57 protein-coding genes and 3 pseudogenes (1 of these 60 cut by a window edge) are annotated in these 54,985 nt (G+C 71.5%); 36 read left to right on the forward strand and 24 right to left on the reverse strand.

Annotated features, from left to right (window positions below; all coding sequences use genetic code 11):
- The 9 genes and pseudogenes from AN218_RS23895 to ygfZ all read left to right on the forward strand — a co-directional run.
- Positions 1-228 (forward strand): annotated as a pseudogene (locus tag AN218_RS23895) (hypothetical protein); the annotation flags it as partial.
- A gap of 84 nt (positions 229-312) precedes the next feature.
- Positions 313-1,023 carry an LmeA family phospholipid-binding protein gene (locus AN218_RS23900; protein ID WP_070018965.1) on the forward strand — a complete coding sequence of 237 codons (711 nt, stop codon included), beginning with the start codon at positions 313-315 and terminating at the stop codon, positions 1,021-1,023.
- A 236-nt stretch (positions 1,024-1,259) separates the two neighbouring features.
- Positions 1,260-1,343 (forward strand): putative leader peptide, encoded by an 84-nt coding sequence (locus AN218_RS39105; protein WP_368073287.1) that lies wholly within the window; start codon positions 1,260-1,262, stop codon positions 1,341-1,343.
- A 298-nt stretch (positions 1,344-1,641) separates the two neighbouring features.
- Positions 1,642-2,481: a sulfurtransferase gene (locus AN218_RS23905; RefSeq protein ID WP_070018967.1), complete on the forward strand. Its 840-nt coding sequence runs from the start codon at positions 1,642-1,644 to the stop codon at positions 2,479-2,481.
- 84 nt (positions 2,482-2,565) lie between these two features.
- Positions 2,566-2,853 carry a DUF1416 domain-containing protein gene (locus tag AN218_RS23910; RefSeq protein WP_070018969.1) on the forward strand — a complete coding sequence of 96 codons (288 nt, stop codon included), beginning with the start codon at positions 2,566-2,568 and terminating at the stop codon, positions 2,851-2,853.
- A gap of 80 nt (positions 2,854-2,933) precedes the next feature.
- Positions 2,934-3,356, forward strand: a complete 423-nt coding sequence (locus AN218_RS23915; protein WP_070018970.1) for a DsrE family protein — start codon at positions 2,934-2,936, stop codon at positions 3,354-3,356.
- Positions 3,357-3,776: 420 nt separating this feature from the next.
- Entirely contained in the window at positions 3,777-4,370 is a 594-nt protein-coding gene (locus AN218_RS23920; protein WP_070018972.1) for a heme-binding beta-barrel domain-containing protein, read from the forward strand.
- A 22-nt stretch (positions 4,371-4,392) separates the two neighbouring features.
- On the forward strand, positions 4,393-4,920 hold the full coding sequence (locus AN218_RS23925) for a Fur family transcriptional regulator (RefSeq protein WP_070018974.1): 528 nt from the start codon (positions 4,393-4,395) through the stop codon (positions 4,918-4,920).
- A 46-nt stretch (positions 4,921-4,966) separates the two neighbouring features.
- The gene (gene ygfZ / locus AN218_RS23930; protein WP_070018979.1) at positions 4,967-5,953 is read left to right on the forward strand and encodes a CAF17-like 4Fe-4S cluster assembly/insertion protein YgfZ; all 987 of its coding nucleotides are present in this window, start codon (positions 4,967-4,969) and stop codon (positions 5,951-5,953) included.
- A 69-nt stretch (positions 5,954-6,022) separates the two neighbouring features.
- Here ygfZ and dtd read toward each other — a convergent pair whose 3' ends face one another.
- Complete coding sequence (gene dtd, locus AN218_RS23935) at positions 6,023-6,469, reverse strand: D-aminoacyl-tRNA deacylase (RefSeq protein WP_070019042.1); 447 nt, start codon at positions 6,467-6,469, stop codon at positions 6,023-6,025.
- Between the two features lie 160 nt (positions 6,470-6,629).
- Between dtd and AN218_RS23940 the strand changes: the two genes are divergently transcribed.
- From AN218_RS23940 to AN218_RS38810, 3 genes are all read left to right on the forward strand, one after another.
- The gene (locus AN218_RS23940; protein WP_171908776.1) at positions 6,630-7,229 is read left to right on the forward strand and encodes an RsiG family protein; all 600 of its coding nucleotides are present in this window, start codon (positions 6,630-6,632) and stop codon (positions 7,227-7,229) included.
- Between the two features lie 78 nt (positions 7,230-7,307).
- On the forward strand, positions 7,308-8,270 hold the full coding sequence (locus AN218_RS23945; protein ID WP_070018982.1) for an asparaginase: 963 nt from the start codon (positions 7,308-7,310) through the stop codon (positions 8,268-8,270).
- A 101-nt stretch (positions 8,271-8,371) separates the two neighbouring features.
- Positions 8,372-8,785, forward strand: a complete 414-nt coding sequence (locus tag AN218_RS38810) for a GNAT family N-acetyltransferase (RefSeq protein WP_070018984.1) — start codon at positions 8,372-8,374, stop codon at positions 8,783-8,785.
- A 146-nt stretch (positions 8,786-8,931) separates the two neighbouring features.
- Here AN218_RS38810 and AN218_RS37020 read toward each other — a convergent pair whose 3' ends face one another.
- A complete protein-coding gene (locus AN218_RS37020) occupies positions 8,932-9,108 on the reverse strand; it encodes a hypothetical protein (RefSeq protein ID WP_171908777.1) in 177 nt (58 codons plus the stop codon).
- A 227-nt stretch (positions 9,109-9,335) separates the two neighbouring features.
- Between AN218_RS37020 and AN218_RS23955 the strand changes: the two genes are divergently transcribed.
- The 4 genes from AN218_RS23955 (at position 9,336) to AN218_RS23970 (ending at position 12,838) form a co-directional block, all read left to right on the forward strand.
- On the forward strand, positions 9,336-10,208 hold the full coding sequence (locus AN218_RS23955; protein WP_070018985.1) for a winged helix-turn-helix domain-containing protein: 873 nt from the start codon (positions 9,336-9,338) through the stop codon (positions 10,206-10,208).
- An 82-nt stretch (positions 10,209-10,290) separates the two neighbouring features.
- On the forward strand, positions 10,291-11,490 hold the full coding sequence (locus AN218_RS23960) for a phosphotransferase family protein (protein WP_070018987.1): 1,200 nt from the start codon (positions 10,291-10,293) through the stop codon (positions 11,488-11,490).
- Between the two features lie 37 nt (positions 11,491-11,527).
- Entirely contained in the window at positions 11,528-12,235 is a 708-nt protein-coding gene (locus tag AN218_RS23965; protein ID WP_070018989.1) for an HAD family hydrolase, read from the forward strand.
- A gap of 180 nt (positions 12,236-12,415) precedes the next feature.
- The gene (locus tag AN218_RS23970; protein ID WP_070019043.1) at positions 12,416-12,838 is read left to right on the forward strand and encodes an ankyrin repeat domain-containing protein; all 423 of its coding nucleotides are present in this window, start codon (positions 12,416-12,418) and stop codon (positions 12,836-12,838) included.
- A 43-nt stretch (positions 12,839-12,881) separates the two neighbouring features.
- Here AN218_RS23970 and AN218_RS23975 read toward each other — a convergent pair whose 3' ends face one another.
- From AN218_RS23975 to AN218_RS36190, 3 genes are all read right to left on the reverse strand, one after another.
- Positions 12,882-14,117: a MerR family transcriptional regulator gene (locus tag AN218_RS23975; RefSeq protein WP_079132516.1), complete on the reverse strand. Its 1,236-nt coding sequence runs from the start codon at positions 14,115-14,117 to the stop codon at positions 12,882-12,884.
- Between the two features lie 93 nt (positions 14,118-14,210).
- Positions 14,211-15,059: a class I SAM-dependent methyltransferase gene (locus AN218_RS23980; RefSeq protein WP_070018991.1), complete on the reverse strand. Its 849-nt coding sequence runs from the start codon at positions 15,057-15,059 to the stop codon at positions 14,211-14,213.
- 333 nt (positions 15,060-15,392) lie between these two features.
- Positions 15,393-15,572: a hypothetical protein gene (locus AN218_RS36190; RefSeq protein WP_141747685.1), complete on the reverse strand. Its 180-nt coding sequence runs from the start codon at positions 15,570-15,572 to the stop codon at positions 15,393-15,395.
- Here AN218_RS36190 and AN218_RS23985 point away from each other — a divergent pair.
- Positions 15,561-16,295, forward strand: coding sequence for a DUF4097 family beta strand repeat-containing protein (locus AN218_RS23985; protein WP_070018993.1), 735 nt, complete (start codon positions 15,561-15,563; stop codon positions 16,293-16,295). The genes AN218_RS36190 and AN218_RS23985 overlap by 12 nt on opposite strands.
- A gap of 72 nt (positions 16,296-16,367) precedes the next feature.
- Here the strand turns inward: AN218_RS23985 and AN218_RS23990 are convergent, their stop codons facing one another.
- The 3 genes and pseudogenes from AN218_RS23990 to AN218_RS38930 form a co-directional block, all read right to left on the reverse strand.
- Complete coding sequence (locus AN218_RS23990; RefSeq protein WP_079132517.1) at positions 16,368-17,564, reverse strand: aminotransferase class V-fold PLP-dependent enzyme; 1,197 nt, start codon at positions 17,562-17,564, stop codon at positions 16,368-16,370.
- Positions 17,565-17,626: 62 nt separating this feature from the next.
- Positions 17,627-18,172: a VOC family protein gene (locus tag AN218_RS38925; protein ID WP_338059639.1), complete on the reverse strand. Its 546-nt coding sequence runs from the start codon at positions 18,170-18,172 to the stop codon at positions 17,627-17,629.
- Positions 18,173-18,914: 742 nt separating this feature from the next.
- Positions 18,915-20,039, reverse strand: a pseudogene (locus AN218_RS38930) (sugar phosphate isomerase/epimerase family protein); the annotation flags it as partial.
- A gap of 238 nt (positions 20,040-20,277) precedes the next feature.
- Here AN218_RS38930 and AN218_RS24000 point away from each other — a divergent pair.
- On the forward strand, positions 20,278-21,030 hold the full coding sequence (locus tag AN218_RS24000) for an IclR family transcriptional regulator domain-containing protein (RefSeq protein WP_244900644.1): 753 nt from the start codon (positions 20,278-20,280) through the stop codon (positions 21,028-21,030).
- A gap of 49 nt (positions 21,031-21,079) precedes the next feature.
- Positions 21,080-22,402 carry a saccharopine dehydrogenase family protein gene (locus tag AN218_RS24005; protein WP_079132519.1) on the forward strand — a complete coding sequence of 441 codons (1,323 nt, stop codon included), beginning with the start codon at positions 21,080-21,082 and terminating at the stop codon, positions 22,400-22,402.
- Positions 22,403-22,471: 69 nt separating this feature from the next.
- On the opposite strand, the gene AN218_RS24010 is transcribed toward AN218_RS24005, so the two are convergent.
- A complete protein-coding gene (locus AN218_RS24010) occupies positions 22,472-23,020 on the reverse strand; it encodes a GNAT family N-acetyltransferase (RefSeq protein ID WP_070018997.1) in 549 nt (182 codons plus the stop codon).
- A gap of 61 nt (positions 23,021-23,081) precedes the next feature.
- Between AN218_RS24010 and AN218_RS24015 the strand changes: the two genes are divergently transcribed.
- The 3 genes from AN218_RS24015 to AN218_RS24025 all read left to right on the forward strand — a co-directional run bounded on the left by AN218_RS24015 (position 23,082) and on the right by AN218_RS24025 (position 26,702).
- Entirely contained in the window at positions 23,082-23,507 is a 426-nt protein-coding gene (locus AN218_RS24015) for a helix-turn-helix transcriptional regulator (protein WP_070018999.1), read from the forward strand.
- 5 nt (positions 23,508-23,512) lie between these two features.
- Positions 23,513-23,929, forward strand: coding sequence for a VOC family protein (locus tag AN218_RS24020; RefSeq protein ID WP_070019049.1), 417 nt, complete (start codon positions 23,513-23,515; stop codon positions 23,927-23,929).
- A gap of 202 nt (positions 23,930-24,131) precedes the next feature.
- Positions 24,132-26,702, forward strand: a complete 2,571-nt coding sequence (locus AN218_RS24025; RefSeq protein WP_107421553.1) for an ATP-binding cassette domain-containing protein — start codon at positions 24,132-24,134, stop codon at positions 26,700-26,702.
- A gap of 63 nt (positions 26,703-26,765) precedes the next feature.
- On the opposite strand, the gene AN218_RS24030 is transcribed toward AN218_RS24025, so the two are convergent.
- From AN218_RS24030 to AN218_RS24050, 5 genes are all read right to left on the reverse strand, one after another.
- On the reverse strand, positions 26,766-27,773 hold the full coding sequence (locus AN218_RS24030) for a M56 family metallopeptidase (RefSeq protein WP_070019001.1): 1,008 nt from the start codon (positions 27,771-27,773) through the stop codon (positions 26,766-26,768).
- Between the two features lie 6 nt (positions 27,774-27,779).
- On the reverse strand, positions 27,780-28,184 hold the full coding sequence (locus tag AN218_RS24035) for a BlaI/MecI/CopY family transcriptional regulator (RefSeq protein ID WP_070019003.1): 405 nt from the start codon (positions 28,182-28,184) through the stop codon (positions 27,780-27,782).
- 127 nt (positions 28,185-28,311) lie between these two features.
- The gene (gene tatA / locus AN218_RS24040; RefSeq protein WP_070019004.1) at positions 28,312-28,572 is read right to left on the reverse strand and encodes a Sec-independent protein translocase subunit TatA; all 261 of its coding nucleotides are present in this window, start codon (positions 28,570-28,572) and stop codon (positions 28,312-28,314) included.
- Positions 28,573-28,660: 88 nt separating this feature from the next.
- The gene (locus AN218_RS24045; RefSeq protein WP_070019005.1) at positions 28,661-29,116 is read right to left on the reverse strand and encodes a tellurite resistance TerB family protein; all 456 of its coding nucleotides are present in this window, start codon (positions 29,114-29,116) and stop codon (positions 28,661-28,663) included.
- 206 nt (positions 29,117-29,322) lie between these two features.
- Complete coding sequence (locus tag AN218_RS24050) at positions 29,323-30,363, reverse strand: sporulation protein (protein WP_070019006.1); 1,041 nt, start codon at positions 30,361-30,363, stop codon at positions 29,323-29,325.
- A gap of 588 nt (positions 30,364-30,951) precedes the next feature.
- On the opposite strand from AN218_RS24050, the gene AN218_RS24055 reads away from it, so the two are divergent.
- Positions 30,952-31,731 (forward strand): class I SAM-dependent methyltransferase, encoded by a 780-nt coding sequence (locus tag AN218_RS24055; protein ID WP_070019008.1) that lies wholly within the window; start codon positions 30,952-30,954, stop codon positions 31,729-31,731.
- A gap of 90 nt (positions 31,732-31,821) precedes the next feature.
- On the opposite strand, the gene AN218_RS24060 is transcribed toward AN218_RS24055, so the two are convergent.
- Positions 31,822-32,646 carry an ABC transporter ATP-binding protein gene (locus AN218_RS24060; protein ID WP_420856006.1) on the reverse strand — a complete coding sequence of 275 codons (825 nt, stop codon included), beginning with the start codon at positions 32,644-32,646 and terminating at the stop codon, positions 31,822-31,824.
- Positions 32,647-32,908: 262 nt separating this feature from the next.
- On the opposite strand from AN218_RS24060, the gene AN218_RS34810 reads away from it, so the two are divergent.
- Positions 32,909-34,189 carry a methyltransferase domain-containing protein gene (locus tag AN218_RS34810; protein WP_244900646.1) on the forward strand — a complete coding sequence of 427 codons (1,281 nt, stop codon included), beginning with the start codon at positions 32,909-32,911 and terminating at the stop codon, positions 34,187-34,189.
- A 108-nt stretch (positions 34,190-34,297) separates the two neighbouring features.
- On the opposite strand, the gene AN218_RS24070 is transcribed toward AN218_RS34810, so the two are convergent.
- The gene (locus AN218_RS24070) at positions 34,298-34,909 is read right to left on the reverse strand and encodes a nucleoside deaminase (protein ID WP_070019010.1); all 612 of its coding nucleotides are present in this window, start codon (positions 34,907-34,909) and stop codon (positions 34,298-34,300) included.
- Positions 34,910-35,125: 216 nt separating this feature from the next.
- Between AN218_RS24070 and phzG the strand changes: the two genes are divergently transcribed.
- The 6 genes and pseudogenes from phzG to AN218_RS24100 all read left to right on the forward strand — a co-directional run bounded on the left by phzG (position 35,126) and on the right by AN218_RS24100 (position 40,794).
- Entirely contained in the window at positions 35,126-35,767 is a 642-nt protein-coding gene (phzG, locus tag AN218_RS24075) for a phenazine biosynthesis FMN-dependent oxidase PhzG (protein WP_070019054.1), read from the forward strand.
- 118 nt (positions 35,768-35,885) lie between these two features.
- A pseudogene (locus tag AN218_RS24080) lies at positions 35,886-36,401 on the forward strand (AAA family ATPase); the annotation flags it as partial.
- A gap of 810 nt (positions 36,402-37,211) precedes the next feature.
- Positions 37,212-38,891: an AIPR family protein gene (locus tag AN218_RS24085; protein WP_244900648.1), complete on the forward strand. Its 1,680-nt coding sequence runs from the start codon at positions 37,212-37,214 to the stop codon at positions 38,889-38,891.
- Positions 38,892-39,094: 203 nt separating this feature from the next.
- Complete coding sequence (locus AN218_RS24090) at positions 39,095-39,550, forward strand: helix-turn-helix domain-containing protein (RefSeq protein WP_070019056.1); 456 nt, start codon at positions 39,095-39,097, stop codon at positions 39,548-39,550.
- A gap of 28 nt (positions 39,551-39,578) precedes the next feature.
- Positions 39,579-40,265 carry a hypothetical protein gene (locus AN218_RS38455; RefSeq protein WP_244900650.1) on the forward strand — a complete coding sequence of 229 codons (687 nt, stop codon included), beginning with the start codon at positions 39,579-39,581 and terminating at the stop codon, positions 40,263-40,265.
- A gap of 202 nt (positions 40,266-40,467) precedes the next feature.
- The gene (locus AN218_RS24100) at positions 40,468-40,794 is read left to right on the forward strand and encodes a DUF2516 family protein (RefSeq protein WP_070019057.1); all 327 of its coding nucleotides are present in this window, start codon (positions 40,468-40,470) and stop codon (positions 40,792-40,794) included.
- A gap of 57 nt (positions 40,795-40,851) precedes the next feature.
- On the opposite strand, the gene AN218_RS24105 is transcribed toward AN218_RS24100, so the two are convergent.
- Both AN218_RS24105 and AN218_RS24110 read right to left on the reverse strand, forming a co-directional pair.
- Positions 40,852-42,405, reverse strand: coding sequence for a PP2C family protein-serine/threonine phosphatase (locus AN218_RS24105; protein ID WP_420856007.1), 1,554 nt, complete (start codon positions 42,403-42,405; stop codon positions 40,852-40,854).
- Positions 42,406-42,481: 76 nt separating this feature from the next.
- Complete coding sequence (locus AN218_RS24110; RefSeq protein ID WP_070019058.1) at positions 42,482-43,510, reverse strand: C40 family peptidase; 1,029 nt, start codon at positions 43,508-43,510, stop codon at positions 42,482-42,484.
- A 749-nt stretch (positions 43,511-44,259) separates the two neighbouring features.
- On the opposite strand from AN218_RS24110, the gene pstS reads away from it, so the two are divergent.
- From pstS to pstB, 4 genes are all read left to right on the forward strand, one after another.
- A complete protein-coding gene (gene pstS / locus AN218_RS24115; RefSeq protein WP_070019013.1) occupies positions 44,260-45,375 on the forward strand; it encodes a phosphate ABC transporter substrate-binding protein PstS in 1,116 nt (371 codons plus the stop codon).
- Between the two features lie 246 nt (positions 45,376-45,621).
- Entirely contained in the window at positions 45,622-46,644 is a 1,023-nt protein-coding gene (pstC, locus tag AN218_RS24120) for a phosphate ABC transporter permease subunit PstC (RefSeq protein WP_070019015.1), read from the forward strand.
- 187 nt (positions 46,645-46,831) lie between these two features.
- Complete coding sequence (gene pstA, locus AN218_RS24125; protein ID WP_070019017.1) at positions 46,832-47,923, forward strand: phosphate ABC transporter permease PstA; 1,092 nt, start codon at positions 46,832-46,834, stop codon at positions 47,921-47,923.
- Between the two features lie 114 nt (positions 47,924-48,037).
- Entirely contained in the window at positions 48,038-48,814 is a 777-nt protein-coding gene (gene pstB, locus AN218_RS24130) for a phosphate ABC transporter ATP-binding protein PstB (RefSeq protein WP_070019019.1), read from the forward strand.
- Between the two features lie 206 nt (positions 48,815-49,020).
- Here pstB and AN218_RS24135 read toward each other — a convergent pair whose 3' ends face one another.
- Both AN218_RS24135 and AN218_RS24140 read right to left on the reverse strand, forming a co-directional pair.
- Positions 49,021-50,016, reverse strand: a complete 996-nt coding sequence (locus AN218_RS24135; protein ID WP_070019020.1) for an inorganic phosphate transporter — start codon at positions 50,014-50,016, stop codon at positions 49,021-49,023.
- Between the two features lie 5 nt (positions 50,017-50,021).
- On the reverse strand, positions 50,022-50,642 hold the full coding sequence (locus AN218_RS24140; RefSeq protein ID WP_070019022.1) for a DUF47 domain-containing protein: 621 nt from the start codon (positions 50,640-50,642) through the stop codon (positions 50,022-50,024).
- 264 nt (positions 50,643-50,906) lie between these two features.
- On the opposite strand from AN218_RS24140, the gene AN218_RS38460 reads away from it, so the two are divergent.
- Entirely contained in the window at positions 50,907-51,308 is a 402-nt protein-coding gene (locus tag AN218_RS38460) for a metal-sensitive transcriptional regulator (RefSeq protein WP_070019024.1), read from the forward strand.
- A gap of 287 nt (positions 51,309-51,595) precedes the next feature.
- Here the strand turns inward: AN218_RS38460 and AN218_RS24150 are convergent, their stop codons facing one another.
- Both AN218_RS24150 and AN218_RS24155 read right to left on the reverse strand, forming a co-directional pair.
- Complete coding sequence (locus AN218_RS24150; RefSeq protein ID WP_111602317.1) at positions 51,596-51,895, reverse strand: hypothetical protein; 300 nt, start codon at positions 51,893-51,895, stop codon at positions 51,596-51,598.
- Positions 51,896-52,019: 124 nt separating this feature from the next.
- Positions 52,020-53,033: a hypothetical protein gene (locus tag AN218_RS24155; RefSeq protein WP_107421554.1), complete on the reverse strand. Its 1,014-nt coding sequence runs from the start codon at positions 53,031-53,033 to the stop codon at positions 52,020-52,022.
- A gap of 97 nt (positions 53,034-53,130) precedes the next feature.
- Here AN218_RS24155 and AN218_RS34815 point away from each other — a divergent pair, with 97 nt between their 5' ends.
- A complete protein-coding gene (locus AN218_RS34815) occupies positions 53,131-53,343 on the forward strand; it encodes a hypothetical protein (RefSeq protein ID WP_079132524.1) in 213 nt (70 codons plus the stop codon).
- A 100-nt stretch (positions 53,344-53,443) separates the two neighbouring features.
- Here the strand turns inward: AN218_RS34815 and AN218_RS24160 are convergent, their stop codons facing one another.
- Positions 53,444-54,205 (reverse strand): phosphatase PAP2 family protein, encoded by a 762-nt coding sequence (locus tag AN218_RS24160; RefSeq protein WP_070019027.1) that lies wholly within the window; start codon positions 54,203-54,205, stop codon positions 53,444-53,446.
- Between the two features lie 407 nt (positions 54,206-54,612).
- Positions 54,613-54,985 carry the final stretch of a C40 family peptidase gene (locus AN218_RS24165; protein WP_070019028.1) on the reverse strand. The gene runs 617 nt beyond the window's last position, so only the last 373 of its 990 coding nucleotides appear in the window; its start codon lies off the right edge, out of view — the gene reads right to left on this strand; the stop codon is at positions 54,613-54,615.

Here is a 54,985-nt window from a genome sequence, read left to right on the forward strand (position 1 = left end):
GGAGCGGCGGCCGGACAGCTCACCGTGCTCGGCGGGGACGGCGCGGCGACCGCGCCCGCCGTCGCGGGCGGCGTCCTCGGACTGGTGTCGGGCGGATGCGCCCTGCTCGGGCTGCGGGTCTCCAGCTACGACTATCCGTCGCGCTTCGTCCATATGACGGCGGGCGTGGCACTGCCGCTGACGCTGGCCGCGCCGATCGTCTATCTGTTCGGCAGAGCCTTCGTCTGAGGTCGTCCCGGGTAGGCTCGCAGAAGTCCCGGAGGCCCGGCCGCCCTCCGGTTCCGGCCGCCACGAGCAGGGGAGAAACCGCAGATGCGCGTACTTCGCAGGGGGCTCATCGTCCTCTTCGTCCTCGCGGTGCTGTTCGTGGCCGCCGACCGTCTCGCGGTCAAGCTGGCCGAGGACCGGGCCGCCGAGGAGATCAAGAGCGCGCAGGGCGTCGCGTCCGCGGGACGTACGTCCGTGGACATCAAGGGCTTCCCCTTCCTCACCCAGATCGCCGGAAAGGAACTGGGCGAGATCGACGCCACGATGAGCGGCATGAAGGCGGAGGCCGCGGGCGGCGAGCTGAAGGTCAGCCGCATCGACGCGCATCTGCACGACGTGCGGCTGAACGAGGACTTCTCCTCCGCCGTCGCCGACCGCGCCGACGGCACCGCTCTCGTCTCCTACGAGGATCTGACGAAGGCCGCGCAGGACGGCGTCGACATCGGCTGGGGCGGTACGGACGACAGCGGCCGGGGCCGGGTCAAGGTCACCGGCCGAGTGACGGTGCTTGGCCAGAGCTTCTCGCGCAGCGTCCTCAGCTCCGTCGACGTCAGCGGCGGCGACACCGTGCGGCTGCACGCCGACAAGGTTCCGGGCGCGGACATCCCGGGGCTGGAGGGCGCGATCCGCGGCCGTATCGACTTCGCCCGGAAGATAGCGGGACTCCCCGACGGGCTGGAGCTGGAGAAGGTCGAGCCGACGACCGAGGGCATCGAGCTGTCCGTACGCGGCAAGGACGTGAAGCTGGGCAAGTGAGCCCGGTGGCGGGGGTGCCGGACCGGCCCGTCCGCCCGCCCGGTCCGGCACCCCCGCACGCGTCCCACTGAACGAGACGCGCGCGTCCGGGAATCGAGGTCCGCGCCGCCGGCCGTCCGCCGCGACGGACCGGCGTCGCCCCGGAGACGATCTCGGATCCCGCATCACGGACGATTGCGTCTCATGATGTGGATTTGCGGTGACACGGACCCACTGCCGTCCTTACGATCGTCCCCATGAAGCGACAGGCGGACCTCACGAAACGGCGTGCAGTCGACCTCTGCCGCGTCGCCGCGATGCTCTGTCGCATTCCCTCCTGACGGCTGCCGGCCCCCCAGGCCCCGCCTGAGTNGACGGCTGACGGTCCGCCAGGTTCCCCCTGGACCGGCCGGTCAGGCCCGGTGCGCGGGCCGCTCGCCCGCACCGCGTGCCGACCCGCCGTCCGTTCCGTCCCGTTCCGCCCGCGCCGGCTGCCCCCGGCCGCCGCGGACCGCCGCACACGCCCCGGCGTGCACACGGCGCCGAGCCCCACGACGTACGAGCGCACCTGCGGACCGCATGCCGCGATCCGCACCAGTACGCCCCGCTTCACCCGCCATCTGCCCGGAGGAGAGAAACATGAGCCGCAGTGACGTCCTCGTAGACGCCGACTGGGTCCAGGACCACATCGACGACCCGAAGACGGTGCTCGTCGAGGTCGACGAGGACACCTCGGCCTACGACAAGAACCACATCAAGAACGCCGTGCGCATCGACTGGAAGAAGGACCTCCAGGACCCCGTCCGCCGCGACTTCGTGGACCAGGAGGGCTTCGAGAAGCTCCTGTCCGAGAAGGGCATCGCCAACGACGACACGATCGTGCTCTACGGCGGCAACAACAACTGGTTCGCCGCGTACGCCTACTGGTACTTCAAGCTCTACGGCCACCAGGACGTGAAGCTGCTCGACGGCGGCCGCAAGAAGTGGGAGCTGGACTCCCGCGACCTGGTCGAAGAGGTGCCGGACCGTCCGCGTACCGACTACAAGGCGAAGCCGCAGGACCTGTCGATCCGCGCCTTCCGCGACGAGGTCGTCGAGGCCATCGGCACCAAGAACCTGGTCGACGTGCGCTCGCCCGACGAGTTCAGCGGCAAGCTGCTCGCCCCGGCCCACCTGCCGCAGGAGCAGTCGCAGCGCCCCGGCCACGTGCCGAGCGCCCGCAACATCCCGTGGTCGAAGTCGGCCAACGACGACGGCACCTTCAAGTCCGACGAGGAGCTGAAGGAGCTGTACGAGGGCGAGGGCGTCGACCTGAGCAAGGACACCATCGCGTACTGCCGCATCGGTGAGCGCTCCGCCCATAGCTGGTTCGTCCTGCACGAGCTGCTCGGCCAGGAGAACGTCAAGAACTACGACGGCTCCTGGACGGAGTACGGCTCGCTGATCGGCGTCCCCGTCGCGCTCGGCGCCGAGGGCTGACCGGCACCTGACCGGAACAGCCCGGCCGGAACAGCCCGACCGGCCGCGGCCGGACCCGACCTGATCAGAACCGAAGGGAATCCCATGTGCGGAGCGAAGGCAGGCGGCCCCGACGCCTCCACCATCAAGCCCGGTGAGACGACGATCCAGGGCAGCGTGACCCGCGACGGCGAGCCCGTCACCGGGTACGTGCGCCTGCTGGACGCCGGCGGGGAGTTCACGGCGGAGGTCCCCACGTCCGCCACCGGCCAGTTCCGCTTCTACGCGGCCGAGGGCACCTGGACCGTACGCGCGCTGGTGCCGGGCGGCACCGCCGACCGTACGGTCGTCGCGCAGGACGGCGGCCTGGCGGAGGTCGCCATCGCCGTGTGACGCGGTCTGTGCGCGCATAAGGGCCGTGCCCGGGTTCGCCCCGGTGCACGGCCCTTCGTGCGCCTGCTTAGGGTTGCCGCATGGCAGCAGACGCGGGAACGGCCGGGACGGCAGCGGCGGGCAGAAAGCTCGTGATCAAGGTGACGGCGGGGACGGACGCCCCGGAGCGCTGCTCGCAGGCGTTCACCGTCGCCGCGGTGGCGGCGGCCAGCGGCGTCGAGGTGTCGCTGTGGCTGACCGGTGAGTCGGCGTGGTTCGCGCTGCCGGGCCGCGCGGCCGAGTTCGAACTGCCGCACGCGGCACCGCTTCCCGACCTCATCGCCGGTGTGCTGGAGAGCCCCGCGGGGCCCGAGGGGTCCGGCGGCCGGATCACGCTGTGCACCCAGTGCGCGGCCCGCCGCGGCATCGAGGAGAAGGACGTCCTGGACGGTGTCCGCATCGCGGGAGCGCAGGTCTTCGTCAGCGAGATCATGGCCGAGGGCGTACAGGCGCTCGTCTACTGAGCCCCGTCCCGGCACGCCGCCGCCCCACCGCGGCGTCCGCGGCCCGCAGCGGTCCGCTCGGCCCCGAGGCCGGTAGGGGCCCGGCCGCCGCGGCGACTAGACTCGGACACCGCGGCATCCACGGCATCGACGGCGCGCTTCCGTCACGGACTCCACGCTCCACGACGGCACGTGCCCGCCGCGGGCCGCGAAGCATCCCGTACGACGAACGACCCGAGGAGCACACCCCGTGCTTGAGGCTTTCTTCACCGCGCTGATGGCCCTTGTCTGCGTCGGCACCGCGGCCTTCGCGGGCCTCGCGTTCAAGAAGCTCTACCAGGGCCAGCGCTGAGGCGCAGGCGTACGGGCCCGCCGCCCGCACGCCGCCGTGCCGCGCCACGGCCCGAATCCGCCACCGTCCCTACAGACGTCTGAGTTCCCATGATCGAGATCCCGTCCGACCTGCACCCCGACCTCGTCCCCCTCGCCTTCCTGCTCGGTAGCTGGCAGGGCGCGGGTGTCGCCGCGCTCGACGGCGAGGACGGCCCGGGCACCGACAAGTGCAACTTCGGGCAGGAGGTCACCTTCAGCCACGACGGCCGCGACTTCCTCGAGTACGTCTCGCACAGTTGGCAGCTCGACGAGCAGGGCACGAAGGTACGCCCGCTGGAGACCGAGACGGGCTACTGGCGCATCGACGCGGAGCGCAAGGTCGAGGTCGTCATGGTCCGCGACCGCGGCGTCGCCGAGGTCTGGTACGGCGAACTGGCCGACCAGAAGCCGCAGATCGACCTCGTCACCGACGCCGTCGCCCGTACCGCCTCCGCCCCCGAGTACACCGGCGGCAAGCGCCTCTACGGCTATGTGAACGGCGATCTGATGTGGGTGGGCGAGCGCTCGGCCCCCGAGGTGCCGCTCCAGCCGTACATGTCGGCGCAGCTCAAGAAGGCCGTCGACCTGCGCGAGGTCGCACAGCAGCTCAGCGAGCAGGACGACGGCGATCTGCCCGACGACGGCATCGCCTTCTTCAAGTGAGCGGCGGTCCTACACTGTCGGTGTGGTGACGACCGACTGGCACAGCGATCTCAGAGCGCGCGGATACCGGCTGACTCCGCAGCGCCAGCTCGTGCTGGAGGCGGTCGACAAGCTCGAACACTCCACGCCGGACGACATCCTCGCCGAGGTGCGCCGCACCGCGGGCGGCGTGAACATCTCGACCGTCTACCGCACCCTGGAGCTGCTGGAGGAGCTCGGCCTCGTCTCGCACGCACACCTCGGGCACGGCGCCCCCACGTACCACCTCGCCGACCGGCACGACCATCTGCATCTGGTCTGCCGGGACTGTACGGAGGTGATCGAGGCAGACCTGTCGGTGGCCGGTCCCTTCGCCGAACGGCTCCTGGACGCCTTCGGGTTCGACACCGACCTGAAGCACTTCGCGATCTTCGGACGCTGCGGGAAGTGCAGCGCACAGGGCGGCGGGAAGAGCACGGAGCGTGCGCAGGGTTCCCGGAGCGCGCAGGACGCGCAGGACGCGCGGGGTGCCCGGGGTGCGCACGGTGCGAAGCCTGACGGGAAAGCCTGACGGGAGCGCTCCGCGGGCCGCCCGCCGGGCGTCGTAGTCTGGTCGTATGTCCTCCGACGCACCGCACTCACCCCTTCTCTCGCTGCCCGGCGCCGTCGCCGCCGAGGGCCAGGACGAAGGTGTCGCCGCGCACTACGGCGACCTCTTCCGTGAGCAGCGTTCGCTGGCCGCGGGCGAGGGCTTCGTCGACCTCTCCCACCGCGGAGTCGTCACCGTCTCCGGCGAGGACCGGCTCTCCTGGCTGCATCTGCTGCTGACGCAGCACGTCAGCGAACTCCCGGCCGGGCACGCCACGGAGGCGCTGATCCTCTCGGCGCACGGCCACATCGAGCACGCGCTCTATCTCGTCGACGACGGGGAGACGGTGTGGATGCACACCGAGCCCGGCACACAGGACGCGCTCATCGCCTATCTGGAGAGCATGCGCTTCTTCTACCGGGTCGACATCGCCGACCGCACCGGGGAGTTCGCGGTCGTGCATCTGCCGGCCGGTTCCATCGCGGAGGCGCCGGAGGGCACCGTCGTACGGGAGACGGCGCACGGCCGCGACCTCTTCCTGGGCCGTTCGTCGCTCAAGTCCTTCGCGGAGTCCGGCCCTTCGGCGGTCGGGCTGCTCGCGTACGAGGCGCTGCGCGTCGAGGACCGCAGGCCGCGGATGGGTATGGAGACCGATCACCGCACGATCCCGCACGAGTTGGGCTGGCTGAGGACGGCCGTCCATCTCGACAAGGGCTGCTACCGGGGGCAGGAGACCGTCGCCCGCGTGAACAACCTCGGCAGGCCGCCGCGGCGCCTGGTTTTTCTGCATCTCGACGGCAGCGAGGTACGGCTGCCCGCGCACGGGGACGCCGTACGGCTGGCGGAGGACGGCCCGGACGGGCGCAAGCTGGGCTTCGTGACGACCTCCGCCCGGCATCACGAACTCGGGCCCATCGCCCTGGCGTTGATCAAGCGGAACGTGCCGGTGGACGCGGCGCTGACGGCCGGCGAGGACGCCACGGCGGCGGCGCAGGAGATCGTGGTCGCGCCCTGACGGTCCCGTCGACGCTCCCGCCGACAGCCGCGTCCCCGGCCCCGCCCCGGGGCCTCAGAGGCCCTGTCCTCAGACCTCCAGCAGCACCGTGAACGGCCCCTCGTTCGTCAGCGACACCTTCATCCGCGCCCCGAAGCTGCCCGTCGCCACCTCGGCGCCCAACTCGCGCAGCCGCGCGACGACTTCGTCCACGAGCGGCTCGGCGACGGGCCCGGGAGCGGCGGCGTTCCACGTGGGGCGGCGGCCCTTGCGCGCGTCCCCGTACAGCGTGAACTGGCTGACGACGAGCAGCGGCGCACCGGTGTCCGAGCAGGACCTCTCGTCCTCCAGGATGCGCAACGACCAGAGTTTGCGGGCGAGTTGGGCCGCCTTCTGCGGGGTGTCGTCGTGGGTGACGCCGACCAGGACGCACAGCCCTTCGCCGGTGATCGCGCCGACGGTCTCCGCCCCGTCCGCCGGCGAGGCCCCCTCCACCACGACGCTCGCGCCGCTGACTCTCTGCACCACAGCTCGCATGCCCGCCATCATGCCGTGCGGGTCGGCGATCTGTTCGCATGGCCCGGATGGGTGCGACTTCGCTGCGCGGCGGCGGCCCGCAGTGGCACGATGCGTACACGCGGTACGAACCGCAGTTCTCTCCGCGAATGCGGCAATAAGGATGAAGGGGACCGTGTCCATGAGCGCAACCGGCGCCGCCCGTACGCCCGGTGACCCGCCGGCTGCCCGTACCGGCCCGGTCGGTCACGACCCCGGGCCCTCCGGGCTCTCCGGCTTCCCCGGGCTCTCCGACGTCCCGGACGTCCTCGAACTGCACGGCCTGCGTCTGCCGGAGCTGCGTTCGCTGCTCCGTGAGGCCAAACGCGAGGAGGGGGAGCTGAGTTACGTACGACGGCTGCTCCAGGGCCGTATCGACATCCTCCGCGCCGAGCTGTCCCGGCGCAGCACCCCCGGGTCGCCGCTGCTGGAGCTGCTTCCGCAGATCCTGGCCGACGGCCCCTCCAGCCACCGCAGTTCGGCACGGCACGTGACGCTCGGCACACCGCAGAGCGACGAATACCGCTCCCTCGCCGAAGAGATGCTCGCCCAGGTCGAGTTGAGCGACCTCACCGCCCGTACGGACGAGGAGCTGCACGCCGCGATGGCCCGCCTCGTCGGCTACGAGCAGCACGTCTCGGGGCGGCGCCAGGTGACGCAGCGCACGGCGGACGGGTGCAGCAGGGAGATCGCACGCAGGTACCGTGAGGGCGAAGCGCAAGTGGATGACCTGCTCCCCTGAGTCCACCGGCCCTGGCCCCGTCGGCGACGCCACGGGGAGGGGCGCGGGGGAGAGTCGGTGAACGGAAAGGCCCCGCCCATGTCTGACGGCAACCCGCCGGTGCTGGCCGAAGTCGTACGCTCCGGTTTCGTCGAGGGACACCATCGGGGATCCCTGATCGTCCTCGCCGCGGACGGCGGCGTCGAGCTGTCACGCGGCGAGCCCGACGCCCCCTTCTTCCCCCGCTCGGCCAACAAGCCCGCGCAGGCCGCGGCGATGCTGCGGGCCGGGCTCGACCTCAGCGGTCCCCGGCTGGCGCTGGCCTCGGCGAGCCACTCCGGCGAACCGTTTCATCTGGACCTCGTCCGTACGGTGCTCGCCGAGCACGGCCTCACCGAGGAGTCGTTGCAGTGCCCGCCCGAACTCCCCGTCGACCAGGCCGAGTCGACGCGTGCGCTGGTGGCCGCGGGCAGTGAAGAGGCCGCCCGCAGCCGTGTGTTCATGAACTGCTCCGGCAAGCACGCCGCGATGCTCGCCACCTGCAAGGCGGCCGGCTGGCCGCTGGAGACGTACCTCGAACCGTCGCACCCGCTCCAGCAGTTGATCGCGCAGACCCTGGAGTCGCTGTCCGGCGACCGCGTCTCCCACATCGGTACGGACGGGTGCGGGGCACCCCTGATGGCGATCACGCCGGCCGGTCTCGCCCGCGTCTTCCGCTCCCTCGCGCTCGCTCCCGCGGGCAGCCCGGAGGGACGGGTCGCCGAGGCGATGCGCGCACACCCCGAGTACGTCGCCGGTACACGGCGCATCGACACCTGGCTGATGAGCGAGGTGCCGGGGACGCTCGCGAAGGTCGGCGCGGAGTCGGTGCAGGCGGCGGCGCTGCCGGACGGGCGCGCGCTGGCCTTCAAGATCCACGACGGGGGCAACCGCGCCGTGGGGCCCGTCCTGGCCCGTACGCTCGCGCTGCTCGGCGTGGAGTCCCCGGTGCTGGAACGAATAGCCGACTCCCCGCTGATGGGCGGTGGCAGGCGGGTGGGCGAGGTGCGCGCGGCGTTCTGAGCCGGGGCGGCCGGCCCGCAGGGACCGGGGGGGGCGTCCCCTCCTCCGTACGGCCCGTAATCCGGGTGCGGCCCGCAGAGGCCCCGCCTACGGTGACCGGCATGGCCCTGGAGATCCGCCGCCTCGCCTCCCCCGACGAGCTGCCCACGTGGTTCCGCGCCCTCTCCGCGGGCTTCATGCACGGCCCCGACGTCTCCGAGGAGGAGACGGCGGCACGTACGCCGGACATCGAACTCGCCCGTACGCAAGGGGCGTTCGACGGCTCGCGGTGCGTGGCCACCTTCCGTACGTTCGCGCAGGAGATGACCGTCCCCGGCGGTGCCGTGCTGCCCTCCCGGGAGAGCCCCGATCTGACCCTGGACGCCGGGGAGTTGGGCACGCTCTTCCTCGGCGACGAGTCCGCGGTACGGCTCGCCGCGCTGGGCCGCGTGGAGGCACACCGGGAGGGCGCCGCCGAGTGGGCCGACACCCTCTTCCGTACGCCGCGCAGGGCATGGTGCCCGGACGTCTTCTGAGGCGGCGGCCAGCGGGCGGACGCCATGGTGCCGGGCGGGCCCTGTGGCGACGGGAGTTGCGGGTGACGGTGCGGGCCGCCGCGCGGGCGTGGGATGGGTTTCACGCGGCGGCCCTGCTGCGGGGCGTTCCTCGGACGATGAGCTCCTCAGACGATGAGCATCGTCAGGACCGCGGCGCCGATGCAGCTACAGGTGACGTTCCGCGCCTTCACACCGACGCTCAGAAGCACGAAGCCGACGGCTCCCAGGGCGCCGAAGCGCCATTCCACAAGTCGCTCGAACCCGATCGCGACGGCCGCAAGAGCGAGAGCGTAGACGGGCATCGGATTCCCCCTTCGTCGAGCACGGGCCCGTACGTCGTCGGACAGGCGGGTACAGGAGCGCTCTGCGTCGGCGGGCCACGACGCCCACTTGGCGACATCGCCGGAACTTGACCGGTACTTGTGCGAAGTTGTCCGCCAACTTATTCGAAGTGTGCCCACTTGGCGGGAGATTGAAAACACATGCTCGACAACTCCCGGGCCTTGGCAGGAAGTTGTACGGTCTTGTTGTGAACAGGACGAGCCCCGCGCCCGGCGCACGGCCGCCGCACGAAGTGGTCGCCGCCGCCCTCCGTGAGCGCATCGACTCCGGCCGACTCCCCCCGGGAGCCCGCATCCCCACCCAGAAGGACCTGGCCGAGGAGTTCGGCGTCAACCGCACCGCGGTCCGCCAGGCCCTCCACGACCTGCGGAGCCTCGGCCTCCTCACCGGCACCGGCCGCGGCGCCCCGCCCACCGTCGCCCGCCCCGGCCGTGCCCAGGAGGCCCCGAAGCCCGCGGGCACCGAACTCGCCGAACGCCTCTACGAGGCCTTCCACGCCGAGGACGTCACGATCGACTCGTACTCGCTGACGACGGAGACCTTCAACAACGCTCTGGCCCGCCCGCACCGCTCCATCGTCGACGGCACCCTGCGCCCCCGCTCCATCACGGTGCGGGTCATCCTCCCCAGCTCGCAGGCGTATCTGGCCCTCCCCCGCCTGGTCGACGACCCGGACGACCGCCGCCCGCTGACCCGGCTGCACGAGCTGCAGCACACCTGGGCCTCCGCGCTCCGCAGGACGCTCGACGCGTTCCGGGACAGATACGACGTGCCCGAAGTCTCCTGCGAGATACGGACGGTGGCCGCGACACCGCTGCAGAAGCTCTACCTGCTCAACGGCACCGAAGCCCTCCTCGGCTACTACCACGTGGTGCCGGAGGAGGTGACGTACCAGGGCGAGGAGCTGCGGATCTACGACGTCCTCGGCTTCGAGACCTCGCTCTTCCACTTCTCCTCTGCAACGGACAGCCAGGTGAAGCAGGACGCCGCGTTCGTGGCGGACTCCCAGGCGTGGTTCGACTCCCTGTGGGACACCATCGCCACACCGCTCACCCCCTGATGAGCCGATGGCACCCCCGCCCCTCCGGACGCTGTAGTCTCAGCGCACTCACTGTCCCCTGAGTCATCATCCGGTGGCGCGCATGACTTTCCCCTCCGCTCCTGGGGCCCCCTCACTGCCGCGGCGCGAGCCGGCCCCGGAGGATGACGCGGAGCAGACCCGTACCGTCACCGGCCGGCTGGCCCTGTGGTGGCATGTCGCCCGGCACCGCCGGTCTCCCGGCGGCTTCTCGCTCCAGGGACACCACCACGACAACTACGTGCTGCCGCTGAGCGAACCCCTCGCGTCCATCGTCCGGGAGTCCCCGGGACGGCTCGGCACGTTCCGCACCAGGCAGAGCACGGTACGGGTCCTGCCGCGGGTGTGGCGGGAGACGGCGGTGCTGCGCGCCGTACGGGAGCATCTGCCGGAAGTGCCGCGTCCGCTCTTCAGCTTCGGCCGGCACGCGCTGCACACGTACATCGAGGGCGTCCCGCTGACGGAGACCGCCCCGGCGGGCAGGCCCGTCGGCGACGCGACCCTGGCCCGTATCGCCGCGCTCTTCGGCAGGATCGGCGAGGTCCCCGCGGACGCGCTGCCGAAGCTGCCCAGGGAGTGGCGCGGCGGTACGGGCCGCGACAGCGCCCGCTTCCTCACGAACCTCGCGCTCTTCGCGCACCACAAGGTCTACCGGCGCAACTGCCCGCGCTTCGGCTCCCTCTTCCGGGCGCTGGAGATCCCGGACGACGCGGTCGAACGGTTCGTACGGGAGGCCAAGCAGCTCACGCCGCGCCCGTACGCGCTGCTGCACACCGACGTGCACCGCGGCAATCTGCTCGTCCGCGAGAACGGCGAACTCGCCCTCGTGGACTGGGAGCTGGCCACCTTCGGCGATCCGCTGCACGACCTGGCCACGCACGTGGTGCGGATGGGGTACGACGACGAGGAGCGGCGGCGGCTCGTCGCGTTCTGGCGGCGCGAGATGCGCGACCGCGGACTGGCGGGACGACTCGCGGGCATGGAGCAGGACTTCCCCGTCTACCTCGACTTCGAGTACGCCCAGTCCGTCTTCCCCGACACCCTCCGAGCCGCCTCCGCGCTGCCCGTCCGCGCCGCCGAGGAGGACTTCGACGTCGCCGCCGCCTCCGTGCACCGGGCGCTCTGCCGCGCCCGGGAGTCGCTCGCCCTCGACGCCGTGCCCGGCCACGGCGAGGTGAAGGAGGCGCTGCGCTCCTGGCACCGGGGCCATGCGGCGGCCGGTGGCCGGCTGACCGCTGTACGCCGGGACCGCCGCAGGGGATAGTGGCCCGGCCACAGCGGACCCCGGGACGAGGAGAGTCATGCGCCATCTCATCGAATCCGCGAAAGCCGTGTTCTTCGACTTCGACGGGCCGGTCTGCCACCTCTTCCAGGGACGTTCCCTCGCTCCGCTCACGGAGCGGCTGCGCCGGGAGGTGACCGCCGGGGCCGAGGAGGCGGGTTCGGACGCCGAGTCGTGGCTGCCGCCGACCGACGACCCGGTGGAGATCGTGCGGGCCGTCTTCCAGCAGCCCGCGCTCGTGGAACGGGGCGTCGCGCGGGAGGCCGAGCGGGCGCTCGCCGAGGAGGAGTACGCGGCGGCACGGGACGCCTACCCCACCGCCTACGCCGACGCGCTCGTGCGGACGCTCGCCGCGACAGGGCGGCAGATCGCGATCACCACGAACAACTCGCAGCGGGCCGTGGAGAGTTACCTCGCCTCGCGGGGGACCGACGGGCTGTTCGCCGGGCGGGTGCACGGGCGGAGCGAGACGGGGGAGCTGCGGCTCAAGCCCGATCCGGACTGTCTGCTGCGGGCGCTGGAGTCCACCGGGACGTCCGCGCGGGACGCGCTGATGATCGGCGACGCGCCCCGCGATCTGGAGGCCGCGCAGGCCGCGGGTGTGGCCTTCCTCGGGTACGCGCGCAACGAGCGCAAGGCCGGGCGGCTGCGGGCGGCCGGGGCGGAGGAGCTCGTGGACTCACTGCGGGACGTGGTGCTCGTCGTCGATCCACGCGCCCATGTGTGAGCCCCGGGCGCACCTCGGGTGGATGCACCGCGCGCGGGCGGGCACGCGGTGAGGCGTACGTAAGGTGGGGAGCCGGACACCGTGCCGGACCCGGTGCGCGGCCGGTTCCCCGCGCGGCCCGGCCGACGGGCCGCGAAGACCACGAGGACGCCGCCGGCGCGGCAGTACGAGGAGGACGCGATGACCGACGCCCCCATGCCCGAGAGCAACGAGCCCGCGCACGACCCCGAGGTGCTGGAGCTCGCCCAGAAGATCTTCGGGCTGGCGAGGCACGGCGACACCGACACGGTCGCCGCCTACGTCGACGCGGGCGTGCCGGTGAACCTCACCAACGACAGCGGCGACTCCCTTCTCATGCTGGCCGCCTACCACGGTCACGCCGCCGCCGTACGCGCCCTCCTCGCCCGGGGCGCCGACCCCGACAAGCTCAACGACAGGGGGCAGGCGCCGATCGCGGGCGCGGTCTTCAAGGGCGAGGACGAGGTCGTACGCGTACTGCTGGACGGCGGCGCCGATCCGCGGGCCGGGCAGCCGTCGGCCGTGGAGACGGCCCGCATGTTCGAGAAGAAGGAGCTGCTGGAGCTGTTCGGCGAGAGCGCGTAGCGGGCGCGGCGGGACCCCGGCAGCCGACGGCGGTCGGGGGCGCCTAGGACGCGAGGTCCGCGCTCTCCACCACGTCCGCGACGACACAGCTCACGTTGTCCGGTCCCCCCGACAGGCGTGCGGCGTCGACCAGTTCGCGCACGGTCGCCTCCGGGGCGGCCGTGTCCGCGACGGTGCGGCGCACCTGTGCGTCCGGTACGACGGACGTCAGCCCGTCCGAGCAGAGCAGATAGCGGTCGCCGGCCCGTACGTCCTGGAGCCGTACGTCCGGTCTGTCGTCCGGGCGGCCCCCGAGCGCCCGCATCAGCAGTGCGCGCTGCGGGTGCGAGGCGGCCTCCTCCCGGCTGATGCGGCCCTCGTCCACCATCGACTGGACGAGGGTGTGGTCGTGGGTGATCTGGTAGAAGTCGCCGTCGCGCAGCAGATACGCGCGGCTGTCGCCGATGTGCACGAGCGCGAGCTGCGATCCCGTCCACAGCATCGCGGTGAGGGTGGTGCCGGCCTCGTCGCCGTCGGGGGCGGCCGAGGCCGCGGCCTCGCCGACGGCGCGGTCGGCGCGCGCGAGGGTCTCGTCGAGGGCGTTGAGCAGATCGGCGGCCGGGAGGGCGCCCTCTTCGAGCTGCTTGAGGGTCTCGATCGCCGCCGTACTGGCGGGGCCTCCGCCGCCGCCGAAACCGTCGGCGACGGCGAGGAGCCGCGAACCGGCGTACGCGGCGTCCTGGTTGCTCTCCCGTACGAGCCCGGCGTCGGTGAGCGCGGCGTACCGGATCGCGAGCGGTCTGTCGGTGGGGTGCATGGTGGTGTCCTTCCGTGACAGGTGGTCGACGAGGAAGGCGGCCATGTCGCGGCGGGCGGCGACGTCGGCCTCGACCCGCGCCCAGTACGCGCGGATCTCCTGCGCGGCGGCCGGGCCGTCCAGCCCGTTCAGCTCGCGGATACGGGCCAGCGGCATGCCGAGCCGGCGCAGCCAGGCGACGAGCCGTGCCGCTTCCAACTGGCGGTGCGCGTAGCGGCGGTAGCCCGTGTCCGGGTCGACGAACGCCGGGGGCAGCAGGCCGAGTTCGTCGTAGAGGCGGAGCGCCTTCGGCGACAGCCGGGACGCCCTCGCGAACGCCCCGATCGTCAGCAGGGTTTCGGCTCCGCCCCACTCCGTCTCTTCGCCCTCTCCCCGTCCCGGGTCCGTGCGTCCGGTGTACGTACGTCCCGAGTCCGTGCGTCCCGAGTCCGTGCGTCCCGAGTCCGTGCGGCTGTCCGCACCCGCGTGGCCGTGCTCCGCCATGGCCGCTCCTCCCTCGTGCCGGACGGTCCGCCCGGCACGCCCGATGCTGTGGCTTCCCCCAAGGACAAGGTCAAGGGCCGGTCGCGGACGGGCTCAGGGGCGGGGCGCGGCCGTGTCGGTGCCGGTGCGGGGGGCGGTGCCGGTGTCGGGGGCGGCGATCCGTCCGGTGAGCACCGAGACTCGCACGTCCTCGGTGAACGTGTCCGCCGGCGGGAGCGCCCGCCGGATGTACTCGGCGAACGCGGGCCGGTCCTCCGGGGCCGGGAGCAGGTCCTCGGGGACGGCGGAGCAGACCCCGCCGACGAGCCGGTCGAAGGTGAGCGTCTCCGCGTAACGGATCTCGGTGTGGCGTACGTCGGTGAAGCCCGCGGCAGCGAGCGCCGCCGCGTACCGTTCGCGATCCCGCGCCGCCGTGCCGCACGAGTCCTTCAACTCCGTGCCGAAGTGCTCTTCGAGGACACCGCGCAGTGCGCGCGACCATGCGCTGTCCTGCTGCCAGGCGGGCGCTCCGTTCGCCACCACGGCGACCCCGCCGCCCGTACGGAGCAGGGCGGACAGCCCGGCGAAGAGCTGTTCGTGGCGCATCCAGTGCAGCGCCTGGCCGATCGCCGCGAGGGCGGGGCGCCGGGGGCCGAGCAGTGCGCCGAGCGCCGGGACGTCGGTGTCGGCGCCCAGAACCCAGAGCGCGTTGGCGACGCCGTGCCGCTCGGCCGTACGCCGGGCGAGACGGAGCATGTCCGGCTCGGGGTCGAGTCCGACGACGTGGCCGACCCGGGCGGCGAGCGGCAGGGTGAGCTGGCCGGTGCCGCAGCCGAGGTCGAGCGCCGTGTCGTCGGGTGTCAACGCGAAGGTCTCGCGCAGGACTTCGATCACCTCGGGCGGATAGCCGCGCCGGTACTCCGCGTAGAACTCGGCGACGTCTCCGCTGAAACCCAGACTCATGCGTCCACTCTGGTGCCCGGCAGGGGACGTGGGTGGGGTGATCTGCCGAGGGCAGAGGCCGCCGGGTCTTCGCAGGGGGCGTCCGTACGGGGGGGCAACCCGGCCGACGAGACGGGGGTTTGCCTCATCGCCGGGCACGCGTGGGTGCCATAGCTTCGTCGGGCGCCGGAGCGGGAACGGGTGACGGCGGACGGACGGCGGGTGACGGACAGCCAGTGACGGGTGACAGATGACGGCGGGCGGACGACGGGTGACGGACGGCCGATGACGGTTGGCGGGTGACAGATGACGGAGAGCAGATAACGGGTGACAGATGACAGATCACAAATTTTGTCAGCCGTCACCCGCCAGCACCGACACCGCCGCCGACAGACCCACCGCCAGACCGACCACGACCACGACCAGGACCACGGCCACCGCAACCGTCGCGACACACCCCGACCCGACCGCCAAAGTCACCGCCACCGCCACCGCCACGGAAACCGAAACGGGGAGAACATCATGCGCAGGCACATCCGCCTCCTGTCCGCGGTCGCGGCGGCCGGAATCGGCGTGAGCACGCTCGGGGCGTGCGGGCTGGTCCCCGGGGAGACGTTCGAGGACAGCGCGAAGGTGTCGGAGAAGGTCGAGTCCGTACGCCTGGAGGGCAGTTCGGGCTCCGTACGGCTCCGCAGCAAGCAGACCGTCACGAAGACGACCGTGCACCGCAGCATCGAGTACGACGGCGACAAGCCGGGCAAGTCCACGTACGCCGTCGAGGACGGCGTGCTCACCCTCCGCGGCTGCGGCGACGGCTGCTCGGTTACCTACACCGTCGATCTGCCGCCCCGCGTCCCGGTGAGCGGCCGCACCTCCTCGGGCGGGATCAGCCTCTCCGGCGTGGGCAAGGTCGACGTCTCCACCAGTTCGGGCGCGGTGGATCTGGACGACGTGGACGGCACCGTCGACGTCCGTACGACCAACGGGCGCATCAACGGGCACGGGTTGAAGGGCGACGGCGTCCGCGCCGGGACGTCCAACGGCGCGATCGATCTGACGCTGAGCACACCGCAGGACGTACGGGTGCGGACCTCGAACGGCGCCGTCTCCGTCACCGTGCCCGACGGCAGCTACAAGGTGGCGGCCAGGACGAGCAACGGCTCGAAGAAGATCGGCCCGCGCAACGACCCGTCCGGCGAGCACACGCTCGACCTGGAGACGAGCAACGGGTCCATCACCGTCAAGAAGGCGTCCTGATCCGGAGGATCCGGCCGGGTCCGTCGGGCCCGACGGGCCCGGGTCGCCTCAGCCCCCCGTCGGCTCCCCCCGTCAGGCGTCCCCCGTCAGCCGTCCCGCGACGACCTCGGCCGTACGGTCGGCGTCCGCCTCGGTGTTGTACAGGTGGAAGGCGAGCCGCATCCGGCCCGCCCGCGTGCTGCTCGCGATGCCCGCACGCTTCAACTCCGCCGGCGTACCCGCGTCCACGGCGGCGCTGACGATCGCGGAGTCCCCGTGCGGCAGCCCGACCGCCGCGCGGAAGCGGTTCGCGAGGCCGAGGGCGTGGTCGTGCAGTACGGACGGGCCGATGCCGCCGAGCAGTTCGAGCGCCGGCGCCTGGCCGACCCACGCGGGCCACACCGGGGAGACGTCGAAGCGCCGGGCGTCCTTCGCGAGGCGCAGCGGAGCGCCGTACAGGCTCTCCCAGCGCTCCTCCCCCGCGTACCAGCCGGCCCAGTGCGGGAGGAGTTCCGCGGCGTACTCGGGCCGTACGGTGAAGAAGCACGTACCGCGCGGCGCCAGCAGCCACTTGTAGCCGCCGCCGACGGTGAAGGCGTAGCGGCTCGCGTCGACCGGCAGCCAGCCCGTCGCCTGCGTCGTGTCCAGCAGTACGCGGGCACCGTGCGCGTCGCAGGCCGCGGTCAGGGCGTCGAGGTCGGCGAGGCGTCCGTCGGCGGACTGGACGGCGGCGACCGCGACCAGCGCCGTACGCGGCCCGACCTCCTCGGCGAGGGAGTCCAGGGGCACCTCCCGTACGCGTACGCCCCGCCGCTCCTGGGCGTGGAAGGGGAAGACGACGCTTGTGAACTCCCCGGCGGCGGTGAGGACTTCGCTCCCCTCCGGCAGCGACGCCGCGACCAGACCCACGAAGGTGCTGACCTGGCTGCCGACGGCCACATGGGAGGGGTCGACGCCGACGAGCGCGGCGTAGCTCTCGCGGGCGGCGGCCAGCGGTGCGTCGTACGCCGCGGCGCTCGCGGTGCCCCGGCGCCACTCCTCCTCGTGTACGCGGAGGGCGGCGAGGGAGCGGCGCGGGGGCAGCCCCATCGAGGCGGTGTTGAGGTAGACCACCTCGGGGTCGAACTCCTGCTGGGCGAGGGCCAGTCGGGCGCGTCCCTCCGCCTCGGTGACGCCGGCGGCGGCGCCGGGACGGGCCGTAGCGGCGGCGGTGGCGGTGGCGGGAGCCGGGGCCGGGGCGGCGGCCTCGCCACCGTTCCCGTAAGGGGCAGGGGTCTCGTTCGTCTGCATGGGATCAGCCTGATACCGCACCGGGCCGACCGGAAGAGCGCGACGCGGCCGGCGGCCGGGGCTCAGCCGTTCCCGTACCGGGCCTGCCGGTGCGCGGCCATCCGTACGGGCGCGTTGACGGCGCCGTCGCCGCGGTAGCCGCCCACCCGCTGCACCACCTCGAAGAAGAGGCGCGAGCCGAGGATGCCGGTGCAGAAGTGGTAGAACTCGCCGTGCTCGTCGCGGTCGTAGAGGATGTTCAACTCCCGCAGGGCGCCGAGCAGTCGGGGGTCGGGCGCGAGACGGGCGTCGAGGTCGTCGTAGTAGTTGTCCGTGATCGGCAGGATCTCCAGGCCGCGGGCACGGGCGCGCCGTGCCGCCGCGAAGACGTCCCGTGTGCTGAAGGCGATGTGCTCCGGGTCCGGCACGGTGGGCGCCCAGTCGCCGCGGCGCAGCAGCGCGCCGTGCATGGCGATGCGCACCTGGCCGCCGGCGTTGCCGACCGTACGGCTGCGGACGAGGCCGAACGGCGCGGCGTACTCGGCGAAGTGGCGCTCGCGCAGGTCGAGTACGGACTGGTAGAAGGTCATCGAACCGGCGAACTGGTCGTTCGGCTGCGCCAGCGCCACATGGTCGATGCGGCCGAGCGCGCCGGAATCGGAATCCGGGTCCGGGTCCGGACCCGAGCCGGGACCGGCCGCCGNCCCCTGCGCCCGTTCCCGCGTCCGGTCCCGTCGGCTCGAAGTCCGCGCGCCAGTCCGGGCCCGTCGCGCCGCCGCCCGGGCAGAAGAAGAGCTGGGTGCCGTCCGGCGAGGCGACCGCGGTGAGTTCGGCCTCGCCGGGGCCGCGCCTGCGGGGCAGCGGCGTCGCGAGTAGCGCCGCGGCCCGGCGCGCGGACTGCTCCGGATCGCTGCTCTCGACCGCGAGGGCCACGACGTCGGCCGTGCCGGAGGCGCCGGACGCCGCACCCGACGACGAATCCGTACGGACCGGATCCTCCCCGTCCCTGTCCCCGTTCTCGTCCCTGCCACCGTGCCCGTCCCCGCCGCCGTCCCGGTTGAGGACGACGTCGCTGCCGCCCTGCTGCCACAGGTCCACCGGCTTGGAGCGGTGGCGCCCGGTGTGGACGAAGCCGAGCGCGGAGAGCGCGGACGTGACGCGGGGCGCGGACGTACCGTCCACGGCGAGTTCGACGAAGGCGTGGCCGAACAGTTCGGGCGCGGGCGGCGGGACGGTGAGAGCGATCTGCGGACGTCGCCGCCCCGGCCCCTCCGTGAATTCGCCCTCCCCGACGGCCTCTTCGAGCGCGACGAGCGAACGCATCGCGTCGACCGCCGCCGGTCCCGGGTCGGTCTGGCGGAAGACGTCGTTGAAGACCTCCAGCGACAGCGGGCCGTCGTACCCCGCGGCGAGCACCTGCGCGAGGAACCCCGGCAGGTCGAACGCCCCCTGGCCGGGGAAGAGCCGGTGGTGCCGGCTCCACTGGAGGACGTCCATGTCGAGGCGCGGCGCGTCGGCGAGTTGGAGGAAGAACAGCTTCGCGGCGTCGACGGTCTCCAGGCCCGCGGGGGCCGGATCGCGCGAGAGCACATGGAAGCTGTCCAGGCACAAGCCGAGTGCGGGGTGGTCGGCCCGGCGGACGATCTGCCAGGAGTGCTCCCAGTCGCTGACGAACCGCCCCCAGGCGAGCGCCTCGTATGCAACACGCATACCGCGGGCCGCCGCCCTGTCGGCCAGAGCGCGGAGCTGCCGTGCCGCGAGGCCGTCGTCGTCGACGGCGTGCGGCGAGAGCGTGGAGCACACCAGCACCGTGCCGGCGCCCAGCCGCTCCATCAGGTCGAACTTCCGCTCCGCGCGCCGGAGGTTGGCGGTATGCAGCGTGTCCGGTACGGCCTCGAAGTCGCGGAAGGGCTGGTAGAGATCGACGGTCAGACCGAGGTCCGCACACAGCCCGCGGACGCTCTCGGGGGACATCGCCGAGACGACGAGGTCGTTCTCGAAGATCTCGACTCCGTCGAAGCCCGCCGCGGCCGCCGCGCGCAGCTTGTCCTCCAGCAGCCCGGAGAGGCAGACGGTCGCCACGCCCCTGCGGGCGCGCGGACGCGGGGAGGGCGGAGAGGGCGGGGAGTGCTGCGGCTGGTTCATGTGTGCTGCTCCTTCGACCCGTCGATGTCTTCCTCGCCGGCAGTCGTTCCGTGCCTCGTATGCGTCTCGTACTCCCGCCGTACGCACCTCGTACGCGTCCCGTACGCGCCTCGTATACAGCTCGTACGCGCCCTGCACGCCAGCCCGTTGGGCCGGCTCATCCGTACCGCCCGTCCATACGGCCTGCCCGTACGCAGTGCGCGCGATGTTCGTATGGCGCACAGCAATGCACAGAGCGCACGGTACGAGCAGCCGCCCGCGACCGTCAATCGCCGTGCGGGCGGCAGCGGTTCGACCCGCATCGCCCCACCCATCGGACGCCTCCGCGCCCGGAGGTACGGTGTGCGACATGCGCACAGCGGGGCCGGCGGCACCGGCCCCGTACGGACGCGAGGACGTACGGCGGCGTACAGAGACGTACGGCGAGCACGGACAGACGGAGACGCACGGAAAGCGACGCACGGAAAGCGACGCACGGGAAGCGACGCACGGAAGCAGAGACGTACGCGGCGGAGACGTACGGAGAGGCAGGGCATCTGTGCCGGAAGCGGCGGCGGCCGGAGGGCGCGAAGAATACGGTCCGCACTTCGTGCAGTCCGTCGCGCGGGCCCTGTCGGTGATGCGCTCCTTCACCGCGGACCGCAGATCGCAGACGCTCACCGAGGTCGCCCGCGCGACCGGGCTCGACCGGGCGACGGCGCGCCGGCTGCTGCTCACCCTCGCCGACCTCGGCTATGTCGCCCACGACGGACGCGTCTTCGAACTCACGCCACGCACCCTGGAGTTGGGGTACGCGTACCTCTCCAGCATGTCGCTGCCCGAACTCGCGCAGCCGCATCTGGAGACTCTCGCCCGCGAGCTGAACGAGACGGCCGCGCTCGCCGTGCTGGACGGGGAGGAGATCGTCTACGTCGCCCTGGTGCAGAGCGCCCGGCTGATGGCCGTCAAGATCGGCATCGGCACCCGCTTCGACGCGTACACGACGTCGATGGGCCGCGTCCTGCTGGCCGGGCTGTCCGACGAGGCGCTGGACGAGCGCTTCGCGCGGCTGCGGCTCAAGCGCAGGACGGACCGCACCGTGGGCAGCCCGCGTGCCCTGCGTCAGGAGATCGACAAGGTACGCGAGCAGGGCTGGTCGCTGGTCGACTCCGAGCTGGAGGAGGGGCTGCGCGGCGCCGCGGCACCCGTGCGCGACCGCTCCGGCAGGGTGGTGGCGGCCGCCAACGTCTCGGTCCACACGGGGCGTACGACACCCGAACTCGTCGAGCGCGACTACGTCCCGATGATCCTGCGCACCGTACGGCTCATCGAGGCGGACCTGGTGGGCTCCGTCGCCCGCTGACCGCCGCACGCGACCACGAAAGCGCACGCGACCACGGAAGGACCGACGCATGACGGACACCGGAACCGGCCCCGGCACCACGCCCGGCCCGGCCCCCGACGCCGACGCCGACGCCGACGCGGGCGCGGGCGCGGGCGCACGCCGGAGCGACATCGCCGTCTACGGCGCCACCGGCTTCGTCGGCGGCCTCGTCGCCCGCCGTCTCGCCCGTTCCGCACCCGAGGGCACCCGGGTCGCCCTCGCCGGACGGAGCCGGACGAAGCTCGAAGCCGTACGGGAGAGCCTGGGCGAACGCGCCCGCGACTGGCCCCTGTTCACCGCCGACGCCGCCGACCGCTCCGCGCTGCGGGAGCTGGCCGAGTCGGCCCGGGTGGTGGTCACCACGGTCGGCCCCTACGCGGAGTACGGGCGCACGCTCGTCGAGGTCTGCGCGCAGGCCGGCACCGACTACGTCGATCTGTGCGGCGAGGCGCTGTTCGTACGCGAGAGCATCGACGCGCACCACGCCACCGCCGCCGCGACGGGCGCCCGCATCGTGCACGCCTGCGGCTTCGACTCGATCCCCTCCGACCTCAACGTCCATCTGCTCCATGAGCGCGTACGGGCCGACGGCAGCGGCGAGTTGACCGACACCACCTCGGTCCTCACCGCCGTGCGCGGCGGCGTCAGCGGCGGCACGGTCGACTCGCTGCGCCGTCAGATCGACCATATGAAGCGCGACCGGGAGGCCCGCCGGCTCGTCGCGGATCCGTACTCGCTCAGCCCCGACCGTGCCGCCGAGCCCGAACTCGGCCGCCAGAGCGACCTGTTGCTCACGCGCGCCGCCACGGCGGACCTTCCGCTGCGCGGAGTCCTCGCGCCGTTCGCCATGGCACCGTTCAACACCCGTGTGGTGCGCCGCAGTTCGGCGCTGCGCGGGCACGCGTACGGGGCACGCTTCCGCTACCGCGAGGCCATGCGCGTCGGACCGCCGTCGCTCTCGCCGCTGGTCGCGGTCGGTACGGCCGGGGTGCTGGGCGCCCTGGTGACGGGGCTGGCGCTGCGTCCCGTCCGTCCGCTGCTGAACCGCGTACTGCCCGACCCGGGCGACGGACCGGACGAACGGACCCGCGAGAAGGGCCACTTCACCTTCGACACCTTCGCGGTGACCACCGACGGCACCCGCTACACCGCCCGCTTCCGCGCACAGGGCGACCCGGGTTACGCCGCGACCGCCGTGATGCTCGGCGAGTCCGCCCTCGCGCTCGTACGGGACCGGTACGCGCTGCCGGAGTACGGCGGCGGCGTCCTCACCCCGGCCACCGGGCTCGGTGACGCGCTGGTCAGGCGGCTGCGCGCGGCGGGCATGACGCTGGCCGTGCGCGCCTACTGAGGCGCGTACGCCGGGAGCCGGCGCAACGCGCACGGCAGGATCGGCCGGCGGAGTAGGTGTGCGCGGGCCTCAGGCGACGACGGTGCTGCGCCGCTCCAGCAACCGCACGTCGCGCCAGACCCCGTGGTGGCGACCCAGCCGTTCGCTCGTGCCCACGATGCGGAATCCGGCGCGGAGATGGAGCGCGATGCTGGCCTCGTTCTCGGGGAAGATCCCGGCCCGGAGCGTCCAGATCCCGGCGGCCTCGGTGGAGGCGATCAGCGCGTCCAGCAGGGCGCGGGCCACTCCGCGTCCGCGTGCGTCGGGCCGTACGAACACCGACAGTTCGACCACGCCCGCGTAGACGGGACGGGGCGAGACCCGGGCCGCGGTGATCCACCCGAGCACGCGCGGACGCCCGCCGGCACCGGCCCGCCCGTCGTCCGTCCCCAGGGCGACGAACCGGTGGTCCGGCAGCTTCGCCGCGTCGAACTGCTCCCATGCGGGCGCCGCCGTCTCGAAGGTGGCGTTCCCCTCGTCGATCCCGGCCTGGTAGATCTCCAGCACCTCGCCGGCGTGCTCGGCCGTCAGGGCCGCTATGACACCGGGCGTGCCCGCCGCCCGCCGCGTACCGCTCATGCCTCTATCGAACCAGGCCGCACGGGGTCGCCCGTACCCGCCGCCGTGCGATGGTGGACACGTGACGCTGGAGGACCTCGTCCGGCTGCGCCGGGCCCGCGACCTGATGGACCGCGACTACGCGGAGCCACTGGACGTCCCGGCGCTCGCGCGCTTCGCGCTGATGTCGCCGGGCCACTTCTCGCGCAGCTTCCGCGCCGCGTACGGGGAGACGCCGTACAGCTACCTGATGACGCGCCGCATCGAGCGTGCCAAGGCCCTGCTGCGGCGCGGCGATCTGAGCGTGACGGAGGTCTGCTTCGCGGTGGGCTGCACCTCGCTGGGATCGTTCAGTTCGCGGTTCACCGAGTTGGTCGGCGAGAACCCGAGCGCCTACCGGGCCCGCCGGCACGACGAGGGCGCCGCGATCCCGGCCTGTGTCGCCAAGCTGCGCACCCGACCGGTCAGGAACGGAGAAGCCGGACGGGGCGGTGCGCCCGTAGCGTGAGGCGCATGGACATCAGACTCTCTTCCTGCTTCATCGCCGTCGACGACCACGACAAGGCGCTCGCCTTCTACCGGGACGTACTCGGGCTGGAGGTGCGCAACGACGTCGGCTTCGAGGGGATGCGCTGGGTGACCCTCGGCGCCCCGTCCCAGCCCGACGTGGAGATCGTCCTCGAACCGCCGCTCGCGGATCCGAACGCCTCGCCCGCCGACCGGCAGGCCATGGCGGAGCTGCTGGCCAAGGGCATGCTGCGCGGCGTCATCTTCCGTACGGACGACTGCGACGCGACCTTCGAGCGCATCAGCGCGGCCGGCGGCGAGGTCGTGCAGGAGCCGGTCGACCAGCCCTACGGCGTCCGCGACTGCGCTTTCCGCGACCCCGCCGGGAACATGCTGCGCTTCAACCAGCCGCGGGGAACGTGAGATCTGCGCGGGCCTGTGGTCCGGCGGACGCCGACGTTACGCTTCACTCGAACTGAGATTCCCGGACGAAGCGCCCAATGCGTCCGAAGGCCCCCAGGGCACGCGACGTTCCCTCCGCAGACATCCCGGCAGTCCGGCAGCCCGGCACCGGCCCGCCCGAGACCCCGCCGCCCAAAACCCCGCCGCCCGAAACAGAGACCCGATGCGCATGTCCACGAGGACCGGCACCCAGCCGACACAGCAGGAACAGCAGGACCGCCAGGAACCACAGGAACCGCGGCAGGCGCACGTCGCCGACACCCACGACCTGATCCGCGTGCACGGCGCGCGCGTCAACAACCTGCGGGACGTCAGCATCGAGATCCCGAAGCGCCGACTGACGGTCTTCACCGGTGTCTCCGGTTCGGGCAAGACCTCCCTCGTCTTCAACACGATCGCCGCCGAGTCGCAGCGGCTGATCAACGAGACGTACAGCGCCTTCGTGCAGGGCTTCATGCCGACGCTGGCCCGTCCCGAGGTCGACGTCCTCGAAGGGCTGACGACCGCGATCATCGTCGACCAGCAGCGCATGGGCGCCGATCCGCGTTCCACGGTCGGCACCGCCACCGACGCCAACGCGATGCTGCGCATCCTCTTCAGCCGCGTCGGGCAGCCGCACATCGGGTCGCCGGGCGCGTTCGCCTTCAACGTCCCCTCGGTCCGTGCGAGCGGGGCGATCACCGTGGAGCGCGGCGCGAAGAAGGCGGTCAAGGCCACCTACTCGCGGACCGGCGGCATGTGTCCGCGCTGCGAGGGCCGCGGCGCGGTCTCCGACATCGACCTCACCCAGCTCTACGACGACTCCAAGTCGCTCTCCGAGGGCGCCTTCACCATCCCCGGCTGGAAGTCGGACAGTTGGTGGACGGTACGGGTGTACGCCGAGTCGGGCTTCCTCGACCCGGACAAGCCGATCCGCGAGTTCACGAAGCGGGAGATGGAGGACTTCCTCCACCGGGAGCCGACCAAGGTGAAGGTCGAGGGCGTGAACCTCACCTACGAGGGTCTGATCCCCAAGATCCAGAAGTCGTTCCTGTCGAAGGACAAGGAGGCGCTGCAGCCGCACATCCGGGCGTTCGTGGACCGTGCCGTCACCTTCACCACCTGTCCCGACTGCGACGGCACCCGGCTGAGCGAGGCGGCACGGTCGTCGAAGATCGAGGGCACGAACATCGCCGACGCGTGCGCGATGCAGATCACCGACCTCGCCGAGTGGGTACGCGGCCTCCGGGACGGCTCCGCGGGCGGACGGAAGGGCACGAAGGACGGGAACGGCGCGAACGGCACCGGGGGCAAAGGCAGTTCGGCCGGCACGGCCGGTACGTCCGGCGCATCCGCTGCGTCCGGCACCGCGTACGCGTCCGTTGCCCCGCTGCTCACCTCGCTGCTCGGCACCCTGGAGTCGTTCGTCGAGATCGGGCTCGGCTATCTCTCGCTCGACCGCCCCTCGGGCACGCTGTCGGGCGGCGAGGCGCAGCGCGTGAAGATGATCCGCCACCTCGGCTCCTCGCTGACCGACACCACGTACGTCTTCGACGAGCCGACCGCCGGGCTGCACCCGCACGACATCCGGCGCATGAACGACCTGCTGCTGCGCCTGCGGGGCAAGGGCAACACGGTGCTCGTCGTGGAGCACAAGCCGGAGACGATCGCGATCGCCGACCATGTCGTGGACCTCGGCCCCGGCGCCGGTACGGCCGGCGGCACGGTCTGCTTCGAGGGCACCGTCGAGGGGCTGCGCACCAGCGGCACCCGTACCGGACGCCATCTCGACGACCGGGCCGCCCTCAAGGAGAGCGTGCGTGAGCCGGACGGTGCGCTGAAGGTGCGCGGCGCGGACGCCCACAACCTCCGGAACGTCGATGTGGACGTACCGCTCGGTGTGCTGTGCGTCATCACCGGCGTCGCGGGTTCCGGCAAGAGCTCGCTCGTCCACGGGTCGCTGTGCCGGCAGCGGGAGGCGGCCGACGCGGGCGTGGTGGCGATCGACCAGAGCCCGATTCGCGGCTCGCGCCGGAGCAACCCCGCCACGTACTCCGGTGTGCTCGACCCGATCCGCAAAGCGTTCGCCAAGGCCAACGGCGTGAAGCCGGGGCTCTTCAGCGCCAACTCCGAGGGCGCGTGCCCGAACTGCAACGGCGCCGGCGTCGTCTACACGGACCTGGCGATGATGGCGGGCGTCGCCACGACCTGCGAGGAGTGCGACGGGAAGCGGTTCCAGTCGTCGGTGCTCGAATACCGCCTCGGCGGGCGGGACATCAGCGAGGTGCTGGCGATGTCGGTGGCGCAGGCCGAGGAGTTCTTCGGCTCCGGCGAGGCCCGTACGCCCGCCGCGCACCGTGTACTGAACCGGCTCGCCGACGTCGGACTCGGCTACCTCCGCCTCGGGCAGCCGCTCACCACGCTCTCCGGCGGCGAGCGTCAACGGCTCAAGCTGGCCGCGCAGATGGCCGAGAAGGGCGGCGTGTACATCCTCGACGAGCCGACGACCGGGCTGCATCTCGCGGACGTCGAGCAGCTTCTCGGTCTGCTGGACCGGCTGGTCGACGCGGGCAAGTCGGTCGTCGTCATCGAGCACCACCAGGCGGTCATGGCGCACGCGGACTGGATCATCGACCTCGGTCCGGGCGCGGGCCACGACGGCGGCCGGATCGTCTTCGAGGGCACGCCCGCCGACCTCGTCGCCGACCGCTCGACGCTCACGGGCGAACATCTCGCGGAGTACGTCGGGGCCTGACCCCGGCGGCGCCGCCCGGCGTGCGGGGGCGGTGGACGGTACGGAGCGACGGCGCCCCGCCGCTCAGAGCGGGGTCGCGGCGTGCAGGATCGTCAGCAGCGCGACGGCCGCGTTGGCCGAGGACAGCGCGGAGGCGGCGGTCCCGGCGGCGGCGATCCACAGGGCCAGGCCCACCGCGGTGTACGCGGGCGGCCAGATGCGTACCTCCGGCGGAGGCTCCAGCAGCGCCTTGACCCGGCGCGGTACGGGACCGGGCGCGGCCAGGCCCGCGAAGGTCGGGGCGGGCGTGCGGTGCGAGACGAGCGCCGCCTTTCCGACCGTCCGCGCGACCAGGCGGCGGTCGCCGACGGCCTGTGCCGCCTCCTCGTCCGCCCACCGTTCGGTGCCGAAGACGATGGCCGTCCGCAGCGGCCGCAGAAAGGGGTTGGCCTGGGCGGCCAGCCGCGCGGCGAGCAGAAAGCGGTGGTGGCGGGCGGCGAGATGGCTGCGCTCGTGGGCCAACAGGGCTTCGCGCTCACGGGAGTCGAGACACTCCAGCAGCGCGGTGGAGACGACGACGCGGCCACGGCCGTCCCCCTTGGCCCCGCCCTTTCCGCTGCCCCTGCCCCTACCGTTGCCGCTGCCGTTGCCGCTGCCTCGTCCGCTTCCGCCGGGCAGCGCGTACGCGTACGACTCCTCGTCGGGCAGCACCGCGACCGGTGAGGGCGGCAGCCCCGCCAGCGCCTGCTGGATACGGAGCCGGATACGGCGGTGTCGCCAGACGGTACGGGCGCACAACAGCCCGACGCTCATCAGGGCGGGGATCGCCGCCTTGCCCGCCACCTCGTCGTACGGAACGGCATCGCGCACCTCCGGGTCCGACCAGCCGTCGGGGAGGGGGTTGCCGGGAAGCTGCGCCGTACCGACGACCATGATCAGCGCCAGGCACAGGGTGCTGCACACGGCGAAGATGGCGCCCACCGCGGTCAGCAGCAGGGTCGCGGTGCGCGGGTGGAGACGGTGCTCGGCGAGCCGGGCGATGGGCCACGCCGATAACGGCAGCACCAGCGGCAGGAAGACGAAGACGCCCATCGCGCTCTAGCCCTCCGGCTCCTCTTCGGCCTGGGTCAGCAGATCCCGCAGCAGCCGCTCGTCGTCGGCGGAGAGGGCCGTGACGAAGCTGGCCAGCACGGCTTCACGGTCGGCCTCGCCGTCCAGTACCCGCTGCATGCGCAGGGCCGCGAGCCCCGCCGCGTCGCAGGCCGGCTGCCACTCGAAGGAGCGTCCCGCGCGCTCCCGCGTGACCGCCCCCTTGGCGAGCAGCCGGGAGAGGATCGTGACGACCGTGGTGTAGGCGAGCGTCCCGTCGAGCCGCTCCTGCACCCACGCGGCGCTCACCGGGCCCGGGGCGGAATGCAGCACGGTGAGGACCTGTGCCTCCAGTACGCCCTGGCCTCGGCGCTGCCGCCGGGAACCGGAGGACGCCCGTCGTTGCTGGCCCACCTGACACCTCCTCGGCCGTACCGGCGGATCCGCGAAGCCGCCATGGTAGCGACCGCGCCGGGGGCCGCAGCCCGCGAACGTCATGCGGCACGGCCCCGTCCCCGTACGGGATCGTCCTCGTACGGGATCAGGAGCCGCGCGGCGCGCCGCCCGGGTCCTCCTCGCCCGCCGCTGCCGGCCGCTCCCCCGGCGCGGGCCGTACGGAATACCGCGCGGCGGACGGCGAATCCGCCCCCTCCGCCCGGCCCTCGGACTTCAGGGCCTTCGCCTCGCTCTTGAGGATCCGCAGTGACTTGCCTGCGGAACGGGCCAGTTCGGGCAGCTTCTTCGCTCCGAAGACGAGGACGGCCACGATGATGAGGACGGCGGCTTCACTGATACCGAACACGGCGTACGGTCTCCCCTTCTCTCCGTCCCGGACGGGTCGTTCGCCCGTACGGGACGCTGCCGGACGGGACGCTCTCGGACGGGACTGCTCAGAGGTCGAACTCCGACGGGGCCAGCCCCAGCGAGTGGCAGGCCTCGCGGACCACGCCGCGCTCGTCGGCGTCGAACTGCCCGTCGGCGCCGCCGATGACGATGCCGATCCGTACGACGGCCCTGGCCTCCTCGGGCTTCTTCTGCACCTTCGCGATCTCCTGGAGTACGGAGACCTTCCCGAAGTCGAAGTCCGCGACGAGCTTGTCGAGGTACTGGTCGAAGCGCTGGCGGAGGTCGTCCGCGGGGAAGTTGGCGAGGACGTCGTTGGTGGTGATGAGCTGGGCGACGCGCTGGCGCTCCGACGGGTCGACCGTTCCGTCGGCCGCCGCCACCAGGGCGCACATCGCCATGCTCGCGTCGCGGAAGGCGCCGCTCTTCAAGTCGTTCTTCTTCGCCTCCAGTTGAGTCTGCATCGTCTGGGCGGATTCCTTGATGCGGTCCCACAGGGCCATGGCGTCTCCAGATGAGGTGAGGTGCGGCGGGAGCCCGGGGCGCTGGGCGCGGCCCCGGGCGGTACGGGTTGCTTCTACAACTCTGTAGAAGCTACCAGGTGACGTCCGTCCGCCGACGGGGATCACCGGCGGGACCGCATCGGATCCCGGCCAGAGTCCCGGCCGAACCCCGGCCGTATCCCGGCCGAATTCCGGCCGGGTTCCCGTCAGTCGTCGCCGCCCTCCCCGTCGTCCCCGTCCCCGTCCTCGTCCTCGAAGGCGTCGCCGATCTCGTCCACGACCTCGGCGGCGACCAGCCCGCCGGCCACCCCCACGGCGACTCCCGCCGCGCCCGCGGCGATCGCGGTCCCCATGCCCGGCCCGGAGGAGCCGTGATGACCACCGTGCCCACCGTGCCCGTGGCCGTCGTGTCCGTGCCCGTCGTACCCGTGACCGCCGTGGTACGGGTCCGCGTACGCCGGGGCGCCATGGGCCCCGTGGCGCTCCACGAGCTGCCGCACCCAGCCGTCGACCGTGCCGTTCCAGTCGGCACCCGCGATGTCCGAGTCGTTCACGAAGTGCCGCTCGACGACGTCGTGTCCGCCGGAGAAGAGCCCGCCGCGCTTGTCGCCCTCCAGGACGACCTCCACCCCCGACGGCGAGGCGAGGAAGGTCAGTTCGACCTCGTTGAGGGCATGGGCGTACTGCGCGGGCGGGGTGAGTTCGATCTCCTGGTAGAAGGGCAACTCCTGTCCCGTCCCCCGGATCTGCCCGAGTTCCAGGTCCGCGGAGCGGAATCCGTAGCCGAGCTGCCCGAGCGCCTCCAGCACGGCTTCCTGTACGGGCAGCGGGCACACCCGGAGCGGATCGAGGTCGCCCTTGTCGCGGGCGCCGGCGATGCGCAGTTCGGTCCGTACGCCCAGCACGATCCCCAGCGGCTGGCCGTGCAGTTCGGTGACGGGCGTCTCCCACGGCAGTACGAGGGAGAAGGGCACGCTCCTCGACTCCCCCTCGGAGAGCCGGAAGCCGCCGCCCACCGTCGTCCGCTCGAAGACCACGGTCCCCTCGCGCTCCTCGTCGTGGCCCTCCGCCTCGACCCGGGCGACGAGTTCGAGGACGATCTGCTCGATCTCCGCGTCCGACGAGCCGCCTTCGATCCGTACCTCGCCGGTGACGGCGCCGCCGGGCGGCACGGGCCCGTCGGCCAGGACCGTGTCCACCGAGGGGCCGCCGGCCCCGAACGCCCCGAGCAGCTTCCTGAACACCATCGTGGTGTGCACTCCTTCGTTCCTCGGTGTGATCGCGGACCGCCTGCGGTGCCGGGACGCGGGCGGCGCCCCGCCGCGACGGGCGGTACGGGCGTGTGCCGCCAAGTGCGCGCACACGTCCGGGTGTCGGGGCCCGTCAGCGCAGGGACGACGCCGTGATCACCGGTTGTTTCTACAGCGGTGTAGGTTTCGGCACTATCATGCACCGTGCCCCACGGGAGGAAACGCCGGCGGGCGCCGGCACCCGCCGGACGACGGTCACGGCGCAGGGAAGCGGCGGCGCCCGCGCAGGCGCGGAACGCGGACGGCGAGGCAGGCGGGGACGCAGGCGGGGCGCGCCGGGTGCGAGCCGGGACACCGCGCGACACCTCCGGACGTTCTCTACAGTGCTGTAGAAATTCATGCCGCGCCCGGCTACCCTCGCTCAGCGAGGTCCTCGGCCCGCCGGTCTCGGGACGGCTACCCACTGGGCCGGTATCGGCGATCCGGATGCGGATGGCCGCCGCGGCCTCCGCCCCCGGTGCTGACGGCACCGGGGGTTTCGTATCGCCGTGGCAACGCACGCCGCCCGCGCCGTAGTTTCCTGACGTGAGCGAACAGCAGAGCACAGACGGCAGCGCCGGCGACGCGGACTACGGCGCCATCGGTACCGGCTACAGCACCTACCGCCGCCCGGACCCCCGAATCGCACAGGCCCTCCACCGCGCGCTCGGAGACGCCCGGACCGTGGTCAACGTCGGGGCGGGCGCGGGCTCGTACGAGTCCACCGCGTTCGAGACGACCGCCGTGGAGCCCTCACGGTCCATGCGGGAGCAGCGACCGGCCGCACTGCCCCCGGCGATCGACGCCGCCGCGGAGCAACTCCCCTTCGGCGACGGCGCGTTCGACGCCGCGATGAGCACCTTCAGCGTGCACCAGTGGAGCGACCTCGAAGCGGGGCTGACCGAGATGCGGCGCGTGACCCGCGGGCCGGTGGTCCTGCTCACCTGCGACCCCGCGCGCGTACGCGACTTCTGGCTGTACGAGTACGCCCCGCTCGTCCTGGACACCGAGGCACGGCGCTACCCCTCGATCGACCGGATCACCGGAATCCTCGGAGGCCACGCCACGGTGGAGTCCGTGCCCGTACCGGCCGACTGCACCGACGGCTTCAACGAGGCGTACTACGCGCGCCCCGAGCGCCTCCTCGACCCCGCGGCCCGTCAGGCGTGCTCGGCGTGGAGCTTCGTCGAGCCGTCCGTACGGGAGCAGTACACCGACCGGCTGCGCCACGCGCTCGACAGCGGGCTCTGGGACGAACGCCACGGCCGCCTCCGACGGCAGTCCGCCTTCGACGGGTCGCTCGTGCTCGTCCGCGCAACTCCCTGAACGTGTACGGGTGTTGAGCGCGTACGGGCGTTGAGCGCGCACGGCTTCATTGAGCGTCGGTGTCCGGCGGTTCGGTCCGTTCGCCCGGCCTCAGAGCTGTGCCGAGCGCGCCGCCCAGCGGCCGTCCTGCCGCGTCACCGCGACGGGACGCCCGAAGCAGGACGTCATCAGGGCGCTGGTGAGCGTCTCGTCGGCCGTACCCCGTGCGTGCACACGCCCTTCGCGCAGCAGCAGCGCATGCGTCGTCGTGGGCGGCAGCTCCTCCAGATGGTGGGTGACGGTGATCGTCGTCAGCCCGGGGCGGCCGGCGGCCAGCCGCCGCAGCGCGTCGATCAGATCCTCGCGGGAGGGGAGGTCGAGCGCGTTGAAGGGCTCGTCGAGCAGCAACAGGGACGGCTCGGGCATCAGCGCCCGCGCGATCAGGATCCGGGCCCGCTGACCTCCCGAACACACCCGCCACGGGCGGTCGGCCAGCTCCTTGCAGCCCAACTCGGCCAGCAGCGCGTGTGCTTGCTCGCGGGCCGCCCGGTCGTACTTGCGCCACAGCGGCTGGACCGTGCCGGTGGCCCCGGTGAGCACGACGGTGTGCGCGGGCAGGTCCTCCGGTACGCGCTGCGCCGTGGAGACGTGCCCGATGTGCGCGCGCAACTCCCGTACGTCGACGCGGCCCAGGCGATGGCCGAGCACGGCGACGGTGCCGCTCGTGGGGTGCATCATCGCGCCGAGGAGGCGCAGCAGCGTCGTCTTGCCCGCGCCGTTCGGCCCCAGCAGCGCCCAGTGCTCGCCGGAGCCGACCGTCCATTCGATGCCGTCGAGGATGACCTGACCGGTGGTGAAGCGGCGGACGCCGACGTCCTCCAGCACGACCACCCCGCGGTCCGGCTGCCGCTCCGCAGCCGACGTGGACGTCTCCACACGCACTCCCGACGATCTCGTTCCCGCTGTCCGGACGCGCCGCTCCGGACGTCCGTACCGCTTCGTACCGCTCGGGCGCACGGCGGCGCAAACGCCGTTCAGCACCCGGACACCCGGCGCCGCACCGTCCCGGGCCGCCCGTCGTCCCATGGGCCGCAGACCGGACGTACCGACTGCGCATGCGGTAAGGCGACCTCGTATCACCTCGCAGATACCAGCGTTCGCCGTAATCTGGCAGGCATCTGCGGACGGGAGTGAAGCTGTGGGTGTACTGGTCGTGCAGCACGCGCGGGACGAAGGTCCGTACGTGCTCGGAGAGGCGCTGGCGGCCGCCGGGCTGCGGATGCGGCTGTGCCGGGTGTGGGCCGGGGACCCGGTGCCGGAGAGCCTGTCCGGCACCGAGGCGCTGGTGGTGATGGGCGGGCCGCAGTCGGCGCACAGCGACGCCGGCTTCCCCTCCCGCCGCGCCGAACTGGCCCTGCTCCGCCGGGCGTTGGAGGCCGAGGTACCGGTGCTCGGCGTCTGCCTCGGTGCGCAGCTCCTCGCCGTGGCGGCGGGCGGCGCGGCCCGCCCCGGTACGGGACTCCAAGTCGGCTGGGGCGAGGTGCGGTTGAGCCCCGAGGCCGCCCGTGACCCGCTGTTCGCGGGTACGCGGGAACGGCTGCGGGTGCTGCACTGGCACGGCGACGCCATGGACATACCCGACGGTGCGGTGCCGCTGGCCTCGTGCGAGCGGTATCCGGTGCAGGCGTTCCGAACGGGCGGCGCCGCGTGGGGACTTCAGTTCCATCTGGAGGTCGACGAGACCGCCGTGGACGCGTTCGCGACGGCGTTCCCGCACGAGGCCGCCGCCGCGCCCGGACTGCGGCGGGCCGCGCCCGAGGAACTGGCCGCGCTCGCACCGCACCGGGACCGGGTGCTGGCGCGGTTCGCGGCGCTGGTCGCCGAACGGTCCGAACGCACCGCCGCCCGCGCCTTCTTCACCCCCAGGGCCGACGCCTGGGAAGCACGGTTCGCCGCCGACGGCCCGCGGTACGCGGAGGCCGTCGCACGCATGGATCTGCGCCGCGGACAGACCGTCCTGGACCTGGGCTGCGGCTCCGGGCGCGCGCTGCCCGCGCTGCGCGCCCAGGTCGGGGACGACGGGACCGTCCTGGGCATGGACGTCACCACGGCCATGCTGAAGGCGGCCGTCCGCGAGGGCCGCGAGCGCCAGGCCGGGCTGCTGGTCGCCGACTGCTCACAACTGCCGCTCCCGGAAGGCGCCGTGGACGGGATCTTCAGCGCCGGGCTGCTCGACCATCTGCCCGACCCGGCCGCCGCCGTACGCGAATGGGCGCGGGTCACCGGGCCGGGCGGCATCCTGCTCCTCTTCCACCCCTCCGGCCGCGCCGAACGCGCCGCACGCCACGGCCGTCCGCTGAGCCCGGACGACCCGCTGGGCGAACCGAATCTGTGGCCCGTGCTGGAGGCCGGCGGCTGGCGGCTGGACTGCTACGAGGACGCGGACGAGCACTTCCTCGCCCGCGCCGTACGCATCTGAGGCCGTACACGCCGAGAACGTACGCGTCCGAGCACGTACGCGTCCGATGCGCCGTACGTGCCCGGGAAGGCGAACCGGCCGCGGGCGGCGGCCTGTCGGGACCGGACGTCAGTCACGGGCGGAGGCGCCGCGGGCGTTGTAGACGACGGCGTCGTCCCGCGCCCCGTACTCCCTGAACACCTCGACCGCCTCCTCGCGGAGGACGTCGCGGACCACCTCGATGCCGCGGTCGGCGAACTGCTCGACCCAGTCCTCGCGCATCGGCCCCTCGTCGAACCCGGCGAGGTCCTCGACCTCGGGCCCGTCCCCGGCGATGAGCAGCCGCCGTACTCCGGACCACATCGCCGCGCCGTAACACATCACGCAGGGACGCCAGTTGACGACCAGTTCGAGGTCCGGTCCGTCCGGTGCGCCGAGGTCCCACGCGTTCAGACGGGTCTGGGCGAGCGAGAGCGCGACGACCTCGGCGTGCGTCGAGGACAGCCCGGAGGACAGGACGAGGTTCACCCCGGCGGAGACGACGGCACCGGTCTTGCTCTCGACGACGAGCGCGGCGAACGGACCGCCGGTGTCCTCGCGGTGGTTGCGCCGGGCGAGCCGGTTGGCAAGCCGTGCCCGGTCCTCGTCGGTGGCCAACGTGCCGGGCACGTCGGCGAGTTCGTCCGCCACCCAGTCGGGCAGCCGGGCGCCGAAGGAGGTCGCGAGAGAGGAGGTGTCCATGGGGGGTGTCTCCGGTCAAGTCGGTGAATCGGGCGAACGGTTACGGACGTGGCCCGTGGCCGGCGCGGCACCGCGAAGACACGTCACGACGTGGCCACCGGACAGCAGACGGTAACCCGCGAGCGGAGCGGCCGAGGCGCTCGGGGTGCGCGGCGGGGCGTACGGTCGACCCGTAGGGATCCGGTGACCGAGGCGGCCGAGGCGGACGGAGAACGGATGACGGTGCAGGGGCCCGAGACGCTGAGCGGCGACGCCTCGCTGGTGCTGCCCGAGTTCGATGCTCCCCCGGCCGACCCCCTGGCCCTGCTCGGGGAGTGGCTGGACGGCGCGGCCCGGCGCGGCGTCCGTGAGCCGTACGCCGCGGTCCTGGCCACCGCCGACGCCGACGGGCGTCCCTCGACCCGGGTGCTGCTGGTCAAGGAGTTCGACGGGCGCGGCCTGGTCTTCGCCGGCTCCCGCAGCAGCCGCAAGGGCGCCGAACTGGCCGCCCGCGCCTGGGCGTCGATGACGTTCTACTGGCGGGAGACGCTGCAGCAGCTCACCGTCGCCGGCCCCGCCGAGCCCCTCGCCCCGGAGGACTCGGACCGCCTCTTCGCCGCGCGTCCACCCGCGGCCCGTGCCGCCTCCGCCGCCTCCCGGCAGGGCCGGCCCCTGCGGGACGAGGCCGCGCTGCGGGAAGCGGCGGGCACCCTGCGGGAGCACCCGGACGGCATCCCGCGCCCCGAGGACTGGACGGGCTACCGACTGCTGCCGGAGAGCGTGGAGTTCTGGCACGGCAGCCCGGACCGTCTGCACCGGCGCCTGCGTTACGACCGTACGGACGCCGCCGGCTGGACCGCTCGGCGTCTCCAGCCATGAGCGCCTGCACGGCGCGTACGGCGCATACGGGGCCGACGACGCCGCGTACCCAACACCCGCCGCACACATGGGCCGTTGACACCGCCGAAGCCGCCGGGCAGGTCCGGGGGCGGGTGCCGTGATCGTCTGGCTCAACGGCACCCACGGCGCGGGCAAGACGACGACCGGCGCCCTCGTGCAGCAACTGCTCCCGGATTCACGGGTGTTCGACGCCGAGAAGGTCGGCGAAACGCTCATGGACATCACACCGGGGCTGCCCGGGACGGACAACTTCCAGCACTGGCCGCCGTGGCGGCCCCTCGTCGTCGAGACGGCCCGCCGCGTACTCGACTACACCGGCGGCACCCTGGTGATGCCCATGACCGTCCTGGTCGAGCGGTACTGGCGGGAGATCAGCACGGGCCTGGCCCGACACGGCGTCCCCGTACGGCACTTCGTCCTCCACGCCGACCAGCACACCCTCCGCGCACGCATCGCGGGCGACACCGTCACCGGCCCGGACTCCCCGTTCCGCCTGAAGTACCTCGAGCCTTACGCGGAAGCGGCCCGCACCTGGCTGCACGCCGAGGCCGAGGTCGTCGACACCACGCACCTCACACCCGCCCAGGCCGCCCGCCAGATCGCGGACGCCGTCGCGACCCGAACCCCGCCCGCCCGACCGGCGCCCCCGAACGTCAGCAGGGCAAGGCCGACGACTCCGCCAAGCGGCAGCTCCCCAAGGTGAGCCTCATCCGCAGCGGCGTCTTCAAGAACCACCCCACGAACTGCGGACCCCCGGCAGCGTCCCCCATTGCAACGCGGTCGGCTCCGCCCCCGCGAAACCGTCGAAACCGGGCAGGAACTGAGCAGTTGACGAGCTGATGCGGTACGAGCGCCGGCCCGGGCCACCCCTCCTTCTCTCCAGGACGGGCCGCCGTCAACGACGACTGCAGGTGGCCCGGGCCAGCGCCGGAGGCGGTTGAGGGGCCGTTCGCAGAGGTTCCGGCAAGCCACAACTGCCGCCGGGCTACGTGACGAGGGATGCCAGTTGGCCATCCGGCGCTGATCGAGCTCGCAGCCGTGGATCTTCGGGCTCGCTTGTTTCATGCGCACGAACGGCTTCGCAGCCTCAGGTAGGGAGCGTACGCACATACCGCGCTTCCTTCTGCTACCGCCAGACGATTGCTGGCTGGCGGATGTACGTCCAGTACCCGTCGAATCCCGAAAGGGACGCCAGGCGCAGGGCGACCGACGAAATGCGCTGACCACGCCCAACGAGACCTGCTCGAAGCTCGATTCCTGCGCTGTTGGAGATCATTTCCTGGCTGCGGCAGTGCCGGGATACCCGTTGAATCACGACGACAGTCGCCCTCCGCGACTACGGAGGGCCTCTTCCCTGTGATCCTGTGTCATCGCTACGGTGACCCCCTGGGTCGTGAGTATGCCTACGGGCACTGGGGGCGGCATGAAGAAGCTGTGGGTCAGGCACATCAAGGACGCGCTGCACACGGGTTTCGAAGAACACATCGACTTAAGCGACTACGAGAAAGCTCCGGCCTCTGTCCGGGAAAAGGCGTTTCTCAGCCGCGCCTTGGCCGCCCTCACGGTACAACGGTTCACTGAACTGTCCGCAAGGGAAGCCGCCGCAGCGGTTGTCGATGGCACTGGCGACAACGGAATCGACGCGATCGCGATCGACTCTCAGCAACGTAAGGTGATCGTCGTTCAATCCAAGTGGGACGGGTCCGGCGACGGCAGCTTGGGCCTCGGAGATTCACGCAATTTCGCAGCGGGTTTCAAAGATCTGCTGGACACCAAGTTCGATCGCTTCAATTCGCGCCTACGAGCTCACGAAGAGAAGATCACAGCAGCGCTCGACGACATCGACGTAACGTTCATACTGGTGGTTGCCACCACTGGGGTCACCGAACTGGCTGGCCCCTCGTCGGCTGTGTTCGAGGACCTCCTTGAGGAAATGAACGAGACTCAAGACGTTGTCTCGATGGAGGTCTTGGGCCTGAACGACTTCCATTCGTTTATCTCTGAGGGGCTCGGCGGTTCACGCATCGATTTCAACGCTCAGTTAGGAAATTGGGGCACCGTTAGCGAACCCTACGAAGCGTACTACGGTGTTGTATCCGCTGCGGACATCGCTGGATGGTACGACCGCTTCGGAGACCGCCTTTTCTCTCAGAACATCCGCAAAGCTCTCGGCAACACTGGCGTCAACGAGTCAGTGGCGCAGACCCTCCTCAAAGATCCACAGCACTTCTGGTATTTCAACAACGGCGTCACCGCCCTCTGCGAGAGCGTCAAGAAGACCCCAAGAGGTGCGGCAACCCGAACGTTCGGTGATTTCGCCCTCACGGGAGTGAGTATCGTCAACGGAGCCCAAACCGTCGCGAGTATCAACCAAGCTGCACACAAGGGTGAGAACGGCTTGGACGAAGCTCTGGTGTGGGTGCGCTTCATCAACCTGGAGGGCTGTCCCGAGGGTTTCGCAACGGACGTGACCAGAGCGACGAACACACAGAACACAGTCGAAACCCGCGACTTCGTCGCGCTGGACCCCGAGCAGGACCGCCTGCGAACGGAGCTGGCGCTTTCACTCAAGAAGACATACTCGATCAAGCGCGGCGAGAAGACTCCCAGCCCCGAGCACGGCTGCACGGTGGTGGATGCGACCGTGGCTCTGGCGTGCGCAAACCGCGAGCCGAGCCTGGCTGTGTTGGCGAAGAGCCGGGTGGGCGGCCTCTGGGAGTCGACAGAAAAACCCCCTTACCGGACACTCTTCAATCCTGGCGTCGGACCCTACCGTGTCTGGCGCTGTGTAGAGGTGATGCGGGAGGTGGACTCCACCCTCGAGGAACTGAAGCGTCAACTCGAGGGCCGCGCGCGATCCATTTGCCTTCAAGGGAACCGGCTCGTTCTCCATCTGGTCTTCAGGGAACTCGACCTCCAGCGGATCGATGACGCCGAGTTCGACTGGACCCTTGAACTGAAGCGAGTCCCGTCTCTCGCCAAGCGAGCCTTGGAAGCCCTCACTTCGAGCGTGGAAGAGGTACACCCGGGCAGTTACCTGACGAGCCTCTTCAAGAACCGCACCAAGTGCCGAGACCTTGTTCAGAGAGTCCGAGCCGAGTGACGTGGATGGCTGCGGTGTCAGACTCGCCTGGGTGACGCCAGGCCCCTGATCAAGAACGCGCGCAGGCCTAGCCAGCCAACCCGCGCAGAGTGCGCCGACCAACCAGAAACTGACGAGGTAGCGCGCCTTGCCACAGGAGACGGTGAACACACTTGCAAGCAGGGCGCTTGCAAAAGTTAGCAAGGCGCGGCATGGTGGACGGCATGGCTTCCCTGAATGTCGGCAATGTGGGCGAGTTCCTGCGCGAGCAGCGGCGTAACGCCAAGCTCTCGCTGCGGCAGCTCGCCGACGCCGCGGGGGTGTCCAATCCGTATCTGAGTCAGATCGAACGCGGCCTGCGCAAGCCGAGCGCCGACATCCTCCAGCAGCTCGCCAAGGCGCTGCGGATCTCTGCGGAGACGCTGTACGTGCAGGCCGGGATCCTCGACGAGCGGGAGCGGGACGAGCTTCAGGTCCCCGCGGCGATCCTCGCCGACCCGTCGATCACCGAGGGCCAGAAGCAGGCGCTGCTCCAGATCTACGAGTCCTTCCGCAAGGAGAACGGCTCCGCGCAGCAGCAGAACGGGACGGACACGGGCGCGACGGAGCGCACCGGCGAAGACCGAGCCGACGGAGACGAAGCCGACGATGCCGAGGCCCGCGGGGCCGACGCCCGATAGCAGTCAGTCCACCAGGGAGAGACCTCTCATGCCCAGCACGAGCGACATCCGCAACACCATCACCGACGCCAAGCCCCTCTACTTCGCCGCCGGCGTCATCGACAAGATCCGCGAGGAGGCCCCCGAGCGCATCGCGGCCGTGCGCGCCACCGACCCCAAGGAGGTGCAGGCGCGCTTCACCAAGCAGGCCAAGGAGACGCAGGCGAAGGTCAGCGAGACCCTGGGCGGCATCGACACCGACATCAAGAAGCTGCGCGAGCAGGCACAGCACCTGGCCCTGCAGGGCGTGGGCATCGCCGCCGAGTACGCGGTCAAGGCCCGTGAGGCGTATGACGAGTTGGCCGACCGCGGCCGCGGCGCGGTGGCGACCTGGCGCGGTGAGAGCGACGCCCCCGAGGTCACCGTCGAGCGTGAGCCGGTGAAGGTCGCCGAGCCGCCGGCCCAGCCGCGCGGCACCACGAAGCCGGGCACGGGCGCCACGAGCAGCACCACCCGTACGAGCGGTACCGGCAGCACGAGCAGCACCACCGGTACGAAGACCACGGGTCAGGGCTCCGCCGGTGCGGCCCCCGCCGCCAAGAAGACCGGCACCGCCCGCAAGACCACCACCGCGAAGACGACGACGGCCAAGACGACGACCGCGAAGGCGGGCACGACGAAGCCGGGCACCGCGAAGTCCAACGGGAGCAAGCAGAGCCCCAAGTCCGGCTCCTGAGCGGAGGGCAGTCGCCCTTTTCGTCCTGTTTCATCCTGGTCGTCACCGTCCGCCCGTCCTGTCCCCAGCCCTTCGCCGGACCCGGGTTTCCGTTCCGGCGAACGGGTACGGTGGCAGGGCGGGCGGCGCCGCAGCAGGCCGTCGGCCGGGCCCGGTGCCCGGCCTCCGACGCACGGAACGGACTCACAGGGATGTGGACGACATGATGCAGGGATTCCAAGGGCTGCTGTGGGTGATCTCCCTGGTCCTGCTGGCAATGGCGGTGTTCGCGTTCATCGACGGCGCGATGCGCCGCAAAGACGCCTATCCCGCGGCCGGCAAGCAGACCAAGCCGTTCTGGCTGATCATTCTCGGCCTGACGATCGCCGTGAACATCTACCCGATCGTCTTCCTGCAGATCGCCGGCCTGATCGCCACCATCGTCTACATCGTGGACGTGCGTCCCGCGCTCAAGCAGATCGCGGGCGGCGGCCCGCGGTGGGGCGGCAGCAGCAGCGACGGTCCGTACGGGCCGTTCAACGGCCGCTGAGCGCACGGGCGTTCACTCGCCCCGCCCGGCCCGTCTCCGGCCGGCCCGTTCCGCCCGTCACTTGCGGTCGAGCAGCAGCACCGCCACGTCGTCGGTGAGTTCGCCGCCGTTCAGCCGCCGTACGTCCTCGATCGTCGCGTCCAGCAGCCGTTCGCCGTCGACGCCCTCGGCCATCCGTCCGGTGACGATGTCGATCATCCCGTCCTGCCCGAGGCGCTGCCGGCCCTCGCCGACATGGCCCTCGATGAGGCCGTCCGTATACATCAGCAGGCTCCAGGCACGGCCCAGTTCGACCTGGCGGCGCGGCCAGCGCGCGTTCGGGACGACGCCGAGCGCCGGTCCGCTGTAGTCGTACGGCAGCAGCCGCGGCACCGAGCCGCCCGCGCCCGCGACGAGCGGCGAGGGGTGCCCCGCGAGACAGACGCCGGCGCGGCGGCCGTCGGGGGCGATGTCGACGGTGCAGATCGTCGCGAAGATCTCCTCGCTGGGGCGTTCGTTGTCCAGCACCTGCTGGAGCGTCCCGAGGAGTTCGTCGCCGCACAGGCCCGCGAAGGTCAACGCACGCCAGGCGATGCGCAGTTCGACGCCGAGCGCGGCCTCGTCCGGGCCGTGGCCGCACACGTCCCCGATCATCGCGTGGACGGTGCCGTCGGGGGTGCGCACCGTGTCGTAGAAGTCGCCGCCGAGCAGGGCGCGGGAGCGGCCGGGACGGTAGCGGGCGGCGAAGTGGAGTTCGCTGCCGCCCAGCAGCGGCGTCGGCAGCAGACCGCGCTCCAGGCGCGCGTTCTCCTGTGCGCGCATCCGTGACTCGGTGAGCTGCCGCTGGGCGAGGTCGGCGCGCTTGCGTTCGACGGCATAGCGGATGGCGCGGTTGAGCAGCCGTCCGTCGATCTCGTCCCGGGAGAGGTGGTCCTGGGCGCCGACGCGTACGGCCTCGGCGGCACGGTCCGCGTCCGTCCCGTCCGTCAGCGCGATCACCGCATGGCGGGGCGCGAGCCGCAGCACATGGCGCAGGATCTCCAACTCGCCCGCGGCGGGCGCACCGTCGGCCCCGGCCGTGCCGCCCGTACCACCCGTACCGCCGGTGCCCGGAACCAGAGCGTCCGCGGTGGCGCCCGACGCACCCCCCGTACCCCCCGTACCACCCGCGCCCGTGAGCGCGAGGTCGAGCAGAATGCACTGCACGTCGTCGGTGAGCAGCCGTCCCGCCTCGGTGAGGTTGCGCGCCGTACGCACCTTGATCCGCTCGCCGGACGCCCCGGCGTGCCGGTCGCCGGGCAGATACCCGCCGGCCGCGTCCAGCATCTCGGGCACGCTCCGGCTCCCGGAGAGGTTGTCCTCGATGACGAGCAGCGTCAGACCCTTGGCGCTCCCCCCTGGCCGCTCCTGCGACCGACCGCTCTGCTGAGGCACCGACGCGCGAGGCTGCGCGGAGACGGCGTCTCCACGTGGCACGCCTACGGGCATATGTGTTTCCTTCCCTCCCCCCGAGGGCGCGGTGGTGAGCCAGCCGGCCCACCGCCGGGCCCGGTGCCGCGGCGCTGGTCCCGCGCGCCTGCATACAACCGGGCTGTCAGGGGACTTTAACGCCCCCGTACGCGCGTACGGAATGGCTCAAGGCAATCATCCGTTGTCATATGCCGGTCCTCATCGGCCTGTTCAGGGTCCGATCGCGGATGCTTCGCCCTTATTTGTCGGGCCGGACGACGCCCTTGATGACCAGGGAGCCCGCTCCCGCGACGGTGATCTGGCGGCCCGTGCGCGGTGCGTGGACGATCTCGCCGCCGCCCACGTACATCCCCACATGGCTCGCGTCGTGCTTGTAGATGATCAAGTCGCCGGGGCGCATCGTGCGGATCGGCACATGCTTGAGCTGCCTCCACTGCTCCTGCGAGGTGCGGGGTATCTCCTTGCCCGCGGCCTGCCAGGCGCGCAGCGTCAGCCCGGAGCAGTCGAACGTACGGGGACCCTCGGCGCCCCACTCGTAGTCCTTGCCGATCTGGTTCGTGGCGAACGCGATGGCCTTCTTGCCGGGCTTGGAGGCCTTGCCGGATATCTCGTCCAGCACGCCGGTCTTCAGCCAGTCCGCCTGACGGGCACGCGCCGCCGCGTCCTCCATCTTGATGAGGCGGTCCAACTCGTCGGCCGCGAGCTGTGATTCGAGGTCCTCGGCCTTCTCCAGATCGCGCTCGACCTTCTTCTTCGCCGCCGCCTTGCGCTTCTTGCCGGCCTTCAGCGTGCGGAGTTTGTCCGCGGCCTCCGCCGCGTAGTCGTCCAGGCGCGACTCGGTCGCGGCGAGCGTGGTGATGACGCCCTTGGCGGCCTGCTGGCCCTTGCGCATGATCACCGCATCCCGCATGAACGCCTCGGGTGTCTTGCGCAGGATCAGATGCGCCTCGTCGGGCATGCCGCCGCTGCGGTACTGGGCGCGCGCGAGCGCTCCCGCCGTCTTCGTGTACTTGCCGCGCGTCTCACGCAGCGTGCCGATCTTCTTCTTGAGCCCGTCGAGGGCCTTCTGCTGCTTCTCGACGCGCTCCTGCGCGCCGTTGTACGCGTCCGTCGCCTTCTCGGCCGCCTCGTGCAGGCGGTCGATCTCCTTGCCGACCTCCTCCAGGCTCCGCGTTCCGCCGCCGCCCGGGTCCGCCGGGCCCGCCGCGTACGCGCTGCCCGCTGCGGGACCGGCCAGCAGCCCCAGCGTGCAGGCCGCCACCAGCATCCGGTGCTTGCCCGTCCCGCCCACCGTGGCCCCCTCGCCGTAGTCCGTCTTCCGCGGTCGTCCCTCGTCGTGCCGTCCGTGCCGTCCGTGCCGTCCGTGCCGTCCGTGCCGTCCGTGCCGTGCGTGCTCTCGTGCGGTCGTACGCCGTGCTCACCCGTCGTGCGCGTGGTGCTGCCGACGGTGCCGGCGCGGTGCCCGGCGGTGACCGGGCGGCCTCGCACAACCGGAGGCGGAGGGACCCGTTCCTACGGTCTTCTTCCACCGCCGGCTCCGGTCAACCACCCCCGACCCAGCGGATGTTGCCATGCGCGTGCCGGATGCGACAGGCCTGTGGACAGCCACCGGCGCTCCCCGTACGCCCGCCGCGCGGCTCCGCGCACCGCCGCGTCCGTGCGTCCCGGCGGCGTCCCGGCGCGGCTGCCTGCGGATCTCCCCGCGCCCGTCCCCGGCTCCCGTACATCGCCGTCCGTGCGCCCGTCGCGTCCTTCCCGCCCGTTCCCTTCGCTCCGTACGCGGCCGTGCACCGTACGCATCGGGCTCCACCCCGGAACCGCCGAGGTCACGCGGCACGCCACGGGGCCGACCGCCGAGGTTCACCGTGCGTTCATTCACCTCCGTGAGCCGCTTCATCTGATCTGTCTAATTTCGGCCTTACGGAGGGCGGACGTACGCCCTCCCCGAAGACGACAAGCACTGCATACGCCTCGCGCGCCGCCCCACCGGCGGGCTCCAGGAAGGAACCGAACGAAGTGATGCTTCAGCGCACGAACCGGCTGCGCGCCCTGGCTCTCGGCGCCGCCGCGGTCTCCGGCGCCCTGGTACTCACCGCCTGCGGCTCGGACACGAACACCAGCAAGGACACCCAGAAGGCCGCCGCCGACATCAAGTGCGACGGCAAGGGCAAGCTGCTGGCCTCCGGTTCCACGGCACAGAAGAACGCCGTGGACGCCTGGGTGAAGAACTACCAGACCGCCTGCAAGGAAACCCAGATCAACTACAAGGACATCGGCTCCGGCGGCGGCGTCCAGGAGTGGCTCCAGGGCACCACCGCCTTCGCCGGCTCCGACTCCGCGCTCAAGCCGGACGAGGTCGCCAAGTCCAAGAAGGTCTGCAAGGGCGGCCAGGGCGTCAACCTGCCCATGCTCGGCGGTCCCGTCGCGGTCTCCTACAACCTGGAGGGCGTGGACGACCTCGTCCTGGACGCTCCCACCATCGCCAAGATCTTCGACTCGAAGATCAAGAAGTGGAACGACCCGGCGATCAAGAAGCTCAACCCCGACGCCAAGCTGCCGAGCACCGACATCCAGGCGTTCCACCGCTCCGACGAGTCGGGCACCACTCAGAACCTCGGCAAGTACCTGGGCACCGCGGCCCCGGGCGACTGGAAGTACCCGGACGAGAAGTCCTGGCAGGCCAAGGGCGGCCAGTCCGCGTCCGGTTCGGCCGGTGTCGCGCAGCAGGTGAAGCAGACCGACGGCGCGATCGGCTACTTCGAGCTCTCCTACGCCACCGCGAACGACCTCGACAGCGTGAAGGTCGACACCGGCGCCGGCGAGCCCGTCGAGCCGACCTCGGAGAACGCCTCCAAGGCGATCGCGGACGCCGAGATCAAGGGCAAGGGCAAGGACCTGGCCCTCGACCTCAACTACAAGACGAAGGCCGAGGGCGCCTACCCGATCGTCCTCGTCACCTACGAGATCGCCTGCGACAAGGGCAACAAGCCCAAGACGCTGGACGCCACCAAGTCCTTCCTGACCTACACCTCGGGCGAGAACGGCCAGGGCGAACTGTCCAAGCTCGGCTACGCGCCGCTGCCGGACGAGATCGCGCAGAAGGTCCGCGGCGTCATCCCGGAGCTGTCCTGACCGGCGCCTCCGGCCGCCGCGCCGCGCAAGCGGACGGTACGCGCCAGGCGTGAGCGGCCGGCCCGGGACTCCGGGCCGGCCCCGCGCCACGGCCAACGGCCGCCCGCCACCGCCCACTTACGGCCACCGTCACCACCCGCGGACCGCCCCACAAAGACCCGACGACGACCCGAAGACCACCCGACCCAGCGACCCATCCGGTGCACCGCCGCCAGGGGAGACCTCCCCGTCCAGACCGGAGAGACCATGGAAACCACCAGCACATCCGCGCAGGCACCGCCGCCCGCCGATCCCGCGGACGGCCGCAGCGCCACCGCCACCGCCCCCGTCAAGGGCAAGGCCGTGCGTCCCGGCGACAAGGTCTTCCGCGGCCTCTCCCGGGGCTCGGGCATCACGCTTCTCGTGATCATGGCCGCGATCGCCGCCTTCCTCGCCTACCGCGCCTCGATCGCCGTCTCCAAGAACTCGGTCAACTTCCTGACCGCCTTCGAGTGGAACCCCCAGGGCGACCCGCCCGCCTTCGGCATCGGCGTCCTCGCCTTCGGCACGGTCGTCAGCTCGCTCATCGCGATGGTCATCGCGGTGCCCGTCGCCGTCGGCATCGCCCTGTTCGTCTCGCACTACGCGCCGCGCCGGCTCGCCGCCCCGCTCGCGTACGTCATCGACCTGCTGGCAGCGGTCCCCTCGATCATCTACGGCCTCTGGGGCGCGCTCTTCCTCGTCCCGTACCTCGACGGGCTGACCCGCTGGCTCGACCAATTCCTCGGCTGGACAACGGTGTTCGAGATGTCGAACCCCGGCAGTCCGGCCCGTTCGATCTTCACCGTGGGCATCCTGCTCGCGATCATGGTCCTGCCGATCATCACCAACGTCTCCCGCGAAGTCTTCCTCCAGGCACCGAAGATGTACGAGGAGGCGGCGCTCGCCCTCGGCGCGACGCGCTGGGAGACGATCCGCACCTCCGTCCTCCCCTTCGGCCGCTCGGGCATCATCTCCGCCTCGATGCTCGGGCTCGGACGCGCGCTCGGCGAGACGATGGCCGTCGCCACGGTGCTCTCCCCGGGCTTCCTCTTCAGTTGGCACATCCTCGACCCCGGCAGCGGCACCTTCGCGCAGAACATCGCCGCGAAGTTCAACGAGGCCGACGACTTCGGCCGGGACGCGCTGATCGCCTCGGGTCTCGTCCTGTTCGTCATCACCCTGCTCGTCAACGGCGCGGCCCGCTGGATCATCGCGCGCCGCAAGGAGTACTCGGGGGCCAACGCATGAGCGACGCACGCACAACCAGCCCGCCGCGGTTCGACGCGGCACTCGCGCCTCTGACTTGTGCGGGCGGAGAAGCGAAGGACAACAGCAGGGGCATGAGCGACGCACGCACAACCAACCAGCCGCGGTTCGACGCGGCACTCACACCTCTGACTTGTGCGGGCGGAGAAGCGAAGGAAAGGGGGCAGGCATGAGCGACCACGGCAACGCACTTCTCGACAAGCCGCAGGTCTCCGGCCCGCTGCCGTCGGCGCCCGCGCTCACGCGCCGCCGGCTCCCCCGCTGGACCCCGCTCGCCGTCGCCCTGGTCTCGATCGGGCTCGGCGTCGGTGCCGGCAGTCTCGCGGGCTGGGAGAGCCGTACCCAATGGGGCCTGATCGCCGCCCTGTTGTTCGTCGTCATCACCTACGCCGTGACGAGCCTCGTCGAGGACCGCCGGCAGGCACGCGACCGGGTGGCCACCAGCGTCATCTGGGTCTGCTTCGTCCTCGCCGTCGTCCCGCTGGTCTCTCTCGCGTGGACGACGGTCAGCCGCGGCGCGAAGCTCCTGGACGGCTACTTCCTCTCGCACTCCATGGGCGGCATGACCAACCTCGAGGAGGGCGGCGGCGTTTACCACGCGCTGCTCGGCACCCTCGAACAGGTCGGTCTGGCCACCCTGATCGCCGCGCCGGTCGGTCTGCTGACGGCGGTCTACCTCGTCGAGTACGGACGGGGACGCCTCGCCCGCGCCGTCACCTTCTTCGTGGACGTCATGACGGGCATCCCGTCCATCGTCGCGGGCCTGTTCGTGCTCGCGTTCTGGAACCTGGGCCTGGGCTTCGGCCCGTCCGGCTTCGCGGGTTCGATGGCGCTGGCGATCCTGATGATGCCCGTCGTGGTCCGCTCCACCGAGGAGATGCTCAAGCTCGTACCGAACGAACTGCGCGAGGCGTCCCTGGCGTTGGGCGTTCCGAAGTGGCGCACGATCCTCAAGGTCGTGATCCCCACGTCGATCGGCGGCATCGCCACCGGCGTGATGCTCGCGGTGGCCCGCATCACCGGTGAGACCGCGCCCGTGATGCTGCTGGTCTTCGGCAACACGCTGATCAACCCGAACCCCTTCTCCGGGGCGCAGGAGTCCCTGCCGCTCTACGTGTGGAACCAGTACAAGCTCGGCAACGCGGCGAGCATCGACCGGGCCTGGGCCGGAGCGCTCACGCTCATCGCCTTCGTGATGCTGCTCAACCTCGTGGCGCGCGGCATCGCCCGCTGGAAGGCGCCCAAGGCGGGGGGCCGTTGATGCCGCCCGCGCCGTACGCGCCCTGCGCACCGTGCCCGCCGCAGACGGCGTCGGCACCGCGCACGCCGCCCCCGACCTCCTCGTACTCCCCGCTCCCAGAAAGCGACTGACACCATGGCCAAGCGCATCGACGTCAGCGGCCTGACAGCCTTCTACGGCTCGCACCGGGCCATCGACGACATCTCCATGAGCGTCGAACCCCGCTCCGTCACGGCCTTCATCGGCCCCTCCGGCTGCGGCAAGTCGACCTTCCTGCGCACCTTGAACCGTATGCACGAGGTCACCCCCGGCGGCCGCGTCGAGGGCAAGGTGATGCTGGACGACGAGGACCTGTACGGGGCGCAGGTCGACCCGGTCTCCGTGCGGCGCACCATCGGCATGGTCTTCCAGCGCCCCAACCCCTTCCCCACGATGTCGATCTACGACAACGTCGCGGCGGGTCTGCGCCTGAACGGCCAGAAGAGGAAGCGGGACCTGGACGAGACCGTCGAGCGGTCGCTGAAGGGCGCCAACCTGTGGAACGAGGTCAAGGACCGTCTGAACAAGCCCGGTTCGGGTCTCTCCGGCGGTCAGCAGCAGCGGCTGTGCATAGCCCGCGCCATCGCCGTACAGCCGCAGGTGCTGCTCATGGACGAGCCGTGCTCCGCGCTGGACCCGATCTCGACGCTGGCGATCGAGGACCTCATCTCGGAGCTGAAGTCCCGCTTCACGATCGTCATCGTCACGCACAACATGCAGCAGGCGGCGCGGGTTTCGGACCGTACGGCCTTCTTCAACCTCGCGGCGGTGGGCGAGCCGGGCAGGCTCATCGAGATCGACGAGACCGAGCGGATCTTCTCCAACCCCTCGGTGCAGGCGACGGAGGACTACATCTCCGGGCGCTTCGGCTGAGCACGGTCACGTCCGCGCCGCACCGCGGGCTCATGCCGAACTCGCCCCTGTACGGCCCCGGTCGCGGAACCGGCCGCCGGGCGGCGTCACGGCCGCCCGCTCACACTGCCTCGCGGTGCTGCATGGCGGTGCCACCGCAAGGCGACGGGCTCGCCCCCGACACCACCGGGGGCGAGCCCACTCCGTACGACGTTCTCCCGCGGCCGTCAGCCGAAGCAGAGCAGCACGAGCCAATAGCAGACCGCGGCGACCGCGGCACCCGCCGGCATCGTGATGAACCAGCCGGCCACGATGTTCTTCGCCACTCCCCAACGCACGGCCGACACCCGCTTCGTCGCGCCGACGCCCATGATCGCGGAAGTGATGACGTGCGTCGTGGAGATGGGCGCGTCGAAGATGAAGGACGCCGTGTACATCACCGACGACGCGGTCGTCTCGGCCGCGAACCCCTGCGACGGGTCGACCTCGATGATGCGGCGGCCCAGCGTCCGCATGATGCGCCAGCCGCCCGCGTACGTACCGAGCGACAGCGTGAGCGCACAGGAGATCTTCACCCACGTCGGGATGGAGTTGGTGTCGTGCAGATCCGCGATGGTGAGCGCCATCACGACGACACCCATCGTCTTCTGCGCGTCCTGCAGACCGTGCCCGAGCGCCATGCTCGACGCCGAGACGGTCTGCGCCATGCGGAAACCCCGCTTCGCGCGGTGGGGGTTGGAGTTGCGGAACAGCCAGAGGATGACGCACATGGCGAGATAGCCGAGCACCAGCCCGATGAGGGGCGAGATGAACATCGGCAGGACGACCTTCTCGATCACCCCGGACCAGATCACGGTGATACCGCCCGCCAGCGCCGCGCCCACCAGACCGCCGAACAGCGCGTGGGACGAGGACGAGGGCAGGCCGAAGTACCAGGTGACCAGGTTCCAGACGATGGCCCCCATCAGGCCCGAGAAGAGAATGGCCATCCCGCTCTGGCCGTGCGGGGTCTCGATGAGTCCCTTGCTGACGGTCTTGGCGACCCCGCTGCCCAGGAAGGCTCCGGCGAGGTTCATCACGGCGGCCATCGACAGGGCGGCACGCGGCGTCAACGCACGGGTGGAGACAGCCGTGGCGATCGCGTTCGCCGAGTCGTGGAAGCCGTTCGTATACGTGAAGAAGAGCGCGACCCCGATGGTCACGACAAGAGCGAACGTGTCCACGGAGGTCAGGACTCCTTGACCGCGATGGTCTCGACCGTGTTCGCCACGTGCTCGAAGGCGTCCGCCGCCTCCTCCAGCACGTCCACGACCTGCTTGAGCTTCATGACGTCCATCGCGTCGTACTTGCCGTTGAAGAGGTACGCGAGCAGCTTGCGGTGGATCTGGTCGGCCTGGTTCTCCAGCCTGTTGACCTCGATCCAGTACTCGGTGAGGTTCTCCATCGTGCGCAGATGCGGCATGGCCTCCGCGGTGAGGTCCGCGGCCCGCGCGAGCACCTCGATCTGCTGCTCGATGCCTTTGGGCAACTGCTCGATCTCGTAGAGGACGACAAGATCGACGGCCTCTTCCATGTAATCCATGATGTCGTCGAGCGACGAGGCCAGCTTGTAGATGTCCTCCCGGTCGAACGGCGTGATGAAGGAGGAGTTGAGCTGGTGGAAGATCGCATGCGTCGCGTCGTCGCCCGCGTGCTCGGCTGCCCGCATCCGTTCGGCGATCTCGGCGCGAGCGGAGGACTCCGCCCCGAGCAGTTCCATGAGGAGCTTCGAGCCCGTGACGATGTTGTCCGCGGAAGCGGCGAACATGTCGTAGAAGCTCGTCTCCCTTGGGGTCAGACGAAAGCGCACTGGAGATCCTCGAGGTGAATCGGAAACGGTCTCTGATGCTAAGCGCATCATCCGGCCACTGCGAGGCGGCCTCCGACAGTGTCGCCCATAGCTGACTGTGCCCTGAAGGGCCCTCCCCGAATCCGCTACGATATACCCACGAGGGGTATATTTTGCGCGGGTCGGGACGTCTCCACCAGGCCCTCGGCAGCGCACAATTCAGGCCATCGACACCTATCCCGGACGGACTCTGCACGGGCCGTCCGGCCGACACGTGGAGGGTTCATGACGACGGCCGGCGCCTCCGACCTCCCGGACACCGCCGACGGCACCGACGGCAGCCGCGGTGACAGCGGCGCTGCGGCGAGCGGCGACGATCGCTGCTCCGCGCACGCCGCGACCGGCGAGCACGGCTACAGCAAGGACAAGGACGCCCACCTCAAGCGGCTCCGGCGCATCGAGGGCCAGGTGCGGGGCCTCCAGCGCATGGTCGAGGAGGACGTCTACTGCATCGACGTCCTCACCCAGGTCTCCGCGTCGACGAAGGCACTCCAGTCCTTCGCACTGCGGCTGCTGGAGGAGCATCTGCGGCACTGTGTCGCACATGCGGCGAAGGAGGGCGGTACGGAGATGGACGAGAAGGTGGAGGAGGCGACGGCCGCCATCGCCCGCCTGATGCGTACGTAACCCGCCGCCCACGCAAGGGCCGAGAGGCCGGGCGGTGGCGCCGGGCGCGGACCTCCGCACAACGGAACACGCGGCGTGACACGTGGCATGACACGTGACGGAACACACAGCGAAGGAACGCCTCGGGAGACGGAGAAGAGGTCGGGAACGGGGACGGGAACGGGGACGGCGACGGCCCGTTCACCGCGCCAACTCAGGGCCCTTCCGCCTGCTTTCGCCCACTTCCTACAGCTTCCGGCGACTCCGCCCGCTTCCCCTCTGCTCCGCCCCGTTCGCCCCCGTACCGCTCAACTGGGCCGTCCCGAGGGCTGCGTGGCGCGTCCGGTCTGCGCGGGCCTGGACGGTGCGGAGCAGCGCGGCACCGCACGGGGCACCGACTGCCAGGCGGTCTCGTCCACCTCGCCGGGCACGGTGCCGAGCACCTCGTCGATACGGGCGAGGCTCAGCCGCTCCTCGCCCGCCGCCTCCGCCGCGGAGGCCGCGATCATCAGCTCGCCGCACAGCTCGATCTCGGCGAGGGCCACGTGATCCTGGACCACAGAACCCCGCGAACCACGACCGGACGGACCGGGGACGCTGCCAGGCACACGCACCACCTCCTCGTGTATCCCCACAGTAGGTACGGGCGCACCCTCCGCACATGGCAATTCCGAACCATTTCGCACTCGTCACCGCAGCCGGAACGTGCTGTGCGAACACGGTCCAAGACGCCTAGAACGGCGCGATCTCTCCCGCGTAGATGTCGTCGGGCTCGGGCATCACGACCTCCACCGGCGCACCATAGGCGTAGAACCACGTGGTCGACGCGACAGCGACTCCTTCTCGGCCGTCACCTTCACCGCCCTCCTGACCCGCGGCGCCGGACCTCGTCCCGTCCGCACCGCTCGGCGCACCGCCCGCGAAGGTGAACCGGTGCCGAACCTTCCGGAGGCGCCCCTGCCCATCGATCTGCGCGTCAAACGGGACGGTTCGCTCGGAGAAACCACGGGCGGCCGCCTCCAGTTCACCCCGTCTGTGCTTCGAGGCCGCACGCGCCGCCGACGCCAGATCGACCGTGCCCCGGTAGCGCCGCACCGGTGTGCCGCCGGCCGTCCTCGCCGTGCCCTCGTACGTCACCTTCCGTGCGCCGCGCAGCAGTTGAGCGGCGCTCACCGGGTCCGTCGCACCGGCCGTGACCAGGTTGCCGTCGGCGAGGGACCCGGTCCCCACACGTACCCACTTGCCCCGCGGCACGCCCGCGCCCCGGTTGCTCATGCAGAGCGCGCCAGGGACGACGAGCTCCGTGACGGTACGGCGTTCGCCGGGGCGGGCACCCGAAGTGCCCTCCGGCAGCCGTACGTTGAGGCGGCCCCGGCCCGTGCGGTAGTCGAAGGCGCCGGCGCCCTGCACATCGATACGGGTGCCGCCGCTGACCGTCGAGACCGACGTACGGGTGCGTGACGTGCCGTACCGGGGGAGCGCCGCAACGGCCTTGCGCAGCGCCTCACCGGGATCCGACGGCACGGAAGGGGACGGTCCGGAGCCCGTGGCCCCGGAGCCGGCAGCGGAACCGTGCGCCACCCGCGTCCCCGACGAGGACCGGGACGCCCCCGGGCCGCCGGACTCCTCGGGCGGACCGCCGTGGTCCGCCGCGGCGGCCCCTTCCCGTACACATCCCGTGGCCAGGAGCAGCACCGCGACGGCCGCGACCCCCATGTGTCCCGGCCCGTGCCTCCGCTGCGCCATCGTCCGCCGGCCCCCAACCTGCGTTCCTGTCCCGGGGTTTCGCTCCCTTAACGACGGGCCCGGCCCGGCCGTCACGCGGCGGGGATACGGTGACCGGGTGCGAGAGCGAACCGGGCGCGAGGGCGGCCCCGAACAGGGGGAGCACCGCGTATCGACGGGCGAGAGCGGTGCGTTCAGCTATGCGCGCTGCGTCTGCGGCTGGCGGGGCCCGGCGCGGAGGGCACGGGAGTCGGCGCGTGCCGACGGGAACGCACATCTGGCGCGGCAGGACGGGAACGACGGGGCGGGCACGGCCGGGCCGTCGCACTGAGGTCGGTCAGGCGGCCGACGCGATTCGCAGGGCAAGCCCGACTCCCGTGCGGCGCTGCCGAGTTGAGCCCGCGCCGCCCGCCGACGCCCCTCAGACCCGCCTACGCCGCCAGATCGCGTTCGCCGCGGCCGCTGCGTCCGCGCCGCCGCGGCTGCACTCCGGAGTCGCCGGCCGGCTCGGGCCCCGCTTCCTCCCGCAGCGCCGAGGTGACGTCCGTACGCCCCTCTCGCGCGGCGTGCACCCCGGGCCCGGCCCACACCAGTGCGCCCGTACGCGGCGCGGACTCAAGCCTCCGCACCAGCGGTGTCAGCCCCCACATCGCCACCGGGGCCAGCAGCAGCGCCACGGCGGCGCCGAGCGCGAGCCCGCCGATCACATCCGTCGGGTAGTGCACGCCCATGTAGATACGGCTGGCGCCCGCGAGCACCGCGAGCAGGATGCCCAGCAGCCCGTACCGGCGGTGGACCATGAAGACGCCCACGGCCAGCGCCATGGCGAGCGTGGAGTGGTCGCTGACGAAGGAGTAGTCGTCCTTGCCCTGAACGAGCACCTCGAGGCCCTTGTGTTCGACGAAGGGACGCGGACGCCCGACGAACTCCCTGATGGGGATGTTCAGCAGCAGCGCGACCCCGGCGGCCAGCGGAGCCCACAGCAGACCGGCGAAGCCGGCGACCGCCTCCTCGGAGGTCTCCTTGCGGCGCACCACACGCCACCACGCGAGGGCTCCGAGCAGGACCAGCACGGCGACGATGCCGTACTCGCCGACGTACTCCATGGTGCGGTCGGCCCAGGTCGGGGCGGATTCGGCGAGTCCGTTGATCTCATAGAGCAGACCGACGTCCGGGTTGTCCCAAACTGCCATCGTGATGCTGACCTCACTCTGCTCTGCTACTCGGCCGCCTGCCGCTGTCGGCCCCCGTACCCCCGTACTTTCCGCTCCGTGGCCGTGTCTCCCGTGGCCCTGAACGCGGAATGGTCTTCCGCCGTCAATGGAACGTCAGTTGACGCGCCGTCCGTTCCGGTCTTACCGAACGATCACCCGTACGTTATCGAAGGGTGACCGGTCTTCCCAGCTCAGGGGCCACCCCTCACGCACCGTCCCGCAATGATTACACGTTCCTGCACATCCTCTTCCCCGTTTCAACTCCCGCCACCCGCAGCACACTTGTCCGGCGGTGTGACGTGCCGTCACCCGAATCGGTTCACGGCGGGGGCACCGGTGTGCGCTGATTCACGCGAGAGACGACCCGGGAATCCCCGGCGATCGGTTCACCCGTCGCCGGTCGGGCGCGTCGCCCCGAAGTAGTTGGGGGTGTCGATCGGGTCGAAGCGGATCGTGGCGCCGGTGTACGGCGCGTTGATCATGTGGCCGCCGCCGATGTAGATGCCCACATGGTCGATGGAGCGCGGGTTGCCCAGGTCGGAACCGAAGAACACCAGGTCGCCCGGGAGGAGTTCGTCGCGTCCCGGATGCGGACCGCTGTTCCACTGGTCGTTGGCGACGCGCGGCAGTCGGACGTCCACGCTCGCGTACGCCGCCTTCGTCAGGCCCGAGCAGTCGAAGCGCCCGTCGTCCTCCGCGGTGCCGTCGCCGCCCCACAGATAGGGGGTGCCGAGCTTCTTCTGCGCGTAGTAGATGGCG

The sequence above is a fragment of the Streptomyces nanshensis genome (genome assembly GCF_001751255.1).
GTDB lineage: Bacteria > Actinomycetota > Actinomycetes > Streptomycetales > Streptomycetaceae > Streptomyces > Streptomyces nanshensis_A.

What these genes read in the sequence shown, in the direction of transcription:
- AN218_RS23990 (WP_079132517.1), bottom strand. Translation starts at nt 17,564, where the DNA reads ATGCAGACGAACGAGACCCCTGCCCCTTACGGGAACGGTGGCGAGGCC.
- AN218_RS23965 (WP_070018989.1), top strand. Translation starts at nt 11,528, where the DNA reads ATGCGCCATCTCATCGAATCCGCGAAAGCCGTGTTCTTCGACTTCGAC.
- AN218_RS37020 (WP_171908777.1), bottom strand. Translation starts at nt 9,108, where the DNA reads ATGCCCGTCTACGCTCTCGCTCTTGCGGCCGTCGCGATCGGGTTCGAG.
- AN218_RS24045 (WP_070019005.1), bottom strand. Translation starts at nt 29,116, where the DNA reads ATGGCCCTGTGGGACCGCATCAAGGAATCCGCCCAGACGATGCAGACT.
- AN218_RS38810 (WP_070018984.1), top strand. Translation starts at nt 8,372, where the DNA reads ATGGCCCTGGAGATCCGCCGCCTCGCCTCCCCCGACGAGCTGCCCACG.
- AN218_RS23985 (WP_070018993.1), top strand. Translation starts at nt 15,561, where the DNA reads ATGCGCAGGCACATCCGCCTCCTGTCCGCGGTCGCGGCGGCCGGAATC.
- AN218_RS24110 (WP_070019058.1), bottom strand. Translation starts at nt 43,510, where the DNA reads ATGCTGGTGGCGGCCTGCACGCTGGGGCTGCTGGCCGGTCCCGCAGCG.
- AN218_RS23970 (WP_070019043.1), top strand. Translation starts at nt 12,416, where the DNA reads ATGACCGACGCCCCCATGCCCGAGAGCAACGAGCCCGCGCACGACCCC.
- AN218_RS23960 (WP_070018987.1), top strand. Translation starts at nt 10,291, where the DNA reads ATGACTTTCCCCTCCGCTCCTGGGGCCCCCTCACTGCCGCGGCGCGAG.
- AN218_RS24100 (WP_070019057.1), top strand. Translation starts at nt 40,468, where the DNA reads ATGATGCAGGGATTCCAAGGGCTGCTGTGGGTGATCTCCCTGGTCCTG.
- pstB (WP_070019019.1), top strand. Translation starts at nt 48,038, where the DNA reads ATGGCCAAGCGCATCGACGTCAGCGGCCTGACAGCCTTCTACGGCTCG.
- AN218_RS24160 (WP_070019027.1), bottom strand. Translation starts at nt 54,205, where the DNA reads ATGGCAGTTTGGGACAACCCGGACGTCGGTCTGCTCTATGAGATCAAC.
- AN218_RS24050 (WP_070019006.1), bottom strand. Translation starts at nt 30,363, where the DNA reads ATGGTGTTCAGGAAGCTGCTCGGGGCGTTCGGGGCCGGCGGCCCCTCG.
- AN218_RS23980 (WP_070018991.1), bottom strand. Translation starts at nt 15,059, where the DNA reads ATGAGTCTGGGTTTCAGCGGAGACGTCGCCGAGTTCTACGCGGAGTAC.
- phzG (WP_070019054.1), top strand. Translation starts at nt 35,126, where the DNA reads ATGACGGTGCAGGGGCCCGAGACGCTGAGCGGCGACGCCTCGCTGGTG.
- pstA (WP_070019017.1), top strand. Translation starts at nt 46,832, where the DNA reads ATGAGCGACCACGGCAACGCACTTCTCGACAAGCCGCAGGTCTCCGGC.
- AN218_RS23900 (WP_070018965.1), top strand. Translation starts at nt 313, where the DNA reads ATGCGCGTACTTCGCAGGGGGCTCATCGTCCTCTTCGTCCTCGCGGTG.
- AN218_RS24010 (WP_070018997.1), bottom strand. Translation starts at nt 23,020, where the DNA reads ATGAGCGGTACGCGGCGGGCGGCGGGCACGCCCGGTGTCATAGCGGCC.
- AN218_RS23905 (WP_070018967.1), top strand. Translation starts at nt 1,642, where the DNA reads ATGAGCCGCAGTGACGTCCTCGTAGACGCCGACTGGGTCCAGGACCAC.
- AN218_RS23910 (WP_070018969.1), top strand. Translation starts at nt 2,566, where the DNA reads ATGTGCGGAGCGAAGGCAGGCGGCCCCGACGCCTCCACCATCAAGCCC.
- AN218_RS24020 (WP_070019049.1), top strand. Translation starts at nt 23,513, where the DNA reads ATGGACATCAGACTCTCTTCCTGCTTCATCGCCGTCGACGACCACGAC.
- AN218_RS24070 (WP_070019010.1), bottom strand. Translation starts at nt 34,909, where the DNA reads ATGGACACCTCCTCTCTCGCGACCTCCTTCGGCGCCCGGCTGCCCGAC.
- AN218_RS24155 (WP_107421554.1), bottom strand. Translation starts at nt 53,033, where the DNA reads ATGGCGCAGCGGAGGCACGGGCCGGGACACATGGGGGTCGCGGCCGTC.
- AN218_RS39105 (WP_368073287.1), top strand. Translation starts at nt 1,260, where the DNA reads ATGAAGCGACAGGCGGACCTCACGAAACGGCGTGCAGTCGACCTCTGC.
- AN218_RS23920 (WP_070018972.1), top strand. Translation starts at nt 3,777, where the DNA reads ATGATCGAGATCCCGTCCGACCTGCACCCCGACCTCGTCCCCCTCGCC.
- ygfZ (WP_070018979.1), top strand. Translation starts at nt 4,967, where the DNA reads ATGTCCTCCGACGCACCGCACTCACCCCTTCTCTCGCTGCCCGGCGCC.
- AN218_RS23915 (WP_070018970.1), top strand. Translation starts at nt 2,934, where the DNA reads ATGGCAGCAGACGCGGGAACGGCCGGGACGGCAGCGGCGGGCAGAAAG.
- AN218_RS24030 (WP_070019001.1), bottom strand. Translation starts at nt 27,773, where the DNA reads ATGGGCGTCTTCGTCTTCCTGCCGCTGGTGCTGCCGTTATCGGCGTGG.
- AN218_RS38460 (WP_070019024.1), top strand. Translation starts at nt 50,907, where the DNA reads ATGACGACGGCCGGCGCCTCCGACCTCCCGGACACCGCCGACGGCACC.
- AN218_RS23945 (WP_070018982.1), top strand. Translation starts at nt 7,308, where the DNA reads ATGTCTGACGGCAACCCGCCGGTGCTGGCCGAAGTCGTACGCTCCGGT.
- AN218_RS38455 (WP_244900650.1), top strand. Translation starts at nt 39,579, where the DNA reads ATGCCCAGCACGAGCGACATCCGCAACACCATCACCGACGCCAAGCCC.
- AN218_RS23940 (WP_171908776.1), top strand. Translation starts at nt 6,630, where the DNA reads ATGAGCGCAACCGGCGCCGCCCGTACGCCCGGTGACCCGCCGGCTGCC.
- AN218_RS24085 (WP_244900648.1), top strand. Translation starts at nt 37,212, where the DNA reads ATGAAGAAGCTGTGGGTCAGGCACATCAAGGACGCGCTGCACACGGGT.
- AN218_RS24005 (WP_079132519.1), top strand. Translation starts at nt 21,080, where the DNA reads ATGACGGACACCGGAACCGGCCCCGGCACCACGCCCGGCCCGGCCCCC.
- AN218_RS24025 (WP_107421553.1), top strand. Translation starts at nt 24,132, where the DNA reads ATGCGCATGTCCACGAGGACCGGCACCCAGCCGACACAGCAGGAACAG.
- AN218_RS24090 (WP_070019056.1), top strand. Translation starts at nt 39,095, where the DNA reads ATGGCTTCCCTGAATGTCGGCAATGTGGGCGAGTTCCTGCGCGAGCAG.
- dtd (WP_070019042.1), bottom strand. Translation starts at nt 6,469, where the DNA reads ATGCGAGCTGTGGTGCAGAGAGTCAGCGGCGCGAGCGTCGTGGTGGAG.
- pstC (WP_070019015.1), top strand. Translation starts at nt 45,622, where the DNA reads ATGGAAACCACCAGCACATCCGCGCAGGCACCGCCGCCCGCCGATCCC.
- AN218_RS23975 (WP_079132516.1), bottom strand. Translation starts at nt 14,117, where the DNA reads ATGGCGGAGCACGGCCACGCGGGTGCGGACAGCCGCACGGACTCGGGA.